This window comes from Bradyrhizobium sp. Bra78 (assembly GCF_024519855.1).
GTDB lineage: Bacteria > Pseudomonadota > Alphaproteobacteria > Rhizobiales > Xanthobacteraceae > Bradyrhizobium > Bradyrhizobium japonicum_G.
Map to the genome: position 1 here is coordinate 1 of NZ_JALJRE010000002.1, position 55,829 is coordinate 55,829.

57 protein-coding genes are annotated in these 55,829 nt (G+C 64.2%); 39 read left to right on the forward strand and 18 right to left on the reverse strand.

Annotation, left to right across the window (positions count from 1 at the left end; genetic code table 11):
• Both OC450_RS04005 and OC450_RS04010 read left to right on the forward strand, forming a co-directional pair.
• Positions 1-815: UDP-glucose dehydrogenase family protein (locus OC450_RS04005; protein ID WP_262047236.1), on the forward strand; the 815-nt coding region annotated here is incomplete at its 5' end.
• 157 nt (positions 816-972) lie between these two features.
• Positions 973-1,863, forward strand: a complete 891-nt coding sequence (locus OC450_RS04010; RefSeq protein WP_211387030.1) for an aldose 1-epimerase family protein — start codon at positions 973-975, stop codon at positions 1,861-1,863.
• Between the two features lie 20 nt (positions 1,864-1,883).
• On the opposite strand, the gene OC450_RS04015 is transcribed toward OC450_RS04010, so the two are convergent.
• Positions 1,884-2,732 carry an MBL fold metallo-hydrolase gene (locus tag OC450_RS04015; protein WP_262047237.1) on the reverse strand — a complete coding sequence of 283 codons (849 nt, stop codon included), beginning with the start codon at positions 2,730-2,732 and terminating at the stop codon, positions 1,884-1,886.
• Positions 2,733-2,983: 251 nt separating this feature from the next.
• On the opposite strand from OC450_RS04015, the gene OC450_RS04020 reads away from it, so the two are divergent.
• Positions 2,984-3,799, forward strand: coding sequence for a response regulator transcription factor (locus OC450_RS04020; protein WP_262047238.1), 816 nt, complete (start codon positions 2,984-2,986; stop codon positions 3,797-3,799).
• A gap of 34 nt (positions 3,800-3,833) precedes the next feature.
• Here the strand turns inward: OC450_RS04020 and OC450_RS04025 are convergent, their stop codons facing one another.
• Entirely contained in the window at positions 3,834-4,973 is a 1,140-nt protein-coding gene (locus OC450_RS04025; RefSeq protein WP_262047239.1) for an alpha/beta hydrolase family protein, read from the reverse strand.
• A gap of 96 nt (positions 4,974-5,069) precedes the next feature.
• A complete protein-coding gene (locus OC450_RS04030; RefSeq protein WP_211387026.1) occupies positions 5,070-5,285 on the reverse strand; it encodes a hypothetical protein in 216 nt (71 codons plus the stop codon).
• A gap of 128 nt (positions 5,286-5,413) precedes the next feature.
• Between OC450_RS04030 and pgm the strand changes: the two genes are divergently transcribed.
• The 4 genes from pgm (at position 5,414) to OC450_RS04050 (ending at position 9,996) form a co-directional block, all read left to right on the forward strand.
• The gene (gene pgm / locus OC450_RS04035) at positions 5,414-7,060 is read left to right on the forward strand and encodes a phosphoglucomutase (alpha-D-glucose-1,6-bisphosphate-dependent) (protein ID WP_262047240.1); all 1,647 of its coding nucleotides are present in this window, start codon (positions 5,414-5,416) and stop codon (positions 7,058-7,060) included.
• A gap of 136 nt (positions 7,061-7,196) precedes the next feature.
• A complete protein-coding gene (locus OC450_RS04040) occupies positions 7,197-8,246 on the forward strand; it encodes an aromatic ring-hydroxylating dioxygenase subunit alpha (protein WP_211387024.1) in 1,050 nt (349 codons plus the stop codon).
• A 6-nt stretch (positions 8,247-8,252) separates the two neighbouring features.
• The gene (locus OC450_RS04045) at positions 8,253-9,005 is read left to right on the forward strand and encodes a GntR family transcriptional regulator (protein ID WP_211387023.1); all 753 of its coding nucleotides are present in this window, start codon (positions 8,253-8,255) and stop codon (positions 9,003-9,005) included.
• A 10-nt stretch (positions 9,006-9,015) separates the two neighbouring features.
• A complete protein-coding gene (locus OC450_RS04050; protein WP_262047241.1) occupies positions 9,016-9,996 on the forward strand; it encodes a PDR/VanB family oxidoreductase in 981 nt (326 codons plus the stop codon).
• Between the two features lie 70 nt (positions 9,997-10,066).
• On the opposite strand, the gene OC450_RS04055 is transcribed toward OC450_RS04050, so the two are convergent.
• Together OC450_RS04055 and OC450_RS04060 are read right to left on the reverse strand one after the other, a co-directional pair.
• Positions 10,067-12,028: a putative bifunctional diguanylate cyclase/phosphodiesterase gene (locus tag OC450_RS04055; RefSeq protein ID WP_262047242.1), complete on the reverse strand. Its 1,962-nt coding sequence runs from the start codon at positions 12,026-12,028 to the stop codon at positions 10,067-10,069.
• A 342-nt stretch (positions 12,029-12,370) separates the two neighbouring features.
• Positions 12,371-12,742 (reverse strand): hypothetical protein, encoded by a 372-nt coding sequence (locus OC450_RS04060; RefSeq protein ID WP_256807867.1) that lies wholly within the window; start codon positions 12,740-12,742, stop codon positions 12,371-12,373.
• A 568-nt stretch (positions 12,743-13,310) separates the two neighbouring features.
• Here OC450_RS04060 and OC450_RS04065 point away from each other — a divergent pair.
• Complete coding sequence (locus tag OC450_RS04065) at positions 13,311-14,741, forward strand: DUF1254 domain-containing protein (RefSeq protein ID WP_211387019.1); 1,431 nt, start codon at positions 13,311-13,313, stop codon at positions 14,739-14,741.
• Positions 14,742-14,894: 153 nt separating this feature from the next.
• Here OC450_RS04065 and OC450_RS04070 read toward each other — a convergent pair whose 3' ends face one another.
• Positions 14,895-15,260, reverse strand: a complete 366-nt coding sequence (locus OC450_RS04070) for a nuclear transport factor 2 family protein (protein ID WP_262047243.1) — start codon at positions 15,258-15,260, stop codon at positions 14,895-14,897.
• Between the two features lie 99 nt (positions 15,261-15,359).
• Between OC450_RS04070 and OC450_RS04075 the strand changes: the two genes are divergently transcribed.
• The 6 genes from OC450_RS04075 to OC450_RS04100 all read left to right on the forward strand — a co-directional run bounded on the left by OC450_RS04075 (position 15,360) and on the right by OC450_RS04100 (position 19,144).
• Positions 15,360-15,950: a TetR/AcrR family transcriptional regulator gene (locus OC450_RS04075; RefSeq protein ID WP_262047244.1), complete on the forward strand. Its 591-nt coding sequence runs from the start codon at positions 15,360-15,362 to the stop codon at positions 15,948-15,950.
• A gap of 1,071 nt (positions 15,951-17,021) precedes the next feature.
• Positions 17,022-17,237, forward strand: coding sequence for a dodecin family protein (locus OC450_RS04080; RefSeq protein WP_211387016.1), 216 nt, complete (start codon positions 17,022-17,024; stop codon positions 17,235-17,237).
• Between the two features lie 163 nt (positions 17,238-17,400).
• Positions 17,401-17,706, forward strand: coding sequence for a hypothetical protein (locus OC450_RS04085; RefSeq protein WP_211387015.1), 306 nt, complete (start codon positions 17,401-17,403; stop codon positions 17,704-17,706).
• Between the two features lie 154 nt (positions 17,707-17,860).
• A complete protein-coding gene (locus OC450_RS04090; protein ID WP_262047245.1) occupies positions 17,861-18,031 on the forward strand; it encodes a hypothetical protein in 171 nt (56 codons plus the stop codon).
• 39 nt (positions 18,032-18,070) lie between these two features.
• Positions 18,071-18,400: a GcrA family cell cycle regulator gene (locus tag OC450_RS04095; RefSeq protein ID WP_211387013.1), complete on the forward strand. Its 330-nt coding sequence runs from the start codon at positions 18,071-18,073 to the stop codon at positions 18,398-18,400.
• Between the two features lie 300 nt (positions 18,401-18,700).
• A complete protein-coding gene (locus OC450_RS04100; protein WP_249129639.1) occupies positions 18,701-19,144 on the forward strand; it encodes a DoxX family protein in 444 nt (147 codons plus the stop codon).
• 5 nt (positions 19,145-19,149) lie between these two features.
• On the opposite strand, the gene OC450_RS04105 is transcribed toward OC450_RS04100, so the two are convergent.
• Positions 19,150-19,299, reverse strand: a complete 150-nt coding sequence (locus tag OC450_RS04105) for a hypothetical protein (protein WP_211387012.1) — start codon at positions 19,297-19,299, stop codon at positions 19,150-19,152.
• A 456-nt stretch (positions 19,300-19,755) separates the two neighbouring features.
• On the opposite strand from OC450_RS04105, the gene OC450_RS04110 reads away from it, so the two are divergent.
• Positions 19,756-21,381 (forward strand): GMC family oxidoreductase, encoded by a 1,626-nt coding sequence (locus OC450_RS04110; RefSeq protein WP_256807871.1) that lies wholly within the window; start codon positions 19,756-19,758, stop codon positions 21,379-21,381.
• A 25-nt stretch (positions 21,382-21,406) separates the two neighbouring features.
• Complete coding sequence (gene hemC / locus OC450_RS04115) at positions 21,407-22,387, forward strand: hydroxymethylbilane synthase (protein WP_256807872.1); 981 nt, start codon at positions 21,407-21,409, stop codon at positions 22,385-22,387.
• A 125-nt stretch (positions 22,388-22,512) separates the two neighbouring features.
• On the opposite strand, the gene OC450_RS04120 is transcribed toward hemC, so the two are convergent.
• Complete coding sequence (locus OC450_RS04120; RefSeq protein WP_211387009.1) at positions 22,513-23,418, reverse strand: LysR family transcriptional regulator; 906 nt, start codon at positions 23,416-23,418, stop codon at positions 22,513-22,515.
• Between the two features lie 157 nt (positions 23,419-23,575).
• On the opposite strand from OC450_RS04120, the gene OC450_RS04125 reads away from it, so the two are divergent.
• Complete coding sequence (locus OC450_RS04125) at positions 23,576-24,556, forward strand: Bug family tripartite tricarboxylate transporter substrate binding protein (protein ID WP_410050492.1); 981 nt, start codon at positions 23,576-23,578, stop codon at positions 24,554-24,556.
• Between the two features lie 97 nt (positions 24,557-24,653).
• A complete protein-coding gene (locus OC450_RS04130) occupies positions 24,654-25,373 on the forward strand; it encodes a dienelactone hydrolase family protein (protein WP_262047247.1) in 720 nt (239 codons plus the stop codon).
• 208 nt (positions 25,374-25,581) lie between these two features.
• Here OC450_RS04130 and hemE read toward each other — a convergent pair whose 3' ends face one another.
• Positions 25,582-26,616 carry a uroporphyrinogen decarboxylase gene (hemE, locus tag OC450_RS04135; protein ID WP_211387006.1) on the reverse strand — a complete coding sequence of 345 codons (1,035 nt, stop codon included), beginning with the start codon at positions 26,614-26,616 and terminating at the stop codon, positions 25,582-25,584.
• A 109-nt stretch (positions 26,617-26,725) separates the two neighbouring features.
• Here hemE and OC450_RS04140 point away from each other — a divergent pair, with 109 nt between their 5' ends.
• Positions 26,726-26,941 (forward strand): hypothetical protein, encoded by a 216-nt coding sequence (locus OC450_RS04140; protein WP_211387005.1) that lies wholly within the window; start codon positions 26,726-26,728, stop codon positions 26,939-26,941.
• 172 nt (positions 26,942-27,113) lie between these two features.
• On the forward strand, positions 27,114-29,018 hold the full coding sequence (locus OC450_RS04145; RefSeq protein ID WP_211387004.1) for a diguanylate cyclase domain-containing protein: 1,905 nt from the start codon (positions 27,114-27,116) through the stop codon (positions 29,016-29,018).
• A gap of 6 nt (positions 29,019-29,024) precedes the next feature.
• On the opposite strand, the gene OC450_RS04150 is transcribed toward OC450_RS04145, so the two are convergent.
• Positions 29,025-29,243 carry a SlyX family protein gene (locus OC450_RS04150; RefSeq protein ID WP_256807873.1) on the reverse strand — a complete coding sequence of 73 codons (219 nt, stop codon included), beginning with the start codon at positions 29,241-29,243 and terminating at the stop codon, positions 29,025-29,027.
• Entirely contained in the window at positions 29,233-30,000 is a 768-nt protein-coding gene (locus tag OC450_RS04155) for a rhodanese-related sulfurtransferase (RefSeq protein ID WP_262047248.1), read from the reverse strand. Before OC450_RS04155 ends, OC450_RS04150 begins: the two co-directional genes overlap by 11 nt.
• 196 nt (positions 30,001-30,196) lie before the next feature.
• Here OC450_RS04155 and ggt point away from each other — a divergent pair, with 196 nt between their 5' ends.
• Positions 30,197-31,783, forward strand: a complete 1,587-nt coding sequence (gene ggt, locus OC450_RS04160) for a gamma-glutamyltransferase (protein ID WP_211387001.1) — start codon at positions 30,197-30,199, stop codon at positions 31,781-31,783.
• A gap of 71 nt (positions 31,784-31,854) precedes the next feature.
• Entirely contained in the window at positions 31,855-32,319 is a 465-nt protein-coding gene (locus OC450_RS04165; RefSeq protein WP_211387000.1) for an FKBP-type peptidyl-prolyl cis-trans isomerase, read from the forward strand.
• A gap of 59 nt (positions 32,320-32,378) precedes the next feature.
• On the opposite strand, the gene OC450_RS04170 is transcribed toward OC450_RS04165, so the two are convergent.
• Positions 32,379-32,597 (reverse strand): CsbD family protein, encoded by a 219-nt coding sequence (locus tag OC450_RS04170; RefSeq protein ID WP_262047249.1) that lies wholly within the window; start codon positions 32,595-32,597, stop codon positions 32,379-32,381.
• 128 nt (positions 32,598-32,725) lie between these two features.
• On the opposite strand from OC450_RS04170, the gene OC450_RS04175 reads away from it, so the two are divergent.
• The 3 genes from OC450_RS04175 to OC450_RS04185 all read left to right on the forward strand — a co-directional run bounded on the left by OC450_RS04175 (position 32,726) and on the right by OC450_RS04185 (position 34,323).
• Positions 32,726-33,238: a cupin domain-containing protein gene (locus OC450_RS04175; protein ID WP_007606929.1), complete on the forward strand. Its 513-nt coding sequence runs from the start codon at positions 32,726-32,728 to the stop codon at positions 33,236-33,238.
• Positions 33,239-33,364: 126 nt separating this feature from the next.
• On the forward strand, positions 33,365-33,793 hold the full coding sequence (locus OC450_RS04180; RefSeq protein WP_211386998.1) for a VOC family protein: 429 nt from the start codon (positions 33,365-33,367) through the stop codon (positions 33,791-33,793).
• Between the two features lie 41 nt (positions 33,794-33,834).
• Positions 33,835-34,323 (forward strand): VOC family protein, encoded by a 489-nt coding sequence (locus tag OC450_RS04185; protein ID WP_262047250.1) that lies wholly within the window; start codon positions 33,835-33,837, stop codon positions 34,321-34,323.
• Positions 34,324-34,445: 122 nt separating this feature from the next.
• On the opposite strand, the gene OC450_RS04190 is transcribed toward OC450_RS04185, so the two are convergent.
• The gene (locus OC450_RS04190; protein ID WP_262047251.1) at positions 34,446-35,501 is read right to left on the reverse strand and encodes a hypothetical protein; all 1,056 of its coding nucleotides are present in this window, start codon (positions 35,499-35,501) and stop codon (positions 34,446-34,448) included.
• A 2-nt stretch (positions 35,502-35,503) separates the two neighbouring features.
• Entirely contained in the window at positions 35,504-36,205 is a 702-nt protein-coding gene (locus tag OC450_RS04195; RefSeq protein ID WP_211386995.1) for a FecR domain-containing protein, read from the reverse strand.
• A gap of 51 nt (positions 36,206-36,256) precedes the next feature.
• Here OC450_RS04195 and OC450_RS04200 point away from each other — a divergent pair, with 51 nt between their 5' ends.
• Positions 36,257-37,687 (forward strand): phospholipid carrier-dependent glycosyltransferase, encoded by a 1,431-nt coding sequence (locus OC450_RS04200; RefSeq protein ID WP_211386994.1) that lies wholly within the window; start codon positions 36,257-36,259, stop codon positions 37,685-37,687.
• A gap of 59 nt (positions 37,688-37,746) precedes the next feature.
• Here OC450_RS04200 and OC450_RS04205 read toward each other — a convergent pair whose 3' ends face one another.
• Entirely contained in the window at positions 37,747-38,388 is a 642-nt protein-coding gene (locus OC450_RS04205) for an OmpA family protein (protein ID WP_262047252.1), read from the reverse strand.
• Between the two features lie 525 nt (positions 38,389-38,913).
• Here OC450_RS04205 and OC450_RS04210 point away from each other — a divergent pair.
• The 3 genes from OC450_RS04210 (at position 38,914) to OC450_RS04220 (ending at position 40,815) form a co-directional block, all read left to right on the forward strand.
• The gene (locus tag OC450_RS04210) at positions 38,914-39,159 is read left to right on the forward strand and encodes a hypothetical protein (protein WP_256807879.1); all 246 of its coding nucleotides are present in this window, start codon (positions 38,914-38,916) and stop codon (positions 39,157-39,159) included.
• A gap of 120 nt (positions 39,160-39,279) precedes the next feature.
• Positions 39,280-39,534: a hypothetical protein gene (locus tag OC450_RS04215; protein ID WP_211386992.1), complete on the forward strand. Its 255-nt coding sequence runs from the start codon at positions 39,280-39,282 to the stop codon at positions 39,532-39,534.
• Positions 39,535-39,651: 117 nt separating this feature from the next.
• Entirely contained in the window at positions 39,652-40,815 is a 1,164-nt protein-coding gene (locus OC450_RS04220; RefSeq protein ID WP_256807880.1) for a winged helix-turn-helix domain-containing protein, read from the forward strand.
• On the opposite strand, the gene OC450_RS34375 is transcribed toward OC450_RS04220, so the two are convergent.
• Complete coding sequence (locus OC450_RS34375) at positions 40,757-40,924, reverse strand: hypothetical protein (protein WP_410050503.1); 168 nt, start codon at positions 40,922-40,924, stop codon at positions 40,757-40,759. The genes OC450_RS04220 and OC450_RS34375 overlap by 59 nt on opposite strands.
• Positions 40,925-40,953: 29 nt before the next feature.
• Positions 40,954-41,121 (reverse strand): hypothetical protein, encoded by a 168-nt coding sequence (locus tag OC450_RS34310; RefSeq protein ID WP_315986372.1) that lies wholly within the window; start codon positions 41,119-41,121, stop codon positions 40,954-40,956.
• Between the two features lie 43 nt (positions 41,122-41,164).
• Here OC450_RS34310 and OC450_RS04230 point away from each other — a divergent pair, with 43 nt between their 5' ends.
• The 10 genes from OC450_RS04230 (at position 41,165) to OC450_RS04275 (ending at position 55,271) form a co-directional block, all read left to right on the forward strand.
• Positions 41,165-42,496: an MFS transporter gene (locus OC450_RS04230; RefSeq protein ID WP_211386990.1), complete on the forward strand. Its 1,332-nt coding sequence runs from the start codon at positions 41,165-41,167 to the stop codon at positions 42,494-42,496.
• Between the two features lie 188 nt (positions 42,497-42,684).
• Complete coding sequence (locus tag OC450_RS04235) at positions 42,685-43,791, forward strand: efflux RND transporter periplasmic adaptor subunit (RefSeq protein ID WP_262047253.1); 1,107 nt, start codon at positions 42,685-42,687, stop codon at positions 43,789-43,791.
• Between the two features lie 180 nt (positions 43,792-43,971).
• A complete protein-coding gene (locus OC450_RS04240; RefSeq protein WP_211386988.1) occupies positions 43,972-47,109 on the forward strand; it encodes an efflux RND transporter permease subunit in 3,138 nt (1,045 codons plus the stop codon).
• Between the two features lie 34 nt (positions 47,110-47,143).
• Positions 47,144-47,743 carry a TetR/AcrR family transcriptional regulator gene (locus tag OC450_RS04245; protein WP_211386987.1) on the forward strand — a complete coding sequence of 200 codons (600 nt, stop codon included), beginning with the start codon at positions 47,144-47,146 and terminating at the stop codon, positions 47,741-47,743.
• A gap of 129 nt (positions 47,744-47,872) precedes the next feature.
• On the forward strand, positions 47,873-48,496 hold the full coding sequence (locus OC450_RS04250; protein ID WP_256807881.1) for a flavin reductase family protein: 624 nt from the start codon (positions 47,873-47,875) through the stop codon (positions 48,494-48,496).
• Between the two features lie 293 nt (positions 48,497-48,789).
• Positions 48,790-51,057 (forward strand): acyl-CoA dehydrogenase, encoded by a 2,268-nt coding sequence (locus OC450_RS04255; protein WP_256807882.1) that lies wholly within the window; start codon positions 48,790-48,792, stop codon positions 51,055-51,057.
• Positions 51,057-52,340 (forward strand): acetyl-CoA C-acetyltransferase, encoded by a 1,284-nt coding sequence (locus OC450_RS04260; RefSeq protein ID WP_262047254.1) that lies wholly within the window; start codon positions 51,057-51,059, stop codon positions 52,338-52,340. The genes OC450_RS04255 and OC450_RS04260 overlap by 1 nt, the downstream gene beginning before the upstream one ends.
• A 2-nt stretch (positions 52,341-52,342) precedes the next feature.
• Positions 52,343-54,439 carry a 3-hydroxyacyl-CoA dehydrogenase NAD-binding domain-containing protein gene (locus OC450_RS04265; RefSeq protein WP_262047255.1) on the forward strand — a complete coding sequence of 699 codons (2,097 nt, stop codon included), beginning with the start codon at positions 52,343-52,345 and terminating at the stop codon, positions 54,437-54,439.
• Between the two features lie 7 nt (positions 54,440-54,446).
• The gene (locus tag OC450_RS04270) at positions 54,447-54,857 is read left to right on the forward strand and encodes an acyl-CoA thioesterase (RefSeq protein WP_211386982.1); all 411 of its coding nucleotides are present in this window, start codon (positions 54,447-54,449) and stop codon (positions 54,855-54,857) included.
• 222 nt (positions 54,858-55,079) lie between these two features.
• The gene (locus OC450_RS04275) at positions 55,080-55,271 is read left to right on the forward strand and encodes a hypothetical protein (RefSeq protein WP_015688044.1); all 192 of its coding nucleotides are present in this window, start codon (positions 55,080-55,082) and stop codon (positions 55,269-55,271) included.
• 57 nt (positions 55,272-55,328) lie between these two features.
• On the opposite strand, the gene OC450_RS04280 is transcribed toward OC450_RS04275, so the two are convergent.
• Complete coding sequence (locus OC450_RS04280; protein ID WP_262047256.1) at positions 55,329-55,796, reverse strand: nuclear transport factor 2 family protein; 468 nt, start codon at positions 55,794-55,796, stop codon at positions 55,329-55,331.
• Between the last annotated feature and the right edge of the window lie 33 nt (positions 55,797-55,829).

Here is a 55,829-nt window from a genome sequence, read left to right on the forward strand (position 1 = left end):
GCGTCGTCGTCGGCACCTCCGACGAGCGCGGCCGCAAGGTGATGGGCGACATCTACCGTCCGCTGTCGCTGAACCAGGCGCCGCTGATGTTCACCGAACGCCGCACCGCGGAGATGATCAAATACGCCGCCAACGCGTTCCTCGCGACCAAGATCACCTTCATCAACGAGATCGCCGACCTCTCCGAAAAAGTCGGTGCCAACGTGCAGGAGGTCGCGCGCGGCATTGGCCTGGACAACCGCATCGGCACCAAATTCCTGCATGCCGGCCCCGGCTTCGGCGGTTCCTGCTTTCCCAAGGACACCAAGGCGCTGATCAAGATCGCGCAGGACTATGACGTCTCCTTGCGCATCGTCGAATCCGTGCTCGCGGTCAACGAGAACCGCAAGCGCGCGATGGCGCGGAAAGTCAGCCAGGCGCTCGGCGGTAGCTTGCGCGGCAAGACCATCGCCGTGCTCGGGCTCACCTTCAAGCCCGACACCGACGACATGCGCGACGCGCCGTCGATCCCGCTCGTCACCGGCCTGATCGACATGGGGGCGAAGGTGAAGGCGTTCGACCCCGTCGGCATGGAGCAGGCCAAGGGCGAGCTGCCCAGCATCACCTATTGCGAGGACGCCTATTCCTGCGCGCAAGGCGCCGACGCGATCGTCATCGTCACCGAATGGGTGCAGTTCCGTGCGCTCGATCTCGACCGGCTGAAGGCGACCATGATCCAGCCCGTCGTCGTGGATCTCCGCAACATCTACCGTCCCGAAGAGATGGCTGCGGCTGGGTTCGTCTATGAGAGCGTCGGACGGTCGTCCCAAGCCTGACGAGGAAGCCTGGCAGGCGGACCTGGCACGGCGATGCGAAGCTGAGCTTCGCTTCGCCCATACCGGGGCGGGCAAAACATCCTCCAATACTTATGGTCTGCTCGCACGAGGCAGCGGCGCTTCGCCCGCCACCTCGACTTTCGCGATGAGGACGGTCATGACCGACGACACGCACACGATCCGCAGCGGCGCTCTCACCGCGACCATCAAGGCGCACGGCGCCGAGATGTGCTCGCTCAAGCACAAGGACAGCGTCGAATTCGTCTGGCAGGCGGAGCCGGCCTGGCCGCGCCATGCGCCGCTGCTGTTTCCGATCGTCGGGCGTCTCGCCAAAGACGAATTGCGGCACCGGGGCAGGACGTACCGGATGACCCAGCACGGATTCGCGCGGGACAGCCGCTTTGCGTGGTCGGAACGCGGCGAGAGTCGCTGTGCCCTCGTGCTCGAAGACAGCGAGACGACACGTGCGCTCTACCCCTTCGCGTTTCGCCTGACGGCGACCTATGTGCTCGACGAATTCGGTCTCGATCTTTCGCTCACGATCGCGAACACCGGCAACGAAACGTTGCCGGCCTCGCTCGGCGGCCATCCCGCTTTCAACTGGCCGCTCCGACCGGGAGTGGCGAAGGAGAGTTACGCGCTGACCTTCGCGAACGCAGAGCCATCCCCCGTCCGCCGTCTCGATGGCGGCTTGCTGCGTCCGGCAGCGGAGCCGAGCCCGGTCGACGGCACCGTGCTGCCCTTGTCCGCTTCCCTGTTCGTCGACGATGCAATCATCTTCGACCGGATCGCGAGCAGTTCGGTCCGCTATGCCGCGGGGCAGGGCGCGTCCAGCGGGCCGTGGCTGACAATGTCGTGGCGCGGCTTTCGCGAGCTCGGTGTCTGGTCGAGGCCGACAGGCGCGCCGTTCCTCTGCATCGAGCCCTGGCGCGGCTATGCCAGTCCTGCCGGCTTCGATGGCGAGTTCAGCGACAAGCCGGGCCTGATGCACATCGCGCCGGGAACGGAAGAGCAATTGTCGTTCCGGATCGAGGTCGGATCGTCCTGAAGCCGGCCGCCTGATGGCTCTCAAACCTCGATCCGCGTGAGGTCCTCGCCGAGCACGACGGGACCCGAATAGTCCCGCCTGACGCCCGCGAGCAGTGCATTCAACATGGAATCGTCGGTGCGCGGCCGGTGATGGGTCAGCGCGAGCTTCTTCACGCCGGCCTTGGCTGCGACCTTGCCGACCGTATCGCCGCAGGCAATCGTGAATTTCGCAAGGCGGCGGAGGTGCTCGTTGTTGATCTCCGGCGTGGCGAGGAAGCAGCACTGGACGAGCAAATCGGCTCCCTCCGCCAGTCGCTCGAGACCGGGGCAGGGGACCGTGTCGCCGGAAATCGCGATGATCTTGCCCGCCGCCTCGAAGCGGTAGCCGAGGCACATCCAGCGCTGGAGAAAGGCGGGCGGCATGTCGAGGCCGTCGCCGTGCGAGACCAGCTCGGCGCTGATCTTCCAGCGCCCGGTGTCGAGAACCGGGCCCGGCACGATGTCCGTCGCGACGACCGGCTTCCAGCCGCCGAAGCTCGGCTCGCCCTTGTCGCGCCAGGTGATGTCCTTGTCGTAGACCTGCGTGATCAGCGTGTTGACCAGCCGTTCGGTGTCCGGCGGCCCATAGATGCGCAGCTCGTCCTTGCGCCCGTGCATCCATGAATTCAGCATCACATCGTAGAGGTCGCCGATATGGTCGAAATGGTGATGGGTGAGAAAGACCGTGTTGACGGCGCCGAGCGGCACGCCGGCCTTGCCGAGTTGCAGCATGACGCCACGGCCTGCGTCGAACAGGATGTTCTCCTCGCCGAGCCTGATCAGCGTGGTGGTCGCCATGCGGCGCGGGTCCGGGCGCGGCCCGCCGGTGCCGAGCAGTACGACTTCCATGGCGGCTACTCCATGTGCAGGCTTTTCGGGTGGACAATAGTTTCGAAGCTCTTGGCGGGGCAAGCTGCCGCGGGAGCCTCGGGCTGCCGTCTCGCACAACTTCGGCTTGTGCAGGCGATTTCCCGCACACCATGCGCGGGATGAGAATTGTGGGCCAATTCATACTTAATACGGCTGGATCGTGACCAATGTTGTTTGGGCGGCACAAGACGCCTAGTATTCTGGCAGGCAATTCGGGGGCTCGAACGGTTGTGAATGCTCGTTCACAAGACATCGCATTGCGCTACGACCTGAATTTTCAGGCGGGCCCGCAGGCACACAGGACATCCAAGATCGTGGCTGATTCCGCACTTCAGGAATTGCGTCCCGCTGGCCGCGAGCGGCTGATCGTCGTCGAAGACGATCCGGTGACGCGGACGATGCTGGTCGGTTACTTCAGCGAGAACAATTTCGACGTGGTCGGTGCCGGCTCCTGCGCGGAATGCCGGCAGGCGCTGCGCGCGCGCACTGATCTCATCTTCCTCGACGTGCAGTTGCCCGACGGCGACGGTTTTGAGCTCGCCAAGGAGATCCAGGCGACCAGCAACGCGGGCATCATCTTCGTGACCCGCCGCGACACCGACGTCGATCGTATCCTCGGCCTCGAGATCGCCGCCGACCATTACGTCACCAAGCCGATCAATCTGCGCGACCTGCTCGCGCGCGCCCGCAGCGTGCTCCGACGGCGCTCGATCGACCGCAAGGCGGCGCGGAACCACAATTCGATCGCGTTCGGCGACTGGATCATCGACCTGACGCGGCGCGAGTTGCTCGGCAGCGACGGCAAGCCGGTATCGTTGACGCGGGCCGAATTCGACCTGCTCGCGGCGCTCGTCGGCGCCGACGGCAGGCCGCTCAGCCGCGACTATCTGATCGAGGTCGTGAGCAACCGCCAGGCCGAGGTCGACATCCGCACGGTCGATGCCCTGGTGGCGCGGCTGCGCCGCAAGCTCGTCGGCAGCGGCACACCCGTCATCTCCACTGTCACCGGCGTCGGCTACAAGCTCGCGCTCAGCGAGCGGCTCTAGCCTCACCTGCCGAAAGACCTGATCGCCCTCGCGCCTATCGCGCGCGGGCGCTCTGATCCGTCGACGTCCTTTGCGCGCCCGCCAACCTGTCGTCGACTGCATAGAGCGTGCAGGTGGGCGACCATTTCATGCAGGCGCCGAGCGAATCGCGCTGGGCGTCGTCGGTCGTCGCGCGTCCCGAGCGCCAGCCGTAACCGCCGTTCGGCGACAACGCAAAAGCCTTGTGCGGCATGGTGCTGGCGAGATAGCGCGCGAACTCGGCGCGCGCGGCCTCGTCGAGCTGGCCCGGCGGCGGCAGCGGATCGGGCGGGCTGAGGATATCATGGCCGAGCCCGCGCTCGCGCAGGAAGGCGTCGAGATACGGCGTCCATTGCGGACGACCCACGACGGAATAGAGATAGTGGCCATCGTCGCCGTAAGGCGGTGCCGCGATGAATTTCGCGGCGCCGCCGCCGGCGCGAAATCCGTCATGGAGGCGCCGCGCGAGATCGGGACCGAAGTACGAATCGTTGCTGGCATAGACCCACAGCATCGGCACGCGCGAGGTCTTGCCGAAGCTGGCGAAGGCCTGCACCAGCCCGTCGGGATTGCAGACCTCGTCATGATCGCGCGAGCTGCGGCCGCCGGCAAAGCTGATCGCGGCGACGAGGCCGGACGGCGCCTGCGCGGTCAGCGCGACGGTGGCGAGCCCGCCGGCGGAATGGCCGGCCGCGATCATGCCCGATGTCGTCACGTCGGCCCTGCGCCCCATCGCGTCGATCGCGGCGCGCAAATCCGCGACGGCAACCGCCGCCGCCGGCAGATAAGCGGCATTGGCGCAACCGCCGACGCTGTCGACGCGGCCGCCCGGCGAAGTGCCGTAACCGCGCCGCATCACGATAAGCGCCGCAAAGCCGCGCCGGGCATATTCCAGCGCGATGCCGTAATATTTGTGCGCCGACATGGTCGCGCGGTCGTCGAAACTGCGCGGCGAGCCGTGGCTGAGCAGCGCGAGCGGATAGCGCTTCGCACCCGCAGGGCGGACCAGGAACGCCTCCAGCCCCTGCGGGCCGGCCTCGGCCATCGGGATGCGGAGGTCCTCGGTGTAGAATTCGGCGGCAATGGCGCGCGACGACGCACCGGCCAGCGCAAGCCAGGCGATCAGCAGGGGCAGCAGCTTGCGCGAGAGGACCATGGGGACGATTCGAAGGGCCGGGATGCCTCGAACCATAGCATGATCCCGCGAGTGCGTGGGAGCGGACGGCCCGGGGAACGGGTCCGACGCGTGGCGTCAGCGCACGGTGCGCGGAGGAGGGGATGCCTCCGTCGTATCTGTTGCGTCGCTGTGGAGCGCCCGCTCGATCCGTCGCTTCACCCTGGCGAGGTCGTGATCCACCGCCGCATTGCGCAGGATCGGATTGGGCTCGACGTCGGCCTCCCTCACATGTTCCGGAGACGATAACACCAAGGAACTGGCGAGCAGCACGGCCGTTGCGAAAATGGTCATGTCTGTATTCACGGCCCCAAATGCGGCCATTTGTTGCCAGTGTTGACGAAGGGCTTTTGGGTTGGCGGGTGCAAGCCCGATGGTATGGTGTGACAGGACCTTCATCTTTCAACGACGAGGATATTTCAGTGGCTGATGTTCATCCCGCGGCGGGCAAGCAGGTCTCGCCGGACGCGCTCACCAACGTTCCGCGGCTGGTGACGGCCTATTTCGCCGGCAAGCCCGATGTCGCGGATCCCGCACAGCGGGTGGCGTTCGGCACCTCGGGTCATCGCGGCACCTCGTTCAAGAACAGCTTCAACGAGGGCCATATCCTGGCGACCACGCAGGCCATTTGTGATTACCGGCGAGAAAAGGGGCTGACCGGTCCGCTCTTCATCGGCATCGACACCCATGCGCTGGCCGAGCCGGCGCTGGTCAGCGCCGTCGAGGTGTTCGCGGCCAACGGCGTCGACATCATGATCGACAGGGATGGCGGCTACACGCCGACGCCCGTCATCTCGCATGCGATCCTGACCTACAACAAGGGCCGCACGTCGGGTCTGGCCGATGGCGTCGTCATCACGCCCTCGCACAATCCGCCGGAGGATGGCGGCTACAAATACAATCCGCCGCATGGCGGCCCGGCCGACACCGATGTGACCGGCGTGGTCGAGAAACGCGCCAACGCCTATCTCGCCGACGGGATCAAGGGTGTAAAGCGCATCGACTATGCCAAGGCGCTGAAATCGTCGAACGTCCGCGCCTATGATTTCGTTACGCCTTACGTCGCCGATCTCGGCAACGTCGTCGATCTCGACCTCGTGAAATCCGCCGGCATCAATATCGGCATCGATCCGCTCGGCGGCGCCGCCGTGCATTACTGGCATCCGATCATCGAGCGCTATGGCCTGAAGGCGACCGTGGTGAACGAGGCGATCGATCCGACCTTCCGCTTCATGACGGTGGACTGGGACGGCAAGATCCGCATGGACTGCTCCTCGCCGTATGCGATGGCGAGCCTGATCGCCATGCGAGATCGCTTCGACGTCGCCTTCGCCAACGACACCGATGCCGATCGGCACGGCATCGTGACGCGCACCGGCGGCCTGATGAATCCGAACCATTATCTGGCGACCGCGATCGCCTACCTGTTCGCGCACCGCCCGAACTGGGGCAAGGACGCGGCGATCGGCAAGACCGTGGTGTCGAGCTCGATCATCGACCGCGTTGCTAAAAAACTCGGCCGCAAGCTGGTCGAGACGCCGGTCGGCTTCAAATGGTTCGTCGACGGCCTCGTCGGCGGCTCTTTCGGGTTCGGCGGCGAGGAGAGTGCGGGCGCCTCGTTCCTGCGACGCGACGGCACCGTGTGGACCACCGACAAGGACGGCATCATTCTCGGCCTGCTCGCAGCCGAGATCATGGCCAAGACCGGCCGCGATCCCAGCCAGCTGTTCAACGACCTCACGGCCGAGCTCGGCGTGCCGCATTACGCGCGCATCGATGTCGCCGCCACCACGCCGCAGAAGAACATCTTGAAGTCCGTCACGCCCGAGCAGCTCGGCCTGAAGGATCTCGCCGGCGATCCCGTCCGCGCCACGCTCAGCAAGGCGCCCGGCAACGGCCAGACGTTCGGCGGCATCAAGGTCGAGACCGATTTCGGCTGGTTCGCGGCGCGGCCGTCCGGGACGGAGGATGTCTACAAGATCTACGCCGAAAGCTTCCGCAGCACTGAGCACCTGAAGCGGATTCAGGAAGAAGCCCAGGCGGGGCTGAAGAAGGTGTTCGGGGCGTAGCCGCCAAGGCACCGGTCAATCCTGTATACATAATAGACGATAATGGTAATTTGGTAAGCCAAAATCGACCTTGAACCAATCTCGTGCCCTCGCTATTGTATACATAACGTATTCATAAGCCTTGGGAGTGAGACCGGTGACAAAACCCTTCCCGATGAACGCATGGTACGCCGCCGCCTGGGACGCCGACGTCAAGCCGGCGCTGCTGCCGCGGACGATCTGCGGCAAGCATGTCGTGATGTACCGCAAGGCCGACGGCTCGGTGGCCGCGCTGGAGGACGCCTGCTGGCACCGCCTGGTGCCGCTGTCCAAGGGCCGGCTCGAGGGCGACACCGTCGTCTGCGGCTATCACGGGCTGAAGTACAATGCGCAGGGCCGCTGCACCTTCATGCCCTCGCAGGAGACCATCAACCCGTCGGCCTGCGTGCGCGCCTATCCCGTGGTCGAACGTCATCGCTACATCTGGCTCTGGATGGGCGACCCCGCGCTGGCCGATCCCGCGCTCGTCCCCGACATGCACTGGAACCACGATCCGGCCTGGGCCGGTGATGGCAAGACCATCCGCGTCAATTGCGACTACCGCCTCGTGCTCGACAATCTCATGGACCTCACCCACGAGACCTTCGTGCACGGCTCCTCCATCGGCAATGACGCGGTCGCCGAAGCGCCGTTCGACGTCACCCATGGCGAGAAGACCGTTACGGTGACGCGCTGGATGCGCGGCATCGAGGCGCCGCCGTTCTGGGCCAAGCAGCTCGGCAAGACCGGCCTCGTCGACCGCTGGCAGATCATCCGCTTCGAGGCGCCGTGCACCATCGCCATCGACGTCGGCGTGGCGCCCACCGGCACCGGCGCGCCCGAAGGCGACCGCTCGCAGGGCGTCAACGGTTTTGTGCTCAACACCATCACGCCCGAGACCGAGAAGACCTGCCATTATTTCTGGGCATTCGTGCGCAACTATCAGATCGGCGAGCAGCGCATCACCACCGAGATCCGCGAGGGCGTCTCCGGCATCTTCCACGAGGACGAGCTGATCCTCGAAGCCCAGCAGCGCGCGATGGATGAGAACCCCGATCGCATCTTCTACAACCTCAACATCGACGCCGGCGCGATGTGGACGCGCAAGCTGATCGACAGGATGGTGGCGAAGGAAAACCCGCCGCAGCATCTCCAGGCTGCGGAGTAGGCCGACATGGCCGAGCGTGAGGTCGACCGTTCCGTCTCGCAGACCGTGAAGGCGCAGCTCGCGCTGCGCGACCAGATCCTGTCGGGCTCTCTGCGCCCGGGCGAGCGCATCTCCGAGCTGCAGGCGGTGGAAACCACCGGCGCCTCGCGCACGCCGGTGCGCATGGCGCTGGTGCGGCTGGAGGAGGAGGGCCTGCTGGAGGCGATCCCGTCCGGCGGCTTCATGGTGAAGGCGTTTTCCGAGCGCGACATCTCCGATTCCATCGAGCTGCGCGGCACGCTGGAGGGCCTTGCCGCGCGCTTTGCCGCCGAGCGCGGCGTCTCGGCACGCGAGCTCGAGCCGCTCAAGGAGTGCCTCGCCGCGATCGAAGAATTGCTGCGCCAGGTGCCGATCTCGGTCGACGCGTTCTCGTCCTATGTCGCGCTGAACGCGCGCTTCCATGCGCTGCTCACCGAATTGTCGCGCAGCCCCCCTTTGATCCGGCAGATCGACCGCGCCTCGGCGCTGCCGTTCGCCTCGCCCAGCGGCTTCGTGATGGCGCAGTCCGCGCTGCCCGAGGCGCAGCAGATCCTGATCATCGGGCAGGAGCATCATCGCGTCGTGATCGACGCCATCGAGAACCGCGAAGGCGCCCGCGCCGAGGCGGTCATGCGCGAGCACGCGCGGCTCGCGGTCCGCAATCTGCGGCTTGCGCTGCGCAACCGGACCCATCTCGACCTCTTGCCGGCGCTCGCGCTGATCAAGACCGCAACCGATTGAGGGCAGTGCCATGCGCTTCATCGAAACCTGGATCCCGGCGACGCTCGTCTCGACGCGCGATCTCGCCCCCGACATCCGCGAATTCCTGATCCAGCCGGATCAGTTCGACGGTGCCGCCTATCCGGTCGGCAGCCACATCAATGTCAGCGTAACCATCGACGGCCAGCCCGAGACGCGATCCTATTCGCTGGTCGGCGAAGCCGCGTCGCGCGGCTTGCGGATCGCGGTCCGCCGCGCCGAGGATTCCCGCGGCGGCTCGCGCTATATGTGGTCGCTACAAGCCGGCGCGCGGCTCGACATCACCCAGCCCGCTTCGCTGCTCGCGGTCGACTGGGCCCGCGAAAGCTATTGCCTGATCGCCGGCGGCATCGGCATCACGCCGATCCTCGGCGCCGCGCAGGCGCTGGCGCGGCGCGGTGCCGATGTCACGCTGCACTACGCCGTGCGCTCGCGCGGCGAGGCCGCCTATCTCGACGATCTCGCTGCGATGCTCGGCGACCGTCTGGTCGTCCATGCGAGCGATGAGGCCAGACGACTCGATCTCGACGCGCTGTTCGCGTCATTGCCGCAAGGCGCATTGGCGCTGTTCTGCGGCCCGATGCGGATGCTGGATGCCGCGCGCCATGCCTGGATCGGTGCCGGCCATCCGCTCCCCGATCTCCGCTACGAGACGTTCGGCTCCAGCGGCACATTGCCCACCGAGACGTTCCGGGTTCGCCTGAAGGGCTCCGATGTCGAGCTCGAAATCCCGCGCGAGCGCTCGATGCTGGACGTGCTCAACGCCAGCGGCCACGACGTCATGTACGATTGCAAGCGCGGTGAATGCGGCCTCTGCGCCATCGACGTGGTCGCCGTCGACGGCAAGATCGATCACCGCGACGTCTTCTTCAGCGACCACCAGAAGCAAAGCAACCAGAAGATCTGCGCCTGCGTCTCCCGCGCGCGCGGCACCATCACGGTGGATACGTTGCTGCGGGCGGATGCGGTCTGAGCTCGCTGCTCGGCCTCATGGTTCGCCCGGCTCCAAAGGCGGGCGTCTCGAAGGATGTGCCGCGGCAGATCTACGCCGCGTAAGTCGCCCGCATCTTCTTCGCGTCCAGCAGCGCCAGAACGCCTTCGGCCGACACCGGCCGGCTGATCAGGTAGCCCTGGACCTCGTCGCAACTGATCTGGCGCAGATATTCGAGCTGGTCGGCGGTCTCGACGCCTTCGGCGACCACGCCGATGCGCAGGTCGCGCGCCAGCGAGATCACCGACTTCACGATCGCGGCGCAGTCCGGCTGCACCAGCATGTCGCGGATGAAGGACTGGTCGATCTTGATGCGGCTGAACGGCAGCTTGCGCAGATAGGTGAGCGAGGAGAAGCCCGTTCCGAAATCGTCGAGCGCCACGGTGACGCCGAGCTGCAGCAGCGCATTGAGAACCGACGCGGCCGAGCCGTATTTCGACAGCAACATCGATTCCGTGATCTCTATCTCGAGCCGGTGCGGGGCGATCCTCGCGTCGGCAAGCGCCTGCACGATGATCTGCAGGAGGCCGTTGTTGCGAAACTGCGCGGCCGAGAAGTTCACGGCGACCCTGATCTCTTCCGGCCAGTCCGCCAGCGTCGCGCAGGCGCGCCGGATCACCCATTCGCCGATCTCGTGGATCAGCCCAGTCTCCTCGGCGATCGGAATGAATTCACTCGGCGGCACCAGCCCGCGCGAGGGATGCCGCCAGCGCAGCAGAGCCTCGAAGCCGGTGATCCGGTTCTCACCGAGATCGAGGAACGGCTGGAACACCAGGAACAGCTCATCGCGCGCGATGGCGCCTTCGAGGTCCGATTGCAGCGCCTTGCGATCACGGGATAAGCGGTCGTCGGCTTCCTCGAAGAAGCAGACCGTGCCGGGGCCCGCCTTCTTGGCGCGGTAGAGCGCGGCGTCGGCATTCTTCATGATGTCGAGCTGCGTGCTGCCGTCGCGCGGCGCCAGCACGATGCCGATGCTTGTCGCGCCGACGATCTGGCGCCCCTCGATCTGGAACGGTTCGTCGAAGGCCGCGGCGAAGCGCTCGGCGAGCTCGAGCGCCTCTTCAGGCCGCGTGAGATTGGCCATCACCAGCGCGAACTCGTCGCCGCCGATGCGCGCGACATGCTCGGCCGCGCGGGTGCAGCGTTGCAGGCGGCTTGCGACCTGGACCAGGAATTCGTCGCCGGCGGGATGGCCGAATTGGTCGTTGACCTCCTTGAAGCGATCGAGGTCGAGCAGCAGCACCGCGAATTCCTCGCCGGACAGGGCGAGCCGCTTCAGGGCGGCATCGAGCGTCTCGTTGAAGGCGAACCGGTTGGGCAGGAGGGTGAGAGGATCCTGCCGCACGGTACGTTCCGCCTCGATCTGTCGCATCACCCGCCGCGCGAACGAGACCGAATTGACGAACACGCTGCGCAGCAGCACCGATCCGTACACCACCACCAGGAAGGCGATCAGTAGAAACGCCGGATCGCCATTCCTGCCGAGGCAGATGGCGATGCCGGCGAAGATCGGGGCCGTGAATGCGATCGCCGCGATCGGGATCGTGGCGAAGGCCAGAGCGCCGCCCGCCAGCATCCCCGAACAAAGGCAGGTGATGACGAGCTGCCCGCCGGTTGAGGCGTCGGTGAAGAATGCGACCGGAACGATGCCCCAGGCGGCGCCGAGGACGAAGGTATTGCGCACCAGCCGATGCATGGCCCGGCGCGAGACGAATTGCGGTTTGGTGATGCGCCGCGCGGCGTGGGATTGCACGCCGAATGCGATCGCGGCGCCCGCCACGATGACGGCCCAGATCAAGGCCAGCTTCAGGTCCGGCGAATGCCACAGCGCGATGGCAAGCACGGCGGCGTTGCAGGCATTGGCCAGCATGATGCCGACGGAATAGCCGAGCACCAGCGACATCTGTTCGGCGCGGATATGGCCGGCGACGGCTTCGTCGGTTGCGGGACCGCCAAAGGCCGACAGATCGCCGGCGAACAGCCGCGCGAAATAGCTGGTCGTTTGAGTCCGCATTCCAGAGCCTGCAGCAGCATGGGCCGTTCGTCCGGCTCGACCCCGAGAATTCGCTGCAAACCTTTGACGAACTATGAATTATCTCACCCGGCCGGCATCGCCGCGACCACTTCTGCGTGTCCAAGCGGCAGTATCGATAACAAATCGATACAAATGCGCGCCGCCGGCGTTGCCGCGGTCGCGGACTTGGGGCGCTGAAGCTTGCTGGACCGGATGGACGATAATGATAATCGCCTGTTTGGCGTCACGACGCAGATTGCATGGACACCAGGGCCAGCCTGTCAGCTGACGATCAGAACGCCGCGAACTTCGTCAGAAACGGAGAAGTCCGGCGGCGCCATCTCACAGCTTGTTTCGGTTCTTACTCGCTCCCCTCAATTTTGGAGCGTCCGGCGTCGATTTCGCCCAATCGGCCATTTGCATGCAGGTAAGCAGGTCAACATAGCTGTCATTGCCGCCAGCTGTTGCTTCGCCTTCGCATCGGTTTCGAAGGCTTTCGGAATTCGTGAGCCATACGGAATGAAGCTGTTGCAGCGCGGAATTTTCGTCGCGCATGCAGTCGTCGTAAGTCTGCGGCAGATCCAGGGCCATCGCCTTGTCAGTGGCTACGGTTGCTTTGCAGGTTGCCTCGACATTGAGTTGAGGGACGCGTTCGCTGACTGGAATTGCTGTGTGGCCGCCTATCATCGCCAAGGATACAAGTAAAATCTTCATGCAGCAGAACTCCCCGGGTGAGATCTTACTGAAGTAATTTCATGGGACGACAATCGAGTTTGGATCGTATTGATCTGAATCAAGGGGAATGAAGGAGATTGTCTCTCCAGCGAGAGCACTACGGTTGCGGGCCCGATATGGAAGCTGGTATCCATCAACCGTGCCGCTGAACGGAAGCGACTCTTACGTTCCGTTTCCTTTCTCACACGACCCGGCACTTCGAAAAACCAGGCAGCCGCTTGTGCTCCGAGAATGCGAGCCACATCGCGACGATGCAGAGGCACAAGATAAACACCATGGCTGGCCCTCGGCTTCCGTGCTAGCGTGGCACTCGTAGAGGTAGACCTTTCTTCGACGTCGCCTTTTCACGATACGCATACAGCCAACTAATTCCAGCGCACCGGTCTTGATTTCTGCTGACGCCCTTACGGCGTCTTGTGCAGAAAATGTTGCACGTTCTCTCGCGCGCCTGCGGCGGTCTGCGCACGCTTGACGCAGATCAAGACGAACTGACCGACTTGGCAAGATCAAAGGATTTTTAGGGTTCAACCCAACGGAGTTTGTTTCCATGAACATCACCCGTCGCAATGCAACGATTGGCGGTATGAGCCTGCTCGCCAGCGCCTCCATGGCCACATCAGCTCGTGCCGAGCTTGGTGAATTCCTCGGCATCGGCGAAGGACTTGAGGAGTTCGCACTCGCCACCGACGCCTATATCTTCGGCTACCCTTTGGTGACGATGGAGATGACGCGGAGAATCATCACCAACGTCGCGGCACCGGTCGGGACGCGGGCACCGATGGGCCAGATCATCAAGCTGCGCAAATATCCCGACGCGTCCTTCCGCGACGTGACGGCGCCGAATGCTGACACGCTTTACACGACTGCGTTCTTCGATGTCGGCAATGAGCCGTGGGTGCTCACGATCCCTGACATGAAAGACCGTTACGCGCTATTTCCGATGCTGGACGGCTGGACTACGGTGTTCCAGGTTCCGGGCAAGCGGACCACTGGCACCGGCGCGCAAACCTGCGCGATCACGGGCCCTGGTTGGAAAGGCGAATTGCCGGCCGGCGTCACGGAGTACAAATCGCCTACAAGCATCGTTTGGCTGCTCGGCCGTATCTATTGTACCGGAACGCCGGAGGATTACGCCGAGGTCCACAAACTCCAGGACGAATTCAAGCTGGTGCCGCTGAGCGCCTACGGCAAGCCGTACACGCCGCCGGCGGGCACGGTTGATCCGTCCCTCGACATGAAGACGGCGGCGCGCGAGCAGGTCAACCGCATGGACGCGGTGGCCTATTTCACACTGCTCTGCAAGCTGATGAAGAACAATCCGCCTGCGACCGCGGATGCACCGCAGCTCGCCAAATTCGCCCGGATCGGTATCGTGCCGGGACAGGATTTCGACGCGAGCAAGCTCAAGGCGGATTTCGTCAAGCGCGTGCCCGAGGTCGGCTTTGACCGGATCATGCTCCAGTTCAAGGTCAACAAGGACGTCAAGGATGAGAACGGCTGGGCCTTTACGACCAAAACCGGCATCTACGGTACTGACTACCTGATGCGGGCGCTCGTCACCGCCATTGGACTCGGCGCCAACCGGCCGCAGGATGCCGTCTATCCGACTTCGCAGAAGGACGCGGACGACCGGAAATACAGCGGCGCGAACAAATACGTCATGCACTTTGCCAAGGGCCAGCTTCCGCCAGCGCTCGGCTTCTGGTCGGTGACGATGTACAACGGCGAGTATTTCTTCGTGGCCAATCCGATCGACCGCTATTCGATCAGCGCGCGCCAAAATCTGCAATCCAATCCGGACGGATCGACCGATCTCTACATTCAAAATGAATCCCCGGGCAAGGACAAGGAGTCCAACTGGCTTCCGGCGCCCTCCGGCGACTTCGTTCTGATGATGCGGCTGTACTGGCCGAGCGAGAAGGACCCCTCGATCATCGATGGCTCGTGGAAGCTTCCGCCGGCGAAGAAGGTGAGCTGAACGGAGCGACAGTGGGCTGGAATACCTGGCTGACGTTTTCGATTTCACCAACGGCAACCCACCGGCACGGTAACGCCGACGGCGAATTGTGACGAAATAGGCCTCAACAGCGACGGCGAGGCTCGTTGCAGCCGAAAATCCGCAGGAGATCGCTCACCGCCCCAACTGTTTCGGATTGTAATAGAATCGCTCCTCGATCAGCTGATCGCCGCGCCATGTCTGCCAGGCAATCTCTTCGAGCGTCCGCGTGACGCCTTCGGCATTGGTGAAGCTGAATTTCCAGCGCGTGGCGACGTTGTCGCCTTCGATCAGGCTCGGCCCGATCCGCACCGCCTTGACCTCCTTGAAGGCTGCCAGCACGCCGCGCTCCTTGGCCGCGAGCTTGTCGCGCCCGACCAGGGGGTCGGCCTGGTTTTCATGGGTTGCGGCGTCCGGGGTGTAGTAGTTCAGGATCGCCCCGACGAAATCCCCGTCCTCCAGCCGCTTCGCAAAAGCTTCGACGATGTCACGGCTCGGCATAGATCACCTCATGATTAAACCGACTGATGGTCGGTGAATACCGACCGATAGTCGAAAAGTCAACTGGCCGCCCGTGCGGAATTGGACTAGACGAGAGCCATGGCGAAACAGGCGGAGCGGCGGGCCGCGACATCGGAGGCGATCCTGACGGCGGCGCGCCGCCTGTTCGGGACGCAGGGCTTTGCCGCCACCACCATGGACGAGATCGCGCAGGGAGCCGGCATCGCCAAGGGCGCGGTCTATCACCACTTCAAGACCAAGGAGGCGGTGTTCGAGGCCGTGTTCGATCTTGTCTCGCGCGATCTCGTTTCCGAGATCGACGGCACCGCGCGGGCCGAGAAGGATGTGCTCGCCGCGATGGTCGCCGGCACCCAGCATTATTTCGCGGCGACCGCCAAGGGGCCGACAGGCCAGATCATCCTGCGCGACGGTCCGGCCGTGCTCGGCTGGGAACGCTGGCGCGAGATCGACGCGCGGCATTTCGGCGGCAAGCTGCCGCGTGCGATCGCGGCGGCGATGGAGGCCGGGCTGATCGCGCGGCAGCCGGTCGAACCGCTGGCTCGGCTGCTGCTCGGCGCGGTGACGGAGGCCGCGGTCGCCTGCGCCGGGCGCGCGGATATCGCAAGGGCGGGCGCGGAATATGCCCGTGCGTTCAGGTCGCTGGTCGAGGCGCTGCGACTGCGGGAATGATTGCGCGCGGTGCACCAGTCTTCCGGCTTGGCCTCTTGCTCGTGGCCATCGCAGTCGCAAGCTTGGTTTTGCGCCTCATCGGTTTCGTGCTGGTGGTCGCCGAGCTCATTTGCCCTGGATTTTGAACGTCCAGGTCGCGCGTACCTCCCACGGGCAAGAGGTTCAAATTCTCCGCTCTTCTCCTACTTGCAGCCGCGGCAGATAGTAAGCTTGCATTGTAAGACCTCATCTTCTTGATCGATCGATTCCTGCGCCGTGGCGCTACCCACATCGGGCTTGGAGGCTTTTGCTGCGCGTGACCTCATGGGGCGCGCCGCCTGGCTGACGTGCCACTGTCGTCGGCGGTGGCGGCACTCAAGCGGCCGGCAGGAACTCACCCTCCCGATCCTGCTACTTGAACGCGACCGCACCGCTCGACAGCGTCGTGAGTGAGAGGGATCTTGAAGTCTCTAAACGCAGCCTGCGGGACGCCTGGTGCGTTGCACGATTACGTCATGGTTGGGGACCCATTCCTCCGCGGTTGAGTCCCAATGATGAGTGTCGTCGAAGTGTTTCCAGGGTGGCCGCCCTGGTTTGTTTTCACCCTTCTGTCGTTTTGCATTCAGTGCGCTGAGTTGGACGACCAGTGTCCCAGCCATCATCACCCATTCGCGCGCATTATATCGGGAGTTCCATTTGATTATCGCGAGCATCGGATGCCTCCTTCAAAGTAAGAAGCCGAAGCCGTGGCCATCTTAGCCCGGGCCAAGAACACGGGGACGTAAGGTACTTCACAGTCGGCCAACATCTTAGACATAGCGGCGCGATCCGGCACGCGTCTGGCGGGGATACCGGAGGGCTAAGTGTCGCAGATCAGGTCTTGTCTGTTACAATGATCTGGCATCATCGGCGAAGTCGGGCACGTCCGAAAAGGGCCGAAAGGCGCCCTCCCCGCGAAATGCAGTTTATCCCTTATCGGCCCGGCGCGACGTCCGAGACCGTATCGCGTCGTATCAGCGCCGATATCCTGATGCTAGATTTCACAACGGCAGGAGCACCTGCTTCCTGCTTCATACCGAACAGGAGGACGACATGCCTGATAGCGTCTACAAGGTCATTGAACTGATCGGTACCAGCAACGACTCATGGGAGAAGGCGGCCGCCAATGCGGTCGAGCTGGCTGCAAAATCTCTCCGGGATCTTCGCATTGCAGAGGTCGTCAAGCTCGATATGCAATTGGATGCGAAGGGAAAAGTAGAGGCCTATCGCGCCAAGCTCAACGTATCGTTCAAGTTCGAGGATTCCTGAGCCTCGGCACCTCGCCCCGCTTGCGGGGCGAGGTTGGCGCACTGGAGAAGGTGCGTCGCGCGACTCCCCGGCCGGCGTTTGTGACGCATCCTGAAAGTAGGGCCCAACTGGGACCCGCTATGCTTTGATGCGTGGGGCGGAAACCGTAACGCGTGGTGACCTCATGTACATCGTCATTCGCAAGTACACCAAGGTTCGTTCGGTTGCAGACGCTGCTCGCCGCGCCAAGAGCGGCATCGGTCAGATCCTGAGGCAATCGCCCGGATTCAGATCCTACTACGTGCTGGATGGGGGCGACGGCGTTGGTGTCGCCGTGATGATATTCGAGGACCGCGAAAGCGCGAATGCAGCGAACACCAAGATCCTGGAGTTTGTTCAGGCAAGTCTGCTTGACCTCGATCTTGGAGATCCTGAAATCACTGCCGGTGAAGTTCTGGTGAATATAGAACTGATGCGTCCTCGGGCTTAAAGTATTCGTAAACGCCGCCAGTTGCATGGGGGCGCCCCTTGCCGCTGCAGCCGATCTGGTCGCCGTCGCGTTGGAGCGATCGCGCCCTGGATATCCGGATGTCGTCCGTCAGGAATATTCGGCTGCGCAAGCTTTTTCGAGGAGCAACAACAACATGAAGCAGTACACCTTCGAAACATTTTTCACCACGGCGATCGTCTGGACGCCGCTCGTGGCTTTGGGCGCCGTGATGCCGCCCCGAGATCCTGATGAAGACGAGGAGGACGACGAAGTGGAACATGACTCCGACGAACCGGCCGTCATACGCGAGCCGGACGAAGACTAGACTAGCCGGTGTCTGGCAGTCAGCGCTATAATGGCTCCCATGGGCTGGAGTGCGAAAGACGTGGCGCTGCTCAAAAGGCTCTGGGCCGCAGGACAGAGCGCGGCGCAGATTGCGCGCTGTCTCGGGTGTAGCCGTAACGCGGTCTGCGGCATGCTGACTCGTTTGGGCCTGAAGCGTGGCCACAAGCCGCCAACAGCAAGACCCACGATCAGGCCGCCCCCGAAGCTAAGGCCGTTGTCGTCGGCCGCCTCCGCACGTACAGTCGCAAAGACCGTGTCGCGGAGCACAGCAGAGAGGCAGCGGCCGAGGGAATTGAGCAAGCAGCAACTTTACGCCGTTCTAGCTGAGGCGGTCAGGAACACTGGCTAAGAGCTCACCATGAAGGTCGGTACGCTCCGCGTCCGTGCCTAGTCCAACTCGAACGGGTCTGCTTGTCGTGAGCATTCCCCAGGCCTCGGCCTATTTCGGGTCACAAATGCGAAGGCAGGGTTGCTGCGCCGAGCCCTTGACGTCCGCTACCGGTCGGTCATTGGCAGACGAACGACGAAGCGGTTTGCAGCACGCCGAAGAGCTGGTAGAGCCGCTTCATGCCGTTCCGCCATTCGTGATACGTTACTCTCAGCCCGCAAACGTTTTCAGCCGTGTTGGACAACAACGGAGGCTTTGCCAATGAAATCCAATTTTTACTCACGGCCGGTAGATGAGTTCGCCACAAGTAAAGCTGATGCACTGCTCTTGGTCGGCCGAATCCTACTTGCGTGGGTATTCGTCGGAAGCGCCTACGGAGCAATATTCAACTTCAGCGGCTCCGTCGGCTATTCCAGGTCGCTGAACCTTCCAGCACCCGAGCTGTTCACGGCGACGAACATCGCACTGGAAATATTGATATCCATTAGCCTGGTATTGGGCATCGGTACGCGCTTCTGCGCAGTGCTGACATTTATGTTCGTACTGGTGGCAACTGCCATTGCACACCGCTACTGGGAGTATCCGGCCGGTGCGCAGCAGATTGGTCAATACAATCATTTTCTGAAGAACATCTCGATCATGGGAGGCGCGATGTTGATCTTCGTCACTGGGGCGGGCCGCTTCAGTTTCGACCGAAAAATGTAGCCCGATCACTTCACTTTGGCCTTAAAAGCCTCCTCGGACAGTCGGCGGGTGCTCTTTGATACCGGCTTGAGTGCCTCGCTCACGATCGCGAAGAGGAGCATCAGCCACGTCGCAAGCGCGACACACGACAGCAAGAATTCAAATGTCTCCGACATGATGACCTCATCAAAAATATCTGTTCTGAATGCGGCAAGTGCTAGGGGCTTCGATGAGGTTCTTGGCCGCTTCGACGCGATAAGTGCATGGTGACTTCCTCCTTTCGGGGAATGTTCATGTCACTAAGGCGCAATCAGCGGTCAGAATCGCGTTGACCGAGAGACGAAACCCCGCCGTGGGCAATATGCCGCTTGGAATAGACGGGCTTTCGGAACTGCCCCGCTCGCGGCTGAATAAACAGCCTATATCAAAGATGTGTCGCGCGCCAAAAGAATCTGATTCGCCAGCCCGACCCACAAATGTCAACCTACCTGCATGAATCCCTCGAGCTGCCCCAACCAATGTCTTGGTCCACTCAGAGGTCGAAAGGCGAAATGACTGGAATGGGCCGCCTAAGTCTGCTTCACCCTTGGAAGCAGACATGTCACGTTTATAGGTACAGGCCCTGGCAATAGATGACCGCAAATTCCTCCCTCGCATCGTCTGATCCCGAATTCGACTACATCATCGTTGGCGCTGGCTCCGCCGGCTGCGTGCTCGCCAACCGTCTGTCGGCGAACGGCAAGCACAGTGTGCTGTTGCTCGAGGCCGGCCCGAAGGATTCCAACATCTGGATCCACGTGCCGCTCGGCTACGGCAAACTCTTCAAGGAGAAGACCGTCAACTGGATGTACCAGACCGAGCCGGAGCCCGAGCTGAAGGGGCGCCAGGTGTTCCAGCCGCGCGGCAAGACCCTGGGCGGATCGAGCTCGATCAACGGCCTGCTCTATGTCCGCGGCCAGCACGAGGACTACGACCGCTGGCGTCAGCTCGGCAACACCGGCTGGGGCTATGACGACGTGCTGCCCTATTTCAAGAAGGCCGAGAACCAGTCGCGCGGCGCCGATCAATATCACGGCAGCGGCGGCCCGCTGCCGGTATCCAACATGGTCGTGACCGATCCGCTGTCGAAGGCCTTCATCGATGCCGCGGTCGAAAACGGCCTGCCCTACAATCCTGATTTCAACGGCGCCACGCAGGAAGGCGTCGGCCTGTTCCAGACCACGACCCGCAATGGCCGCCGCGCCTCGACGTCGGTGGCCTATCTCGGCCCGGCGAAGACCCGCGGCAATCTCAAGATCGAAACCGAGGCGCTCGGCCAGCGCGTGCTGTTCGAGGGCCGCCGCGCGGTCGGCGTCGAATACAGGCAAGGCGCGACCGTGCGCCGCGCACGTGCGCGCAAGGAGATCGTGCTGTCGAGCGGCGCCTACAACTCGCCGCAGCTCTTGCAGCTTTCCGGCGTCGGTCCCGCCGATCTGCTGCGCCAGCACGGCATCGATGTCGTGCTGGACGCGAAGGGCGTCGGCCACGATCTGCAGGACCACATGCAGGTCCGTGTCGTGATGCGCTGCTCGCAGAAGATCACGCTCAACGACACCGTCAATCATCCGCTCCGCCGCGCGCTGGCCGGCGCGCGCTACGCGCTGTTCCGGAAGGGCTGGCTGACCATCGCGGCCGGCACGGCCGGTGCGTTCTTCAAGACCAGTCCGCGGCTGGCCTCGCCCGACATCCAGGTGCACTTCCTGCCGTTCTCGACCGACAAGATGGGCGAGAAGCTGCATGATTTTTCCGGCTTCACGGCCTCGGTGTGCCAACTCCGCCCCGAAAGCCGCGGGTCCTTGCGCATCCGGAGCGCGGACCCGACCGTGCCGCCGGAGATCCGCATCAACTACATGTCGACCGAGACCGACCGTACCACCAACGTCGAAGGTCTGAAGATCCTGCGCAAGATATTGAATGCGCCGGCGCTGAAGCCGTTCGTGGCTGGCGAGTACGATCCCGGGGCGAAGGTATCCACGGATGCGGAGCTGCTCGATTACTGCCGCGAGCGCGGCAGCACCATCTACCATCCGACCTCGACCTGTCGTATGGGCAATGATGCGCTTTCGGTGGTGGACCAGCGGCTGAAGGTGAGGGGGCTCGAGGGCCTGCGCGTCGTCGACGGCTCGGTCATGCCGGATCTGGTCTCGGGCAACACCAATGCGCCGATCATCATGATCGCCGAAAAGGCCTCCGACATGATATTGGAGGATGCGCGGTAAACCTGCGCCAGAAGGAGCAGACGGCTTGGCGACGCGATTCAAGATCGGCACACGCAAGAGCGCGATGGCGCTGGCACAGACGGAAGAGATCGCGCGCCGCCTGACCGCCGCCGTGCCCGGTCTCGATGTCGAGATCGTCAAGTTCGACACCACGGGCGATCTCGACCAGACCAGCAAGCTGCTGCCGCATGGCGGCAAGGGCGGCGCTTTCGTGGCGCAGATCCGTGCCGCGGTGCTGTCTGGCGAACTCCAGGCCGCGATGCATTCGCTGAAGGACATGCCGGGCAACGAAGACACTCCTGGCCTCGTGATCGGCGCCACGCTGTCGCGCGATCCACCCAATGACGCGCTGGTGCTGCGCGATGGCGTGACGCTGCAGGCGTTGCGCCAGTCCCGCGGCAAGGGTTTCAAGATCGGCACCAACGCCGTGCGCCGCGCGGCCTATGCGCGGCGGCTGTTTCCCGATGTGGAGGTCATCCACTTCCGCGGTGCCGCCGATACGCGCGTGCGAAAGCTCGACAATGGCGAGAAGCAGAAGCTGCCGGATGGCGGCGCGGTAGGGCCTGCCGATGCGTTGATCATGGCGCGCTCGGGCCTCGATCGCGTTGGCCTTTCCAGCCGCATCGCCTACGAGTTTACGGCGGCGGAGATGCTGCCCGCGGCGGGGCAGGGCATCGTCGCCGTCGAATGCGCCGCGCAGGACTGGCAAACGCGAAAAGTCCTGTCGTCGATCGACGATCCCTCAGCCCATGCCTGCGCCGATGCCGAGCGCGAGGTGCTCTGGGTCCTCAACGGTCACTGCAATTCGCCGGTGGCGGGTTTTTCGACCATCGCCGGCGATCAGATGTCGCTGACCGCATCCGTGCTCGATCTCTCCGGCAACACCATCATCGAAGCCTCGCGCGCAGGCCCCGCCAATCGCCCGCGTGAGCTCGGCCGTGCGGTCGGACTGGATCTGCTGGACAAGGGCGCCGCCGAGATCATCGAGCGCAGCCGGCCGCGCTGATCCGTGTCCCCATAAGTCCAGTGGAGTGAGGCAACGTCCGCCTTGCAGCCACGGCGACCAGGTTGGCGTGCGGCATCGCCGTACGTCGTGGTCGGGCACAAGCAGACATCCGGCTTGTCCCACTCTCATTTCGCCATTGGCCTTGCGAGCTTACGGGCGCTGTCTACGACAAGCTGCACAACGGGGCTGACGGCGCGATCCTTGATAGTGACCATCCCGTTCGGTCGACGTGCCGCCGGCAATTCGACGGACAAGACCTTGAGCGCGGCCCCCCTGGTCAGGAAATTCAGTGCGGAGGACGGAAAAACCGTGATGAACCGCCCGGTCTCCAGCAAGCTGACCCGCATATGGGGGGAATCGGTGACCACCGTGGCGCGTGGATACTCAAATCCGCCGGCGCTAAAGGCTTGCGTGATGATTGATCCGATCACGCTTTCCCGCGGTGGAAGCACCCAACGTTCCTCCGCCAGATCCGAGAGCTGGATGTTGCGCCGCCGGGTCCAGGGATTTTTGGCACCCGCCGCGACGACATAGCGATCTTCAAAAAGAAATTCGAAATGCAACCGCTCGTCAGTCATCGAGCCGCTGCTCCTCACGAACAACAGATCGACTTTGCGCTCGCTCAGATCGCGGTGCAGTGTCTCCAGGTAGCCGGTCACGAGCTGGAATCTGATCCCCGGATGACGCCGGGAGAGCCGATCGATGAGAGCGGAGACGAAGCTGGCCGCCAGAAAAGCCGTGCTTCCAATCCGCACCTCTCCGGCGGTGGGGTCGGCCAGATATTCGATGCTCTTCACGCCGCGGCGTAGTTCGTCGAAAACGGCGGCACCGCAATCGAGCAGGGCGCGGCCGCACTCGGTCGGCTCGATCCCTCGCCGGTGGCGATCCAGCAAGCGGACGCCGAACGCATGCTCGAGCTCCGCGATCGATCTCGAAATATTAGGCTGGGTGGTATTGAGCACGAGCGCCGCCTTGCCCATGCTGCCAGCCTGCACCACCGCCATGAGCACATGCAGGTCGTGCAGCTTCATTCGTTTTCCGATGCGATCGCTCATCTGCATGAGAGCACCCATTTCCGTTTTGAGATGATCTCATCAGACAATAGCCTTATGCGCTTATGACAACATCAATTATCCTCACCCCGCTGAAGAGAGCCGGCGCCGGTGCAGGTTCGACGGAGCAATGCCTATGACGCCCTCCCGACGTCAATTTCTCCACCTTGCGGTGGGCATGGCTGCGCCACCTCTGCTGTCGGGCTTGGCTCGGGCCGATACTTACCCGTCGCGGCCGGTGCGTATCATGGTCGGCTTCGCCGCGGGCGGTCCAAATGACATCCTTGCGCGTCTGGTCGGGCAATGGTGTGCGGAGCGGCTCGGCCAGCAATTCATCGTCGAGAACCGGCCCGGAGCAGGGAGCAATATCGCCACTGATGCGGTCGTGCGTGCGGCTCCGGACGGCTACACTCTGCTGCTGGTCGGTTCTCCCAACGCGATCAATGCGACGCTTTATGAAAATCTTGATTTCAATTTCCTGCGGGATATTGCGCCGGTCGCGAGTCTGACCCGTGGCGCCCTGGTGATGGTGATACACCCGTCGGTTCCTGCCGATACAATTCCAGAGTTCATCGCCTATGCCAAAGCCAATCCCGGGAGACTCTCCTATGGTTCGGGCGGCGTGGGGGGCATCACCCATATCGCTGCGGAACTGTTCAAACAGGAAGCCGGCGGGCTCGATCTTCAGCATGTGCCCTATCGAGGCGTGGCGCCCGCGATCACGGATCTGCTCGGCGGGCAGGTACAGGTCGTCTTTGTGAACTTGGCGCCATCGATCGGGTACATCCGGAGCGGCAAGCTGCGCGCGCTCGGAATAACGACGGCAGCGCGATCCGAAGCCCTGCCGGCTGTTCCGGCCATCGGCGAAATCGTGCCAGGTTACGAGGCGAGTTCGGTGTTCGGCATCGGGGCGCCGAAAGACACGCCTGCCGAGATCATCGAAAGGCTCAACAACGAGACCAACGCCGCTCTGGCCGATCCCGGGTTCAGGATGCGCCTTCGTAGTCTCGACGCGACGACACTCGGCGGCTCGCCCGGCGATTTCGGCAAGCTAATGGCCGGTGAAACCGAGAAGTGGGCCAAAGTGATCAGCCTCGCGAAGATCCGGCCGGAATAGCGCGGCGACGTCTTGGATAGTCGCGATCTCCGTACCGCGCATCCCCAGCCGGACCAGGCATTGGCCGCCGCACCTCAAACGAAGTGTCGGATTCGACATGCAAGGGAAGTTCAGCAATATTTGCGCGAAAGGCGGCGGCGCGTTCGATTGTTATCTGGTCACGCCCGAGTCTGAAAGGCCGGTTGCTGCCATTGTGCTTGCTTCCGCCATTCATGGCGTGGATGCCGACATGCTCGCAATCGCCGACGAGCTTGCGGCATTCGGCTTCATCGTCGCGGTGCCGGATCTGTTCTGGCGTTCGATTTCCGGCCCACTTTCGCGGAACGACCCGCGCGCGGCTCAGCGCGCGCAGCCGCGCCTTGAGCAAATCAGAGCCGGCGAAGACGACATGACCGACACCTTGAGACACCTCGGCACACTCCCGCAATTCAATGGCCAGGCGGCGGTCATGGGGTTTTGCTACGGAGGTCCGTATGCGATCCTCGGGCCGAAGCGACTTGGCTATGCCGCCGGCATCTGCTGCCACGGATCCCAGATGCTGGACTATCTTCACGAACTTGTCGGGGTTCGCCGGCAAGTCTGTCTCATTTGGGGCGACGAGGACAATCGCGCGCCGTTCGAGGTGCTGGAGGCGTATCGTGATTTAGCGGCGCGCATGGAAAACGTCGAACTGCACATCTTTCCCGGAGTGCGCCATGGTTACATGATGCGGGGAAGCCCGTCGTTCGATCGGGCGACACACAATTTTTCAATAAAGCGCGCCCGTGAGATTCTCGAAGGTTTCGAGCCGGCAGTTTGCAGGGCGGTTGTTCCATGATGGGCTGCCAATGGCTGCGTCCCAACGGCGTCCCGGCATGCCTGCGAAGTCACGATCTGCGATCATGCCATCGTGCGTCTGTTTTGCCCGACGTGTCAAACGCGCGCGGGTGGCGTCCATGCCAGCCCAGACTTTTCAATTATTTGTCTACTGTGCATGGGGTTGTTTTCGCGCTTTTTATGCCCGGCCCCTTGGAGGCCGGGACCGGTCAGCCCCGCACGCGCTTCAGCATCTGCTCGACATGGCCGATCGGCGTCTCCGGCTGGATGCCGTGGCCGAGATTGAAGATGAAGCGGCCCTGCGCAAAATTCGCCAGCACATTGTCGACCGCGCGGTCGAGCGCCGCGCCGCCCGTGATCAGCACCAGTGGATCGAGATTGCCCTGCACGGCGACGCGGCTCTGCACCCGCTCGCGGATGAAGGCCGGCTCGGCAGTCCAGTCGATGCTGACGGCGTTGACGCCGGTCGCCTCGACATAGCCGGGCAATTGGGCGCCGGCGCCGCGGGGAAAGCCGATGATCTTGGCATCCGGCACCTTGGCGCGTACGCCTTCGACGATGCGACGCGTCGGCTCGACCGACCAGCGCGCGAACTCGGCCGGCGGCAACACGCCGGCCCAGGTGTCGAAGATCTGCAAGGCATTCGCGCCCGCATCGAGCTGCGCCAGCAGATATTGAATCGAGTTCTCGACCAGCACGTCGATGATTTTCGCAAACGCCTGCGGATGCCGGTAGGCCATCATCCGCGCCGGTGCCTGGTCCGGCGTGCCCTGGCCGGCGACCATGTAGGTCGCCACTGTCCACGGCGCGCCGCAGAAGCCGATCAGCGCGGTCCCGGGATCGAGCGTGCCGCGCACGATCCGCAGCGCCTCCAATACCGGCGCGAGCTTGCCGAAGTCGGCGCGCGGCGCCAGCGTGGCGACCTTGGCGGGATCATCCAGCGGCTCGAGCCGGGGGCCTTCGCCGACCTCGAAACGCACGGAACGTCCAAGCGCATAGGGGATGACGAGGATGTCGGAGAAGATGATCGCCGCATCGAAGCCGAATCTCCGGATCGGTTGCAGCGTCACCTCGGCGGCAAGTTCCGGGTTGAAGCAGAGATCGAGGAAGCCGCCGGCCTTGGCGCGCACCTCGCGATATTCCGGCAGATAACGGCCGGCCTGCCGCATCATCCACACCGGCGGAATGGCTTGCCGCTGGCCGGAGAGGACGTCGATGAAGGGGCTTGTCGCGGATTGGGGCACGAACGGTCCTGAAGGAGGTTGAGGCTCCTGATACACTGCCGCGGCCCCGAGCGGAACAGGGGAACCAGCGCAATTGGCCCGCGTTGACCAGCCAATGGAGGACGAGACCATGGCTGAGACGTTCAACCCCGCGCCGCATGACAAGCACGCCGACGATCTGCACGAGGCGCTCGTCGCCGATCGTCACGCCAAGCTGGATACCGGGTTGGAAGATACCTTCCCGGCCTCCGATCCCGTGAGCGCAGCCCAGCCGACGCCGTCGAAGGCCGACGCGGATGCCGACAATCCCTCGCTCTGGGACAAGGTTAAGGCCATCTTCAGCTAGCGGCGGGGACGCCGGTTTCCGATAGGGTCGCTAACGCATTGTTAGCGATCCAGCGACGCTGCAGTCCGTAGGAGTACGGGAAAAGCCGCATATCCCTGCGAATGTCGGCGGGCGTTTCAGGGTTCAATAACAGAAGCGGCAGAAGTTCCGAACGATCGGAGATTTCTGCCGGATGAGCGTGGCCACACAGAGAGCCGGATGGAGCCGTCTGCCGCTGCGGGCGGCGGCTTTCGTCGTGCTCACTTGCGCGACCATCCTGGGCGTCAGCGGCTGGCGGGAATGGGCGGCGCGCGACGCGGTGCTCAAGGGCGCCGAGACCGAGATGGCGAACGTTGCGCGCTCGCTGACGCAGCATGCCGAGGACAGCCTCGACCTGCTGGATTCCGGCGTGGTCGGCGTCGTCAGCCGGCTGGAGATGGACGGCACCGAGCCGGCCACGATCGCCAAGCTCAGAAACCTGCTGGAGGCGCGCAAGAAGGCGATGGAGCGCGTCCACAGCCTCGCCATCATCGACGACCACGGCAACTGGCTGACCTCGCCCGGCACGATCGGCTCGACGCTGAGCGACGACGCGTTCTTTCGCTATCACCAGCTCTCGCCGAAGCGGGATCCTCATATCGGCCGTCCCGTGAAGAGCCTGCTCGACGGCGAGTGGATCGTCACCCTGTCGCGCCGTTTCAACAAGCCGGACGGCAGCTTCGGCGGCGTGGTGCTCGCGACCATCAGCTCGAAGTATCTCTCGCATTTCTACGAACAGTTCGAGATCGGCCGCAACAGCTCGGTGGCCCTGATGCACGGCGACGGCCTGATCATCGCGCGCAACCCGAGCAACGAGAAATTCGTCGGTCGCAACGTTGCCGATACGCCGCTGTTCCGCGACGCCGGCCTGCAACGGCCGAGCGGCGCCTATCATTTCAAGTCGCCGCTCGATGGCGCCGAACGCGTCAGCTTCTTCAAGCGCAGCGGCCGTTATCCGCTGGTCCTGCTAGCCACCGTCGACAAGGACGAACTGCTGGCTCCCTGGCGCACTGCGGCGATCTCACGCATGCTCTACGTGCTCGCGCTGGTCATGCTGATCGCAATCATCGGCGCGGTCCTGGTGCGGCAATTGCAGCGGGGCCAGCGCATGGCCGCCGCGCTGGTCGAGAAGGAAGCGCATTTCAGGCTGCTTGCCGAAGGGTCCAGCGACATGGTGACCCGCATCGGGCTCGACGAGCGGCTGCGCTATGTCTCGCCGTCCTCGGTTCGCGTCGTCGGCTGGCGGGCCAATCAACTGATCGGCACGCTCGCGCTCGCCGGCATTCATGAAGACGATCGGCCGCAGGTCCAGGCCCTTGTCGATGCCATGAAGCGCGGCGACACGGAGGAGGCGCGCGTCACCTATCGCAACGTGCACCGGCAGAATTCCGAAGTCTGGCTCGAATCGACCATGCGGGTGACCCGCAAGGAGAATGGCCGCGTCGACGGCGTGGTCGCGATCTCGCGCGACATCACCGAGCAGAAGAAGCTGGAGACCCGGCTCGAAACGCTCGCAATCGAGGACAGTCTCACCGGGCTCGCCAATCGCCGTCGCTTCGACGAACGACTGGAGGAAGAGTGGGCGCGCGCCTATCGCGACCGCTCCAGCCTCTCTTTGCTGATGATCGACGTCGATCACTTCAAGTCCTACAACGACGAATATGGCCACCCCGCGGGCGATGCCTGCCTCCGGCAGGTGGCGCAGATCATCGCGGCCGAGGCGCACCGCCCCGGCGATCTGGCGGCACGCTACGGCGGCGAGGAATTCGCCATGCTGCTGCCGAGCACGGACGCCGCGGGCTGCGCGCGCATCGGCGACCGGATTCGACGGGCGATCCGCGATGCGGGCCTCGTCCACACCAGCAACCGGGCGTCACGCTGCGTCACGGCTTCGCTCGGCGGAGCGACCTGCCGGCCGGCGCTGGAGCGCACGGCCGGCGTGGTCTCGCTCGTCGAGGCCGCCGACCAGGCGCTCTACGCCGCCAAGGAGGCCGGCCGCAACCGGCTGATGATGTCGGGCGAGGTGACCAGCCTGCTGCCCAGGGCGTCGGGTCAGTAGCGCCGCTCAATAATGTGGCGGGCGCTCATTGGCGGCTCCCGGCGCATTCGCCTCGGCCTCCTGCAGCCGTTGGCCGATCTCCGCGATCCTGCGCGTCAGGGCGTCGATCTGCTTCCACTGCGCGGTGATGGTCTGGTTCAGTGTCTCGATCGTGTCGTCCTGATAGGCGAGGCGCGCTTCCAGCGCGTCGACGCGCTCGCCGAGAGCCTTGATCTCATTCGTCACGTGGCGTGTCCTTGTCCCGTTCCCGCAAGCCGGTTTCTCGCAAACCATGGCCGAGCGCGACGCGCTCGTCGAACACGAAGCATTCGCCGCGCCAGCGGCTCTGCGCCTCCGGCACCTCTTCGAGATATTTGAGGATGCCGCCCTTGAGGTGAAAGACCTCGGCAAAGCCGCGCGCGAGCAGATGTGCGCTGGCCTTCTCGCAGCGGATGCCGCCGGTGCAGAACATAGCGATCCTGCGATGCTTTGCCGGATCGAGCTTGACCGCGGCAAAATCCTTGAACTGGCCAAAGCTCTTGATATCAGGATCGACGGCGCCGTCGAACGTGCCCATCGCCACTTCGAAGGCGTTGCGGGTGTCGAGCAGCAGCGTGTCGGGCGCCGCGATCAGCGCATTCCAGTCGGCCGCATCGACATAGGTGCCGACCTGTCGGGTCGGATCGGCGGCTTCGTCGCCGAGCGTGACGATCTCTTTCTTGAGCCGCACCTTGAGCCGGCCGAACGGCATGGTCTCGGCGGTCGAGAACTTCAATTCGAGATGGTCCAGCCTGCCGCCGAACATGGCCCCGTGCGCGAGCTCGTGGGCGAGAGCGTCGATCGACTCCGGTGCGCCCGCGACCGTGCCGTTGATGCCCTCCCGCGCGAGCAGCACGCTGCCCTTCAGCCTCAGGCCGGCGCAGAATGCGCGCAGCGGCTCGCGCAGCTCGCGGTAATCGGGCAGGGCGGCGAATTGGTAGAAGGCGGCGACCTTGTGGATCATGGCGGCTCGTTTAGCAGGCGGCCGGCGCCCGGAAAACCCGCTCGGCGCCGGGCTGCAAAAAGTCTATACGCCCAGCGGATGGCAGCCATTTCCCTGGTATGCCAGCATTGCCCCGGCGGGCCGGAATGTGTCATGTAGGCCCGGTTTTTCCACCATCCGCGCCAACGGACCAGAGCCTAACGAGAGCAAGAATTCGATGAGAAATTTCCATTTTCCCGGCAGGTCCACGGTCCACGCCACCAACGCGATGGTGGCGACCTCGCATCCGCAGGCCTCGCTGGCCGCGATCGAGGTGCTGCGCGAGGGCGGCACGGCGGTGGACGCGGCTGTCGCGGGCTCGGCGATCCTCGGCGTGATCGAGCCGCAATCGACCGGCATCGGCGGCGATTGCTTCGCGCTGATCCAGCCGCGCGGCGAGGGCAAGATCATCGCCTATAACGGCTCCGGCCGGGCGCCGAAGGCGGCGAATGCCGACTGGTATCTCGAGCGCAAGATCAATTCCGTGCCGCTGACCTCGGCCCATGCGGTCTCGATCCCCGGCGTGATCGACGCCTTCGCGACCGTCCTGCGCGACCACGGCAAGTTCGGCTTCGACCGGCTGCTGCAGCCCGCGATCAAGGCGGCCGAGGAAGGTTACGTCGTCGCCCCGCGCATCGCCTTCGACTGGAAGAACCAGTTCGGGAAGCTGAAGGGTGGCACCAACACCGAGCGCTATTTGCTGCCGCATGGCAAGCCGCCCGTGGCCGGCGACATCATCCGTCAGGCCGAGCTCGGCAAGACGCTGCGTGCGATTGCCAAGGACGGCCGCGACGCCTTCTACAAGGGTCCGATCGCGGAAGACATGGTCGAGACCCTGCGCGGCATCGGCGGCCTGCACACGCTCGACGATTTCGCCGCGCACACCACCGAGACGACGACGCCGATCGGCACCATGTACAAGGGCTACGACGTCTGGCAGTGCCCGCCGAACGGCCCGGGCGTCACCGCGCTCTTGATGCTCAACATCCTGTCGCGGTTCGACCTGACGAAGTTCGCCCCGCTCAGCGTCGAGCGCTTCCATCTCGAAGCCGAAGCTGCGCGCATCGCCTACATGAACCGCGAGATGCATGTCGCTTCTCCCGACCACATGAAGATCAACGTCGCCGAGATGCTCGAAAAGGGCTTTGCCGACGAGTACATTAGCAAGATCCGTCTGGACGGCATGCTCGACCTGCCTGACGTTGCGCCGCCGATGAATCCCTCGACCATCTACATCACGGTCGTGGACAAGGACCGCAACGTCTGCTCGTTCATCAATTCGATCGCGCATTCCTTCGGCTCGGCGATCGTCTCCAACAAGACCGGCGTGCTGCTCCAGAACCGCGCCGGTGGCTTCCGCATCCAGCCCGGCCATCCGAACTGCATCGAGGGCGGCAAGCGTCCGCTGCATACGATCATGCCGAGCCTCCTCACCAAGGGCGGCCGGTCCGTGATGCCGTTCGCCGTGATGGGCGGACAGTATCAGCCGGTCGGCCAGACCCACGTCGTGACCAACATTCTCGACTATGGCTGCGACGTCCAGGAGGCGATCGACATGCCGCGCGGCCTGCACTACGAGGGTCAATACCAGCTCGAGGACAGCGTGCCGGCTGACATCGTCGAAGGTCTGAAGAAGCTCGGCCACAAGACCACCAGCGTGGTCGGCCCGCTCGGCGGCGCCCAGGCGATCTGGATCGACTGGGACAAGGGGACGCTGACCGGCGGTTCCGATCCGCGAAAGGACGGCTGCGCGCTGGGCTATTGATCGAGGCCTGAGGGCTGGAAACCAGACCCTCGTTGCGCTAGACACCTCCCGCCTCAAACGGAAGGTGTCTAATGCAGCGTTCCCAGCGCGTGCTCCTCGCCATCATGTCGGCACTCGCGATCACGATGATTGCCAGCGTGTCCGATTTCGCTTCCACCACGGCCTCGGCCCAGACCGCAGGAAAGACCATGACAACAGCTTCAGGCTTGCAGATCACCGACAGCGTTGCCGGCACCGGCGCCTCGCCCAAGCCCGGCCAGATCTGCGTGATGCATTATACCGGCTGGCTCTATGAGAACGGCCAGAAGGGCAAGAAATTCGACTCGTCGGTCGACCGCAATGAGCCGTTCGAATTCCCGATCGGCAAGGGCCGCGTCATCGCCGGCTGGGACGAGGGCGTTGCCTCGATGAAGGTCGGCGGCAAGCGCACGCTGATCATTCCGCCGCAACTCGGCTATGGCGCGCGCGGCGCCGGCGGCGTGATCCCGCCGAACGCGACCTTGATGTTCGACGTCGAATTGCTCGCGGTGAAATAGCCCAGCAAACAAAAAGACCGGCCTTTCGGCCGGTCTTTCCGTTTTCAGTGCGAGGTCCGTCAATCGGCCGCGCGCTTCGCCGCCCCGGCGGCGCGATCAATCGCTTCCTTCGCGGCGTCCTTGGCATCGCCCATGGCCTTCTGACCCTTGCCCTTCACTTCCTGGACCACGCCTTCGCCCTGCAGACGCTCGGAACCGGTGGCTTCGCCGATACCCTGCTTGGCCTTGCCGATGGCCTCGTTGGCGCTGCCCTTGATCTTGTCGCTGGTGCTACCCATGAAACTCTCCTTCCAGTTTGCTCGCGGGGACAACCCCTGAGGGCTACGAGAGTTCCGATTTTGGCTATGGCTTGATAGGCCCGCTTTGGTTAGCTTCGCCCGCACGGAACCAACAGAAAGCAAGTCCCATGACCGGCCATGATCATTCGCATTCCCACCATGACCACGATCACGACGATCGCTGGAAGCATGACGGCGTGCGCGTCATTCCCGGCAACCAGCTCGATACGAACGTGCCGTCGACGGCAGGCATGGACCGCGCGGCCGCGATCAATTTCGCGCGCGTCGGCGCGCAGAAATTGTGGGCGGGCACGGTCAGCATCAAGCCCGACGCCAAGACCGGGGCGCATCACCACGGCCATCTCGAAAGCGTGATCTACGTGGTGAAGGGCAAGGCGCGGATGCGCTGGGGCGAGAGCCTGCAATTCACCGCGGAGGCCGGCCCCGGCGATTTCATTTTCGTGCCGCCCTACGTGCCGCATCAGGAGATCAACGCCAGCCCGGACGAGGTGCTGGAATGCGTCCTGGTGCGCAGCGACGGCGAGGCGGTTGCGATCAATCTCGACATCGAGCCGGTCGAGAAGCCCGAGACCGTGCTGTGGGTCGATCCCATTCACCGGGATCCGAACGAGAAGAAGTAGGCCCTGAGATCGCGCAAGGTTCGGTGCGACGGAACCCCGCAGTTCACGGTCCAAAAAATATTCGGAAGCTGTGTCGGGTGGCCGCAGGGCCATCCGTCCTTGGGCAGAACCCCCAAGGAGCTTCCGATGCCCAGGATGATCTTCGTCAATTTGCCAGTGACTGACCTCAAGCGCGCGACGGCCTTTTACGAGGCGATCGGCGCGGTCAGGAATCCCCAATTCAGCGACGATACGGCCAGCTGCATGGTCTTCTCCGAGACCATTTTCGCCATGCTGACGACCCACGACAAATTCCGCCAGTTCACGCCGAAGCCGATCGCTGATGCCAAGATCTCGAACCAGGCGCTGTTCTGCCTGTCCGCGGACAGCCGCGACGAGGTCGACGACATCGTCGGCAGGGCGCAAGCCGCGGGCGGGGTGGCCGATCCCAGCCCGAAGGACGAATTCAGCTTCATGTACGGCCGCAGCTTCGAAGATCCGGACGGCCATATGTGGGGTGTGAACTGGCTGGACATGGCAGCCTTCGCCGCGCAGCCCGAGAGGGCGAACGCCTGATCGAAGCCCGCGAACATCGCAACTGAAGTGGAGCATTCAAGATGTCAAAGGTCGTGCCCTGCATGTGGTTCAACGGCGATGCCGAGGACGCCGCGAAATTCTACGTGTCGCTCGTTCCGAACTCGGAGATCACGCACGTTCAGCGCAACGTTTCGGACGGCCCGTCCGGCAAGACAGGCTCCGTGCTCGTCGTCGAGTTCACGGTGGCCGGGCAGCCCCTGGTCGCCCTCAACGGCGGCATGAAGATGGAGTACACCCACGCGATCTCGCTGATGATCCATTGCGACGATCAGGCCCAGGTCGACAGCGTCTGGAATGCCTTCCTGTCCCATGGCGGCAAGGAAGAGCAGTGCGGCTGGCTCAGGGATCGCTGGGGCGTGGCCTGGCAGGTGGTGCCGAAGGTGATGTTCGAGTTCCTGTCGAGTCCCGACAGGGCGGCTGCCGCACGCGCGATGCAGGCCATGATGAAGATGGTGAAGCTCGACGTGGATGTCCTGCGCCGCGCGTTCGAGGGCAAGTCGGCGGCCTAGCGTCAGCACAGGTGCTGTAGGGTGGACAAAGGCGCGTCCGCGCCGTGCCCACCATCAGTCCACGATTGCGAGAGTTGGTGGGCACGCTTCGTTTGCCCACCCTGCGGAGACTGTGCTCGCCGCTAGTAATTGATGCGCAGCCCCACGCCGCCGTGGATCGTGTTGCCGACCGGCTGCGGGCCGAGCGTGCCGTTGGCGAAGAGATCCACGATCCAGCCCTTTTGCACGCGGAAACCGAGCCGGCCGCCATATTCGAACCAGCCCTGATTGCCCATGGTCGGAACCACCGTGCCGTCGCCAGTCACGGTGGCGACGATGCCGCTGTGGCCGGCGAACGACTGCACCCAGCCGCCATTGATGTTGGCCTCGACGTTGCCGCCGAAGAGATGCGTCCACTGCCCGCCGATCTTGACCAGACTGGTGCGGTCGGTGCCGGTCGCGATGCTGGCATCGAACGGATTGAACGCCACCACGCTGTCGGCATAGCCGGAGACGCGCTGCCAGAGTTGCCAGATCTCGATCGAGGCGGCGACCTCGTCGCGCGGCGACACACGGCTCATCCAGCCGGCGCGGCCGTAGACGGCGTAATTCGCGGCGTTGGTCGAGCTCGTGACGCTCACCGGGCCGAGGCTGGTGTTGTAGCTGCGGGTGTAGCGGGCCTTCTCCCACGGCGTCAGGATCGTGCCGATGTCGAAGAACGGGCGCGACGAGCCCCAGTCGGTGAAGTCGTAGCGCAGCGCGAACGCGCCGATCGGCGCGCTGGTGATGTTGTAGCCGCCCTCGCTGTACTGCGTGTAGGCGATGCCGGCGAGCAGCGACAGATTTTTGGTGAGCTCCTTGCGGCCATGGATGCCGGCCGAGAACGAGCCGGCCGAGCCGAATGCGCTGATGCAGTCGCTGCAATTGACCTGCTCGTTGACGCCGAGCAGCACCGTGCCGAGCACCCGGTTGGTGATCATCTGGTTGAAGCGCTGGTCGGCGAGGCCGCCGATCGAGCTGCCGCTGGAATCGGCGCCGGTCGGCGTCGGGCTCGGGGTCGGCGAGGGGGATGGCGATGGACTGGGGCTCGGCGTCGGTGACTGGGCGCATGCTGGTGCAACGGCCATCGTGAGCGTGATGGCGCAGATCGCAGCGAGCAGAGCAGCACGAAGCAAGTGTCGGACGCGGACTATCGCCATCATCACCGTCCGCACAGCATGCCGTCGTCGTGGACGGCGGGCGTGATGGTTGGCGAGGCGTCGGCATATTGGTTGACCGCGCACAGCCCGGCGTTCGCGGCGCAGGTTGCGGCGAAGGTCCAGGGCGGCGTATTGGCCTTGGTGATGCTGACCTTGCCGCCGGTGGACGTGATGATCGCGGTGTCGCCGGGCTGGGTGAGCTGCACGCACTGGAAGTTCAGCGTGCAGACGCTGGCGGCGCCATCCTGCAGCACGACGACGGAGCGCCCGCGCTGGGACAGGATGTCGAGCGTGGTGCCGCGCACGCCGATGGTCGCGAGCGGCGTCGTGATCTTGTAGGCGGTCTTTTCCGAATGTCCCGTAACGAACCGGAATGTGCCCGTCGTCATGCGGATCGCGACGTCGCGATAGCTGTGCTCGTCGTTGAAAACGGTGCGGTCGAGCTTGAGCGTGGCGCCAGGCCCGAGCGACAGATTGGTGCTGTCGGCCATGACGAAGCGCGCGGCGCTTTCGGCGCCGGTGCGCACGGTCTCGTCGCGCAGCATGCTGTCGCCGACATTGATAGGCGTGGTGGTCGCGGCCACGCGCACCACCTCGTTCTGGATCACGACGGCTTCACCGACGCGCGTCTGCGCCTGCGCGCAAGGCGCTGCGCACAAGGCGACCGACGACAGCATGGAGAAAAGCCAGAAACGCAAATTCATTTCGCAACCGATCGATGTGTCCCTGATCGTACCGGATCGCGCGCGCTTCTGATGTGGCGAAATTATCACAAGCGGCGCGAGACGTGCGTTATGCTTAGTGACAGTTGCGGCGGAATGCGTTCAATGAAAAGAGCCAGACTTGTTTTTCTCCGCGGTGAAGCAGATTTGCCACGCAAAACGTCCCTACAGCTGCCGCTTGAATTGCCTGCGGTTCCGAAAGTGTCGCGGAGCGCAGTGATCGCTGTCGTGATTTTCCTGGTTGCGCATCTTGCGCTGCTGATCGGTCTCGCGACGCCCGAGAAGTTCGTCTTCGACGAGGTGCATTACGTGCCCGCCGCGCGGCAGATGCTGGCGCCGGCGATGTCGCAACCGATGCTCAATCCGATGCATCCGCCGCTCGCCAAGGAATTGATCGCGGTATCGATCGCGGCCTTTGGCGATAACGCGTTCGGCTGGCGCTATCCGGCGACATTGTTCGGCGCGCTCGCCATCGTCGCGATTTATCTGTGCGGCCTTGCGTTGTTCTCCGCGCAAGGGCCCGCGATCGCCGCCGCACTGATCGCGGCGGTCGACCAGATGCTCTACGTGCAGGCACGCATCGCGATGCTCGACATTTTTGCGCTGGGCCTCGGCCTGCTTGCGATTGCCGCCTTCATGCACGGTTTTCGCAAGCACCGCCCGCATGCGTTATTCGCGCTGGCGGGCAGCCTGTTCGGCTGTGCCGCGGCCTGCAAATGGAGCGGCTTGTTTCCGCTTGGAATCTGCATCGTCATCGTCGCGGCGATCCGCCTGTTGCAGGGCTGGCGCACGTCGTTTGCGGATGCGAGGCCGGGCGATTGGTATCGGCCGGATCTCTGGCCCGATTTCCGGGCGCCCCATGTCGTGCTCTGCTTCGCCGTCCTGCCGGCGATGACATATCTTGCCGCCTTCGTGCCGCTCTACGGCGTGTCGCTGCCGGACCTGATCGAGGCGCAGCGACGCATCTTCGCCGACAACACCACCACCGCGATCGCCGGCCACACCTATATGAGCGCGTGGCCATCCTGGCCGTTGCTCGCGCGCCCGGTGTGGTTCCTGTTCGACAAGATTGCGGAGGACAATGTCTCGGCGATCGTCTTGCTCGGCAATCCCCTGGTACTGTGGGCGGCGCTGCCCGCGCTCGTTCTCGTGCTGCGCGATTTCGTCGTGACCCGCCGCTGGGACGCGTTCCTGATCGCGGCGTTCTATTTCGGTTCCTGGCTCGCCTGGGCGTTGCTGCCGCGCGCGCTCAGCTTCATCTACTACTATCTGCCCGCTGCGACACTGGCGTCGCTCGCGCTCGTCTACGTGCTACGAAGAGACGGTCTGCCGCGCTGGCTGCTGTGGGTCTACGTCGGCATCGCCGCGATCGGCTTTGCGGTCATGCTGCCGATCTCGGCGGCCTTTATCGGCACGTCGATGCAGATGTTCAATCGGCTGATGCTGTTCCAGAGCTGGATATGAGTTCGCCGCCTGCCACGGTCATGGCAGGCGGCGTGTTTCGTGGGCCGATCGCTCGTGGATCACTTCGACGCGGTCTTGGTGTCCATGTTCACGACCTGGACGCGGCGATTGATCGGATCGGCGCCGTTCGCGGTGTCCTTCAGCTTGGTCTTGCCGTAGCCGACGGTGACGAGATCGGTGCCGGTGAGGCCGTAGTTCTGGACCAGGTACTTCTTGATGGTGTCGGCGCGACGTTCCGAGAGGCCCTGATTATACTCTTCGGTGCCGACTGCATCGGTGTGGCCGGCGACCACGAAGGTCGAGCCCTTGAGCGACGGGTCGGACAGCGCCTTTCCGAGCGCCTGCACCGACGAAACCGAGGTCTTGGCGATGTCAGCCGAGTTGTAGTCGAACTGGATTTCCAGATCGATCTTCGGCTTGGTCGCCGCAAGCTCGGCGATCTGCTCGCGCTCGCCCATCGAGAGCGATCGGGTCGATCGGTTGCGCACGGTGTTCAGGAACGTCGATTCCTTTGCCTGCACCGCCGGATCGGCCTGCGGACCGGCGGACAGGCCGCGGGTCGCCGGTTTCGGCTTCAGCGCATCCAGGATCTGGTTCGTGGAGACGTTGTTGTCGCCGGCCAGGGCCAAGCCCGCCGTCATCGACAGCACTGCCGAGAGGGTAATCGCCTTCAGTCCAAAAAACTTAATAAAACGGGTCATTGTCGTATCCTCGCTGTTACGCCTGATGTCGATTTGATGCTGCGAGCATAGGGCAGGTTCAAATGGCCTGGTGTGATCCTTGTCACGGTGGAAAACGAAGGCGTCCGGGGCCATCCTGGTGCATTTGGTGGGTTTCGGGTTCATGACGGGCCATTCTGCGGGGCGCTGCAAGGGTGAACGCGATCGCGCCGGGAATCGCGCCAAGAGAAGTTCGTCGTATCCATGCCGGCGCGGGTTCGAGCCGCTTCAGGGCTGGCGTGATCGAGATCACTGAGGATCGCGGCGCGTGGTGCCGCCCGGACTGCCAAGCCCGGTTCACATGCGGAAACCCGTGCTCACCGATCGTCGCAAAGCCGTCGCGTCATGGCCTGTCTGCGAACAATTTTTCGGCCAGATGCACGCCTAGCAGGTCGCTGTATCGGACAAGCGCAAATGAGGGGAGCCGAGTTCCATCCAGTGCCGAGGCCAGGTGATTACCAGTTCTACCGCAGCGGCCCGCCGGATCGGACAGTGTTCCTGAGCTCAATGCCCATCTATATCGGCGCAGCCATGATCGCGGTGGCGATCCTGCTGTCGACCCTGGTCACGGGGCTGACCTCCCGCTATGTCGGCCTTGAAGGGCCGACCGAGGAGAACATGTGGCTGGTCGACCGCCTGACCGGCAACGTCTTTCGCTGCCAGGCAGAGGGGCGGGGCAGGGCCTCGTGCGAACCGGACGTCGCGACAGGCAGCGTCGGCGACCGGTCCCAGGCGCCGAAGGATGGTCGCTGACATCCTCCGCCTTCGCACCGCAGCAAGAAAATCATCTTCTCCACGAAACGTCTCCGCCGGGGAATACGTAATTGCGAGGCCGGCATGACGCCGGTTTCGTCTTACGGAGGAGACTTTTCCATGAAGATCTTGCTCACGGCCGCAGCCTTTGTCGCGTTCACCCTTTCACTGTCCCCCGCGTCCGCCGCGATGATGGCGTGCACCAAGGACAACATGATGAAGTCCGCCGCCATGATGGGTGGCACCCCCGACACGCCGGCCAAGATGGCGGCGAACAAGGAAATGGCCATGGCCAACATGGACATGAGCAATGGCAAGATGAAGGGCGCCTGCATGCACTACATGAAGTCGCAGAAGGCGATGATGATGAAGTAGGCGCGAAGCGCGCACCATCCGGCCGCGCTGTCAGCAGACGGCAGCGCGGTTTTTCCTGGGGCGCCGCTGCGGCGTCTGCTTTTCCCGGGCGCGAATCCCGCTACATTGCTCCTTGCAATGTCACGCGCGCCCAAACCGCTCCCGCTCACCACGACACAGGCCCGGCAGATCTGGCTGCACGCCCAGCGGCTGGATGAACGCGCGCCGTTCGGCGAAGGGGCGCGCGCGGTCGCGGATGCGGTCGCCCATCTCGGCTATGTGCAGATCGACACCATCAATGTCATCGAGCGCAGCCACCACCACATCCTGTTCAGCCGCATCCCGTCCTACCGCCGTGCCGATTTGCGCCACGCCCAGAGCGTCGACAGAAGCGTCTTTGAATATTGGACCCATGCGCTGTCCTACGTGCCGGCCGGCGATTTCCGCTTCTTCCTGCCGGCGATGCGCGAGCACCGCCGCGAAGGGCACAAATGGTTCGCCTCGGTGAAGCCGGCCGACATGCGCAAGGTGATGCGGCTGGTGCGCGCCGGCCCGCTGACGATCCGCGACATCGAGGACGACGTGCTCACCGAGAAGGAGCATCTCTGGCAGAGCCGAAAGCCCTCGAAGCGCGCATTGCAGCTCGCCTTCTACACCGGTGCCGTGACCATCAGCGAGCGCCAGGGCATGCTCAAGACCTATGAGCTGATGACGCGACATTTCGGCTGGGACGAGCTGCCGAAGCCGGCCTCGACCAGGGACATTACGGCCTATCTGCTCGACCGCGCGCTGCGTTCGCAGGGCGTGGTGAGCCTCGATTCGGTCTGCCATCTCGACGCGCCGCGCAAGAAGGCGGTGGCCGGCCTGATCGCCGCGCGCGTCCGCCGCGGCGAGCTCGTGCCTGTCGCCATCGACGGCGCCGGCAAGCAGGAGCATTGGGCACAGCCGGCCGCGCTGGAGCCGGGCGAGCGCGCGTCGCCCGATCTCGTCCACATCCTGTCGCCGTTCGATCCGCTGATCATCCAGCGCAAGCGCACCAACCTCATTTTCGGCTACAATCATTTGTTCGAGGCCTATGTGCCGAAAGCCAAGCGCAAGCTCGGCTATTTCGCGCTCCCCGTGCTGGTCGGCGACGAGATCGTCGCCGCGCTGGACCTCAAGACCGACCGGCAGGCGAAAAAGCTGTTGATGCAGAAATGGACCTGGGTCGGGCAGGGCAAGAAGACCGCGGGGCGCAAGGAGCTCAAGCGCGGGATCGAGGAAGAGCTCGACCGCTTCGAACGGTTTCAGCTGGGGGAGTGAAGGCGGGCCGCCAAGGAAATTCGACCACGACCGCGATCGTTGCGGCGATGGCTGCGACCTGCGCCCGTGACATCCGCGGCAGTAAAACCACGACCAGCAGAAACATCATGGTCGCCCACAGCAGCGAGCCGCCGTACTTCACCACGAAAGGCCGAGCGGAAAGCACCAGCGCAACGACAATCCGCGGGCGATCACGACCAGCGCCAGAGTGGCGCGGATGAGCGATGTCCGAAGCGGCGCAATCGCTTTGACCGGTTGCGCCTCGTGCATTGCTTGCTCCATTGACTCTTTCGCGGTGATGCTCAAAACCCCGGATCAGCCCATAAAAGCAACAACCCTGGGGGAAGCCATGAGCCAGACCACGACCTATGCCGGTTCCGCCGGCGCAGCCAAGTCGGAAGTCGAGACCTCGACCATTCGCGCCATCTCCTGGCGCCTGATTCCGTTTCTGGTGCTGGCCTACTTCTTCTCCTATCTCGACCGCGTCAATCTCGGCTTCGCCGCGCTGACCATGAATGCCGAGCTGAAGTTCACGCCGCTGATCTTCTCCTGGGGCGCCGGCATCTTCTTCATCGGCTATTTCATCTTCGAGGTGCCGAGCAATCTGGCGCTGGAGAAGTTCGGCGCCAGCCGCTGGATCGCCCGCATCATGGTGACCTGGGGCATCATCTCGGCGCTGATGGCGATGGTGAGCGGCGTCACGAGCTTCTACGTCCTGCGCTTCCTGCTCGGCGTCGCCGAAGCCGGCTTTTTCCCCGGCATCATCCTCTATCTGACCTATTGGTATCCGGCCGAATATCGCGCCCGCTTCCTTGCGGCCTTCGCCATCGCCGTACCGGTCTCCACCGTGATCGGCGCGCCGGTCTCGGGCCTGCTGCTCGGGCTCGACGGCGCGATGGGCCTGAAGGGCTGGCAGTGGCTCTTCATCATCGAGGGCATTCCCTCGTTGCTGCTCGGCATCGTCACCTGGTTCTATCTCACCGACAGGCCCGAGAAGGCGGACTGGCTCTCGGCCGAGCAGAAGGGGTGGCTCAAGACGAAGCTCGATTCCGAGATCGCGGCCAAGCAGGCGGTGAAGCATTTGTCGCTCGGCGAGGCACTCTCCTCACCGAAGGTGATCATGTTGAGCCTGGTCTATTTCGGCTTCGTCGGCGCGCTCTACGGCATGCAGTTCTGGCTGCCGCAGATCGTCAAGGCGTTCGGCCTCACCAACGCCCAGACCGGGTTCGTCACAGCGATCCCGTATCTGTTCGGCACCATTGCGATGATCCTGTGGGCGCGGCATTCCGATGCCACGCGCGAGCGCGTGATGCATGTCGGTGCGCCGCTGCTGCTCACCGCCGTCGCGCTCGGCGTCTCCAGCTACCTCACCGATCCCACCATGACGATGATCGTGCTCACGGTCGCCGCGATCGGCGTGTTCTGCTGCTTCGGTGTGTTCTGGACCCTGCCGACCGCGTGGCTCTCCGGGACGGCCGCCGCCGGCGCCATCGCCCTGATCAACTCGATCGGCAACCTCGCCGGCTTCGGTGGGCCCTATCTGATCGGCTGGGTCAAGGAAGCCACCGGCCAGACCTCGACCGGACTCTTGGTGCTTGCGGTGCTGCCCCTGATCGCCGGCATCCTGGTCTTCATCGGCGGCCACGACAGCAAGCACGAGTTCGCCGGACAGGGGCGGTAACCATTTCGCCTGCGTAGCACGGATGGAGCGAAGCGAAATCCGGCATCCCTCGAGCTTCAGCAGCAGCACAAGGCTCCCTAATCCTTACCACCCCTTAACGATCACAGATTCCTGATGACTGACGATTATTGACTTTCATCAGTGATTAGTCGACATTCCTCTCATTGCAGCCGCAGGAGTGTCCTCCGATGTTCGTTCGGTCAGTTTTGTCCAGCTATTCCAAGCTCTTGGCCGGTGTGTCGCTGGCGCTGATGGCTGCCGCCCTCACCGGGTGCAATGACACCGTCGCTGAGAAGGCCGAGCCTCCGCGGCCGGTTCTCGTCGCAACCGCCCATTACGATGCCGAAACGCCGGAGCGGAGCTTCGTCGGCACCATCAGGCCGCGGATCGAGAGCGATCTCGGCTTCCGGGTCGCCGGCAAGGTTGCAAAGCGTCTGGTCGAGGTCGGCCAGACCGTCGAGATCGGCCAGCCGCTCGCCACCCTCGACGAGGTCGACCTGAAGCTCCAGGCCGAACAGGCCGTCGCCGAGCAGACCGCCGCGACCGGCGTGCTGGCTCAGGCCGCCGCCGCCGAGCAGCGCGCCAAAGACCTGAAGGCCAAGGGCTGGACCACCGACGCACAGCTGGATACGAGCCGCGCCGCCGCCGACGAGGCCCGTGCGCGCCTGAACCGGGCCGAGCGCTCGGTCGAGCTGACCAAGAATTCCCTTTCCTACGCGACGCTCAACGCCGACGCCCGTGGCGTCGTCACCGCAACGCTGATCGAGCCCGGCCAGGTGGTTGCCGCAGGCCAGACCTCGATCCGTGTCGCCCGCTTTGCCGAGAAGGAAGCGGTCGTCGCGATCCCTGAGACGCTGGTCGGACGTGCCAAGTCGGGCGCCGCCAGCGTCACTCTTTGGTCGGAGCCGGGCAAGAAATATACCGCCAAGCTGCGCGAGATCGCGCCCACCGCGGATTCCGCCACGCGCACCTATCTCGCGAAATTCTCGCTGCCCGAGGCCGACGACAAGGTGTCGCTCGGCATGACCGCGACGCTGACGCTGACGGATGCCGCCACCGAGCGCGTCGCGCGGCTGCCGCTGTCGGCGCTGTTCAACGAAGGCGGCAAGCCGTCCTTCTACGTCGTCGACGACAACGGCGCGGTCACGTTGCAGCCGGTCGTGGTGAAGTCCTACGAGAGCAACGACGTCGTCATCACCGGCGGTGTCGAAGAGGGCGCCAAGATCGTCGCCCTCGGCGTGCAGAAGCTCGATCCGAGCCAGAAGGTGCGGATCGTGTCGTCACTGTCCTTTTAAGTCTCGTTTACGAGTTACGTCGTCTGAGGTGAGTTTCGGCCCAAGCGCAAATGCTGGGGCTGAAGCGGCGAAGCGATCCAGAACCTGCCCAGCCCCCTGGATTGCTTCGCTGCCTCGCGATGACGGGTTGAACAGAGTGGCTGCCGTTTTTTTGCAACCGGATCATCCTTGGAGAGTGCGATGAAGCGCTTCAACCTTTCGGCCTGGGCCGTCAGCCATCCGACGCTGGTCCTGTTCCTCATGATCATGCTCGGCGTCGCCGGCTTCTTCTCCTATCAGAAGCTCGGGCGAGCCGAGGATCCGTTCTTCACGGTGAAAGTGGTCAACGTCTCCGTGATCTGGCCGGGCGCGACCGCGCAGGAAATGCAGGCGCAGGTCGCCGATCCCATCGAGAAGAAGATCCAGGAGCTGCCGTACTTCGAGAAGGTGCAGACCTATTCCAAGCCCGGCTTCACCGCGCTCCAGGTCACCTTCCGCGATTCGACGCCGCCGAAGGAGGTGCCCTATCTCTTCTATCTCCTGCGCAAGAAGCTGGTCGACGTGCAGGGCCAGTTGCCATCAGGGATTCTCGGACCGGTCGTCAACGACGAGTTCTCCGACGTCGATTCCATCCTCTACATGATGACCGGCGACGGCGCCGACTATGCCCAGCTCAAGAAGGTCTCCGAAGGCTTCCGTCAGCGCCTGCTGAAGGTGCCCGGCGTGACCAAGGTCGACGTCTACGGCAACCAGGATGAACGCATCTTCGTCGAATTCTCCCACGCCAAGCTCGCCACCCTCGGCATCACGCCGCAGGCGCTGTTCGATTCGCTCGCCAAGCAGAACAACGTGACGCCGGCCGGCACGGTCGAGACCTCGTCGCAGCGTGTGCCGTTGCGCGTCACCGGCGCGCTCGACGGCGCCAAGGCCGTGGCCGAGACCCCGGTCGAGAGCAACGGCCGCGTGTTCCGCCTCGGCGATATCGCCACTGTCACCCACGGCTATGTCGATCCGCCGAGCTTCGTCGTGCGGCAGGAAGGCAAGGCCGCGATCGGCATCGGCGTCGTCACCGCCAAGGGCGCCAACATCCTCGATCTCGGCAAGGAGGTCGAGAAGGCGACGGCTGAATTCATGAAGGCGGTGCCGCAGGGCATCGACGTCAAGCTGATCGCCGACCAGCCCAAGGTGGTCGAGCACGCCGTCGGCGAGTTCGTGCACTCCTTCATGGAAGCCCTCGTCATCGTGCTGTTCGTGTCGTTCCTGGCGCTCGGCTGGCGTACCGGCATCGTCGTCGCGCTCTCGGTGCCGCTGGTGCTCGGCATCGTCTTCGTCGTCATGAACACGATGTCGCTCGACCTGCATCGCATCACGCTGGGTGCGTTGATCATCGCGCTCGGCCTGCTGGTGGATGACGCCATCATCGCGGTCGAGATGATGGTGGTGAAGATGGAGCAGGGCTGGGACCGCATGCGCGCGGCGTCCTTTGCCTGGGAATCAACCGCGTTTCCGATGCTCACGGGGACGCTGGTCACGGCCGCTGGCTTCCTCCCCATCGGCTTTGCCAATTCCGCGGTCGGCGAGTATGCCGGCAGCATCTTCTGGATCGTGGCGATCGCGCTGGTCGCGTCCTGGTTCGTGGCGGTGATCTTCACGCCCTATATCGGCGTCATGCTGCTGCCCAACATCAAGGTGCACCACAATCACGATCCGCACGCGGTCTACGAGACCCGCATGTACCGGGGCCTGCGCGCCATCGTGCAATGGTGCGTCAATCACCGCATCACCGTGGTGGCCGCGACCGTCGGCGTCTTCGTCGCCTCCATCGTCGGCTTCGGCCACGTCCAGCAGCAGTTCTTCCCGCTGTCGGAGCGGCCCGAGCTGTTCCTCCAGCTGCGCCTGCCTGAAGGCACCGCCTTCAACGTCACGGAAAAGGCGGTGAAGGAGGCCGAGACGCTGCTCAAGGACGACAAGGACATCGAGACCTACACGGCCTATGTCGGGCAGGGCTCGCCGCGGTTCTGGCTCGGCCTCAATCCGCAGCTTCCGAACGAGGCTTTTGCCGAAATCGTCATCGTCGCAAAGGGCGTCGAAGCGCGCGAGCGCATCAAGGCCAAGCTTGAAGGCGCCGTTGCCGATGGCGCACTCAACGAGGCCCGCGTGCGCGTCGACCGCTTCAATTTTGGCCCGCCCGTCGGCTTCCCCGTGCAGTTCCGGGTGATCGGCCCCGACGCCAACAAGGTGCGCGAGATCGCCTACCAGGTCCGCGACGTCATGCGCCAGAACAAGAGCGTCAAGGACGTCCAGCTCGACTGGAACGAGCAATCGCCTTACCTCAAGCTCGTCGTCGACCAGGATCGTGCCCGCGCCATGGGCCTGACGCCGCAGGACGTCTCGCAGGCGCTGTCGATGCTGATCTCGGGTTCGCAGGTCACGACCGTGCGCGACGGGATCGAGAAGGTCGGCGTCGTCGCGCGGGCCGTCCCGTCCGAACGTCTCGACCTCGGCGCAGTCGGCGATCTCACCATCACCTCGCGGGGCGGCGTTGCCGTGCCGCTCCAGCAGATCGCCAAGATCGAATACTCCCATGAGGAGCCGATCATGTGGCGGCGTAACCGCGACATGGCGATCACCGTTCGCTCCGACGTCGTCGACGGCGTGCAGGCGCCTGATGTCACCGGCCAGATCGTGCCCAAGCTGAAGGCGATCCAGGATCACCTCGAGCCGGCCTACCGGATCGAGGCGGGCGGCGCGTTCGAGGAATCGGCCAAGGGCAACGCCTCGATCTTCATCCTCTTTCCGCTGATGGTCATGGTGATGCTGACGCTGCTGATGTTCCAGCTCCAGAGCTTCTCGCGCCTGATCCTGGTGTTCCTGACCGCGCCGCTCGGCATCGTCGGCGCCTCGCTCGGGCTCAACGTCGCCAATGCCCCGTTCGGCTTCGTGGCGCTGCTCGGCCTGATCGCGCTCGCCGGCATGATCATGCGCAATACCGTGATCCTGGTGGACCAGATCGAGACCGACGTCTCGCACGGCCTCACCCGCCGCGAGGCGATCGTGGAGGCGACCGTCCGCCGTGCTCGTCCGGTGGTGCTGACGGCGCTTGCGGCGATCCTCGCGATGATCCCGCTGTCGCGCTCGGCGTTCTGGGGGCCGATGGCGATCACCATCATGGGCGGCCTGTTCGTTGCGACCTTCCTGACGCTCCTGTACCTGCCGGGCCTTTACGCCCTGTGGTTCCGCAAGAGCCTGGATGAAGCTGGTTCTGCCGAGCCGCCTGCCGCGCTGCAGCATGGCAGCGATGAGCATCCCGCAATTCCGCTTGCTGAGGCAGCTGAATAAGTGAGAAGTAGTGCTGATTGACGAGTCCTGACAAATGACACTGGTTGCGGAACATATCGAAGGCGACACCCGGGATCGTATCCTCGAGGTGGCAGAGCGGCTGTTTCGCCAGATCGGCTACCAGAAGACCACGGTCGGCGACATCGCCAAAGAACTGCGGATGAGCCCCGCCAACGTCTATCGCTTCTTCGAATCGAAGAAGGCGATTCATCAAGCGGTGGCCCGTTCGCTGATGGGCGAGGTCGAGCTCGATGCGCAGCGGATCGTGGCGAGGTCCGGGCCGGTGCTGGAGCGCTTCCGCGAACTGCTGACCACCGTTCATCGCATGAACACCGAGCGCTATGTCGGCGACAACAAGCTGCATGAGATGGTCGAGATCGCCATGCAGGAGGACTGGGACGTCTGTGTGGCCCATATGGAATGTATCGCCGGAATGATCGGCCAGATGATCGCGCAAGGCGTGGCCTCCGGCGAGTTCGAGGTGCCCGACCTGCAACTGTCCGCGCTGTGCGCCAGCACCGCGATGATGCGCTTCTTCCACCCCCAGATGATCGCCCAGTGCGCCACCAAGCCGGGCCCGACCATTGACCAGATGATCGATTTCGTCATCGCGGGTCTGTCGCCGCGCCGCTGACGGGCGCTGGATTTTCCCCTATAAGCAGGCCGACGGCCCCGGAATGACGGGCTGGTGGCGGGCCAGGACGGATCAACAAGCTCCGTCATTGCGGGCGCTGCGCTCTCAATGACGAGAAGGAAACAGCGCGTGACCGACAAAGACCTCTATTTTTACGAGCCCGCCAAGGGCCACGGCCTCAAGCACGATCCCTTCAACGCCATCATCGCGCCGCGTCCGATCGGCTGGATCTCCTCCCGGGACAGCAAGGGCCACGTCAATCTGGCGCCCTACAGCTTCTTCAACGCCTTCGCTTACGTGCCGCCGATCATCGGCTTCTCCTCCACCAACTGGAAGGACTCGGTCGAGAACATCCAGCAGACCGGCGAGTTCGTCTGGAATCTTGCGACGATGGATCTCGCCAGGCACATGAACGCCACTGCGGCCCACGTCGGGCCCGAGGTCGACGAGTTCGAGATCGCGGGCCTGACCGCCGTGCCCGGCAGGCTCGTCAACGTGCCGCGGGTCGGCGAGAGCCCCGTCGCCTTCGAGTGCAAGGTGTCCGACATCGTCCGGCTCAAGGGCGCCGACGGCAGGGAAGCCGATGCCTGGCTGACGCTCGGCGAGGTCGTCGCCGTCCACATCGACAAGGCCATGATCAAGGACGGCGTCTACCAGACCGCCGCCGCCCGCCCGATCGTCCGGGCCGGCCGCCGCGGCGATTATTTCGAGATCAAGCCGGAAAACATGTTCGAGATGGTCCGGCCGGATTAAGGCCGCGCCACCGCTCTCTCCACACGTCATTCCGGGGCGACGCGTAGCGTCGAGCCCGGAATCCATAGCCACGATCGTGAGTATGGATTCCGGGCTCGCGCCTGACGGCGCGCCCCGGAATGACGATGTGGAGCCATCTCCTCCATTCCCCCTCCCGGAACTGCCACCACGCCCCGGCCGTTATGGCCCCTGGGCGGCCGCCCGGCCGCGTCAATTTTGCGGGTGAAGTGTTCACCCCCGCCGGCCACTTTCAGCTAAAATGCCCGAAACCGCGCCGATGCATGAGGTCCGCCATGAGCTTCCGCCGCGACACCATCACGAAGCCGATCTTCTCCTGGGCGCGCGGCGTGCTGCCGGCGATGTCGGATACCGAGCGCGAGGCACTGGAGGCCGGTGACGTCTGGTGGGACGCCGACCTCTTCACCGGCAATCCCGACTGGTCGAAGCTGCTGAAGGTCCCGCAGGCAACGCTGACGGACGAGGAGCGGGCTTTCCTGAACGGCCCCGTCGACGAGCTCTGCGCCATGCTCGACGAGTGGAAGATCTTTTGGGAATGGCGAGACCTGCCGCCCGATGTCTGGCACTTCGTCAAGCGCGAAAAGTTCTTCGGCATGATCATTCCGAAGGAGTACGGCGGCCTCGGCTTCTCGCCCTATGCGCATTCGGAAGTGGTGCGCAAAATCTCGACCCGCTCGATCGCCGCGGCCGTCACCGTGATGGTGCCGAACTCGCTCGGGCCCGGCGAACTCCTGATGCGCTTCGGCACCAAGGAGCAGCAGGAACGCTGGCTGCCGCGGCTGGCCGACGGCCGCGACATTCCCTGCTTCGGCCTCACCAGCCCCGAGGCCGGCTCCGACGCCGCCTCGATGATCGACACCGGCATCATCTGCAAGGGCACCTTCGAAGGCCGCGAGGTGCTGGGTCTCAAGCTCAACTGGCACAAGCGCTACATCACGCTCGGTCCCGTCGCGACGCTACTCGGCCTTGCCTTCAAGGCCTATGATCCCGATCATCTGGTCGGAAGCCAGCGCGAGCTCGGCATCAGCGTGGCGCTGATCCCGACCAACCTGCCCGGCGTCGAGATCGGCAAACGCCACCTGCCGTCGATGCAGGTCTTCCAGAACGGCCCGAACTGGGGCCGCGACGTCTTCATTCCACTCGATTACGTCATCGGCGGCCAAGAGCGCCTCGGTCAGGGCTGGAAGATGCTGATGACGGCGCTCGCCGCCGGCCGCGGCATCTCGCTGCCGTCGCTGTCCGCCGCCGGTGCCGCCTACGCTGCCCGCACCACCGGCGCCTATGCCCGCATCCGCGAGCAGTTCGGTATCTCGATCTCCAAATTCGAAGGCGTCGAGGAGCCGCTCGCGCGCATCGTCGCGACCGCCTATCAGCTCGACGCGGCGCGCCGGCTGACCTGCGCGGCGCTCAATGCCGGCGTCCATCCCGCCGTCATCTCCGGCATCATGAAGCTGCATGCGACCGAGCGGATGCGGACGGCGGTCGACGACGCCATGGACATCCATGGCGGCAAGGCCGTGATTGACGGTCCGCAAAACTATCTCGGCAATCTGCACCGCGCCGTGCCGGTCGGCATCACCGTGGAAGGCGCCAACATCCTCACCCGCAACCTCATCGTGTTCGGGCAGGGTGCCATCCGCGCGCATCCTTATCTCCTCGAAGAGATGAACGCGCTCGCCGACACCGACCACGAGCGCGGGCTCGCCGCCTTCGACAAGGCGTTCTGGAAACATGTCAGCCATAGTTTTCAGACGCTGCTCCGCGCCTTCGGCCGGAGCTGGACGTTTGGCGCGTTTGCGCTGGCGCCGGATGCCGGCGACGCGACGCCGTTCTATCGCCAGCTCGCGCGCTATTCGGCGGCATTTGCGCTCTGTGCCGACATGGCATTGCTCACGCTCGGCGGCGCACTGAAGCGCAAGGAGATGCTCTCGGCGCGCTTCGGCGACATTCTCTCCGAGCTCTATCTGCTCTCCGCCGCGCTAAAGCGCTGGCAGGACGAAGGGCGGCAGAAGGAGGATTTTGCCGCGCTGGAATGGTGCATGGCGACCGGCTTCAAGACCATCGAGAACCGGCTTGCCGAGATTCTCGCCAACCTGCCCAACCGCTTTGTCGCGATCTTCCTCAAGCTCGTGGTTCAGCCGTTCGGCGCCCGCGTGCTCGGCCCCTCCGACCGCGTCGTGCACCAATGTGCAGGCATCGTGCTAGAGCCTTCGGCTGCGCGCGAGCGCCTTACGCCGGATCTGGCCCATGTCGATGACGACGGCGGCTTTGCCCGGCTCGAGCGCGCGTTCAAGCTGGCTGTCGGAACCGATGCGATCGCCAAACGCATGCGCGCGGCGCATTTGAGCGATTGGAAGGAGGCGGTCGCCAAGGGCGTGATCACGCAGGCCGAAGGCGAGCAGCTTGCAGCGGCCCGCGAAGCCGTCGCAAAAGTGATCGAGGTCGACGATTTTGCGCCGGAGGCGCTGTCGCCGATTTACAAGAAAACCGGCGACGTGCATCAGTTCTTCCAGGAACTCGGTGAGCAGAGGGCGGCGAGCTGATGGCACGACCGGTTTTCATCGTCGACGGCAGCCGGACGCCGTTTCTGAAGGCGCGTTCGGGGCCGGGACCGTTCACGCCGGTCGATCTGGCCGTGCAATGCGGCCGGCCGTTGCTGGCGCGGCAGCCGTTTTCTCCTGATGATTTCGACCAGGTCATCCTCGGCTGCGTCAACGTGATCGCGGACGAGATGAATCCGGCCCGCGTCGCGGCGCTGCGGCTCGGCATGGGCGAGGACATGGTCGCCTTCACCGTGCAGATCAATTGCGGCTCCGGCATGCAGTCGATCGACACCGCCTACCGCTACATCCGCGAAGGCCATGCCGACATGATCCTCGCCGGCGGCACCGAGGCGCTCAGCCACGCGCCGCTGGTCTGGCCGAATTCCGGCGTGCGCTGGTTCGCCGGCCTCGCCACGGCCAAGGGCGTGGCCGCGAAGCTTGCCGCGGCCTTCAAGCTGCGCCCACGCTATCTCAAGCCGATCATCGGCCTCGAGCGCGGGCTGACCGATCCCATCACCGAACTGAACATGGGGCAAACCGCAGAGGTCGTCGGCCATCTCTTCGGCATCACCCGCGCGCAGTCCGACGCCTATGCCGCCGAGAGCCATCGCCGGCTCGCGCATGCGCAAGGCGCGGGTTTCCTGAAGGGCGAGGTCGAGACCGCGTTCACCCGCGACGGCAAATTCTTCGACCATGACGATGGTGTGCGTCCGGACTCGACGGCCGAGACGCTCGCAAGACTGCGGCCGGTGTTCGAGCGTCCCTGGGGCCAGGTCACCGCCGGCAACTCCTCGCAAATCACCGACGGCGCCTCCTGGGTGATCCTCGCCTCGGACGCAGCGGTCGCAAAGCACAAGCTGACGCCGAAGGCTGCCATCGTCGACAGCAACTGGGCTGCGCTCGATCCTTCCATCATGGGGCTTGGTCCCGTGATGTCGGCGACGCCGATGCTCCAGCGCAACGGCCTCTCGGTTCAGGACGTCGAGACCTGGGAGCTGAACGAGGCTTTTGCCACGCAAGTGCTCGGCTGCCTCGCCGCCTGGAACGACGACAAATTCTGCCGCGAGATTTTGAAGCTCGACGGCGCCGCCGGCGAGATCGATCGTGACAAGCTCAACGTCGATGGCGGCGCCATCTCGCTCGGCCATCCCGTCGGCACCTCCGGCAACCGTATCGTGCTGCATCTGGTCAATGCGATGAAGCGGCTCGGCACGCGGCGTGGTGTTGCCACCGAATGTATCGGCGGCGGGCTCGGCGGCGCCATGCTGATCGAGGCGGTGTGACCATGGATTCGAAGATCATGACCGCGCTCGGCGACCGCGTGCTGGAGCTCGGGCCGCAGCCGGCGGCAGACGGTGCCTTCAAGCACTTCAAGCTGACGCGCGATGCCGACGGCGTCGCCTGGCTGCTGTTTGACCGCGCCGACGCCAGCGCCAACACGCTCTCCTCCGACGTGATGGAGGAGTTCGACGCCGTGCTTGCGGCCATCGAGACCGAGCGTCCCGCCGGCCTCGTGATCCGCTCGGCAAAACCCTCCGGCTTCATTGCGGGGGCCGACGTCAACGAATTCCGCGGCGCATCCGATCCCGAGATGGTGGAGACGCGCATCCGCGCCGCGCATGCGGTGATCGATCATCTGGAGGCGCTGAAGCTGCCGACGGTCGCGGTGATCCACGGCTTTTGCCTCGGCGGCGGGCTCGAGGTCGCGCTGGCCTGCCAGTCGCGCATCGCCGTCGACGGCGCGCGGTTCGGCTTTCCGGAGGTGATGCTCGGCCTGCATCCCGGCCTCGGCGGCACCGTGCGTTTCACCGCGCTGGTCAATCCGACCCAGTCGATGGCGCTGATGCTGACCGGCCGCACCATCGATGCGCGCCGCGCCAAATCGCTCGGCCTAGTCGATACCGTGACGCAGGAGCGCCACGTCCGAGGCGCGGTGAAGGATGCCCTGTTCGGCCGCCTGAAGCGGGTGCGTCCGGACTTGCTCACGCGCGCGGCCAATTTCGGACCTGTGCGCGGGCTGCTCGCCAAGCGGATGCGTTCGCAGGCCGCGAAGGCTGCGCCTCGCGAGCACTATCCGGCGCCTTACGCGCTGATCGATCTCTGGGAGACCCATGGCGGCAGCAAGGCCGCGATGCTGAAGGCGGAGCAGGCCTCGTTCGCCAAGCTGATGGTGACGCCGACCGCGCAGAATCTGATCCGCGTCTTCTTCCTGCGCGAGCAGATGAAGAAGGCGGCCGGTAGCGGCAACACGATCAGGCATGTCCACGTCATCGGCGCCGGCGCCATGGGCGGCGACATCGCGGCCTGGTGCGCCGGGCAGGGGCTGCGCGTGTCGCTGGCCGACATGAAGGCCGAGCCGATCGCGGGCGCGGTCAAGCGTGCCGCCGACCTCTATGGCAAGATCATCCGCAGGCCGACCGAGGTGCGCGATGCGCTCGACCGGCTGATGCCGGACATGGACGGAGAGGGCGTCCGCAACGCCGATCTGATCATCGAGGCGGTGCCGGAAAAGCTCGAACTGAAGCAGAAGGTCTATGCCGGCCTCGAACCGCGGATGAAGCCGGGCGCGATCCTTGCGACCAACACCTCGAGCATTCCGCTCCAGGATTTGCGCACGACGCTGGCGCGGCCGGAGCGCCTCGTCGGCCTGCATTTTTTCAACCCGGTGTCGCGGCTGCAGCTGGTCGAGGTCGTCAGCCATGACGGCAACGACGCACAGGTGCTGAAGCAGGCACTCGCATTCGTCGGCGCGATCGATCGCCTGCCGCTCCCCGTGAAGAGCTCGCCCGGCTTCCTCGTCAACCGCGCGCTGACGCCTTATATGCTGGAAGCGATGGTGATGCTGGACGAGAAGACCGACCAGCGCCTGATCGACGCCGCCGCCGAACAGTTCGGCATGCCTATGGGGCCGATCGAGTTGGCCGACCAGGTCGGGCTCGACATCTGTCTCGACGTCGGCGACATGCTGCGCACCAAATTCGGCGATCTCCTGCCGCCGACCCCATCCTGGCTGCGCGAGAAGGTCGCGAGGGGCGAACTTGGCCGCAAGACCGGTAAGGGTTTTTACGTCTGGAACGACGGCAAGGCGGTGAAGGCGCGGCTGCCCGAGACCGGCCCGCGCGTCACCGACCAGATGATCGACCGCCTGGTGCTGCCGATGTCCAATGTCTGCGTGGCGGCGCTTCGTGAAGGCATCGTCGACGATGCCGATGCGGTCGACGGTGCCATGATCTTCGGCACCGGCTATGCGCCGTTCCGTGGTGGCCCGCTGAATTATGCGCGCACGCGCGGGGTGGAGAATGTCGTATCCACCATGCGCGCATTGGCCGAGCGATTCGGCGCACGCTTTGCGCCCGATCCGGGCTGGGACAATTTCAAGTGAGAGCCATATGACTGAAAGGTCCGACACCGAACCGAGCGGCGATCTCTGTATCCGCACGCTGGCGATGCCCGCCGACACCAACGCCAATGGCGACATCTTTGGCGGCTGGTTGCTCAGCCAGATGGATGTCGGCGGCGGCGTGTTCGCATCGAAGGCCGCGCGATCGCGCACCGTGACGGTGGCGATCGAGGCCATGAATTTCCGCAAGGCCGTCTATGTCGGCGATCTCGTCTCCGTCTACGCCAATCTCGTACGCGTCGGCCGCACCTCGATGACCGTGCATCTCGAAGCCTGGGCGCTGCGGCGCCGGGAGCTTCAGCCGATCCTGGTGACCGACGGCAATTTTACCTATGTCTCGATCGACGACGACGGCCGTCCGCAAGCGATCCGCCGAGACGATCCGCCGATCGCGACGTAACCGCGCGCGGCGCTCTGTCCCATCTCACGGAGATGTGCGGCAACGCCAAACGCGGCGCGACTGAGTCAACGCGTCGCGGCTTCGCCAACAACCAGTCATAAAACGGATGAGGTCTCCGCGTACTCAATTGCACGTCGATTCGGGGTGGAAACCGGCTGATTTGCCTGAGGAACTTTTGGGCAGAGATCCGGTTATTTGCCCGCATTGAGGAATCCACGGGCCATGCCGGACAGCTACATCATCGAAGTCAATTCACAGACCGCGGGTATCGTCGTTCGCGGTCAGGGCGGCTACTGCTTCTTCGCCTCGTCCCACCAGTTCAATCGCCTCGAAGGCCAGCTCTTCCGCAACGCCCGCGAAGCGGAGCGCGCCGCCCGCAAACTGGTTAACGGCGATGTGAGGGAAGCGGCGTAGTTTCGCTGGTCATTCCGGGCCCGCGCCTTTCGGCGCGTCCCGGAACGACACCGTCGATCACAACTTCGTCGCCGACCGCGACAACAGCTTCCAGTCGTCGCCCTGCTTCTGCCAGTTCATCAGGATGTGAAGGTTGGTCGGCACTTTCTTCCCATCGGCCGCCATCTCCTGTTCTGCCACCCAGTGGAAGCGCACGATCGCGGCGGGGCCGACGACCTTGATGGTCGGGTCCTTGTATTCGATCGACAGGAATTTTGACTTGCCGTCGGTGGCGTTGGTGACGAAGGTCGCCTTGTCCTCGACCTTGCCGCTGGAATGGCTATAGCTCATCTCGTCGGCGCAGAGCGCGCCGAGCGCCTTGGGGTCGGCCGCGATCTGGGCGAGGCGGAAGGTCTCGACCTTCTTTGCTACGGCTTCCTCGTCCGCCGAGGCCGCCAGCGCCGGTGTCGTGAGCGCAACAGCTGGGACGGCAAGAGTCGAGACAGCAAGAGTCGAGAGAGCCAGATCGCGCCGGTTGATCGTCATTGTTTCCTCCTTTTTGATCTTGCGCGGAGTGTT

Bases quoted from the DNA above. Each gene is read 5' to 3' on its own strand.
- OC450_RS04010 (WP_211387030.1), top strand. From the start codon at position 973: ATGACCGACGACACGCACACGATCCGCAGCGGCGCTCTCACCGCGACC.
- OC450_RS04015 (WP_262047237.1), bottom strand. From the start codon at position 2,732: ATGGAAGTCGTACTGCTCGGCACCGGCGGGCCGCGCCCGGACCCGCGC.
- OC450_RS04025 (WP_262047239.1), bottom strand. From the start codon at position 4,973: ATGGTCCTCTCGCGCAAGCTGCTGCCCCTGCTGATCGCCTGGCTTGCG.
- OC450_RS04030 (WP_211387026.1), bottom strand. From the start codon at position 5,285: ATGACCATTTTCGCAACGGCCGTGCTGCTCGCCAGTTCCTTGGTGTTA.
- OC450_RS04045 (WP_211387023.1), top strand. From the start codon at position 8,253: ATGGCCGAGCGTGAGGTCGACCGTTCCGTCTCGCAGACCGTGAAGGCG.
- OC450_RS04050 (WP_262047241.1), top strand. From the start codon at position 9,016: ATGCGCTTCATCGAAACCTGGATCCCGGCGACGCTCGTCTCGACGCGC.
- OC450_RS04055 (WP_262047242.1), bottom strand. From the start codon at position 12,028: ATGCGGACTCAAACGACCAGCTATTTCGCGCGGCTGTTCGCCGGCGAT.
- OC450_RS04060 (WP_256807867.1), bottom strand. From the start codon at position 12,742: ATGAAGATTTTACTTGTATCCTTGGCGATGATAGGCGGCCACACAGCA.
- OC450_RS04065 (WP_211387019.1), top strand. From the start codon at position 13,311: ATGAACATCACCCGTCGCAATGCAACGATTGGCGGTATGAGCCTGCTC.
- OC450_RS04070 (WP_262047243.1), bottom strand. From the start codon at position 15,260: ATGCCGAGCCGTGACATCGTCGAAGCTTTTGCGAAGCGGCTGGAGGAC.
- OC450_RS04075 (WP_262047244.1), top strand. From the start codon at position 15,360: ATGGCGAAACAGGCGGAGCGGCGGGCCGCGACATCGGAGGCGATCCTG.
- OC450_RS04080 (WP_211387016.1), top strand. From the start codon at position 17,022: ATGCCTGATAGCGTCTACAAGGTCATTGAACTGATCGGTACCAGCAAC.
- OC450_RS04085 (WP_211387015.1), top strand. From the start codon at position 17,401: ATGTACATCGTCATTCGCAAGTACACCAAGGTTCGTTCGGTTGCAGAC.
- OC450_RS04090 (WP_262047245.1), top strand. From the start codon at position 17,861: ATGAAGCAGTACACCTTCGAAACATTTTTCACCACGGCGATCGTCTGG.
- OC450_RS04095 (WP_211387013.1), top strand. From the start codon at position 18,071: ATGGGCTGGAGTGCGAAAGACGTGGCGCTGCTCAAAAGGCTCTGGGCC.
- OC450_RS04100 (WP_249129639.1), top strand. From the start codon at position 18,701: ATGAAATCCAATTTTTACTCACGGCCGGTAGATGAGTTCGCCACAAGT.
- OC450_RS04105 (WP_211387012.1), bottom strand. From the start codon at position 19,299: ATGTCGGAGACATTTGAATTCTTGCTGTCGTGTGTCGCGCTTGCGACG.
- OC450_RS04110 (WP_256807871.1), top strand. From the start codon at position 19,756: ATGACCGCAAATTCCTCCCTCGCATCGTCTGATCCCGAATTCGACTAC.
- OC450_RS04120 (WP_211387009.1), bottom strand. From the start codon at position 23,418: ATGAAGCTGCACGACCTGCATGTGCTCATGGCGGTGGTGCAGGCTGGC.
- OC450_RS04125 (WP_410050492.1), top strand. From the start codon at position 23,576: ATGACGCCCTCCCGACGTCAATTTCTCCACCTTGCGGTGGGCATGGCT.
- OC450_RS04130 (WP_262047247.1), top strand. From the start codon at position 24,654: ATGCAAGGGAAGTTCAGCAATATTTGCGCGAAAGGCGGCGGCGCGTTC.
- OC450_RS04140 (WP_211387005.1), top strand. From the start codon at position 26,726: ATGGCTGAGACGTTCAACCCCGCGCCGCATGACAAGCACGCCGACGAT.
- OC450_RS04145 (WP_211387004.1), top strand. From the start codon at position 27,114: ATGAGCGTGGCCACACAGAGAGCCGGATGGAGCCGTCTGCCGCTGCGG.
- OC450_RS04155 (WP_262047248.1), bottom strand. From the start codon at position 30,000: ATGATCCACAAGGTCGCCGCCTTCTACCAATTCGCCGCCCTGCCCGAT.
- ggt (WP_211387001.1), top strand. From the start codon at position 30,197: ATGAGAAATTTCCATTTTCCCGGCAGGTCCACGGTCCACGCCACCAAC.
- OC450_RS04165 (WP_211387000.1), top strand. From the start codon at position 31,855: ATGCAGCGTTCCCAGCGCGTGCTCCTCGCCATCATGTCGGCACTCGCG.
- OC450_RS04170 (WP_262047249.1), bottom strand. From the start codon at position 32,597: ATGGGTAGCACCAGCGACAAGATCAAGGGCAGCGCCAACGAGGCCATC.
- OC450_RS04175 (WP_007606929.1), top strand. From the start codon at position 32,726: ATGACCGGCCATGATCATTCGCATTCCCACCATGACCACGATCACGAC.
- OC450_RS04180 (WP_211386998.1), top strand. From the start codon at position 33,365: ATGCCCAGGATGATCTTCGTCAATTTGCCAGTGACTGACCTCAAGCGC.
- OC450_RS04185 (WP_262047250.1), top strand. From the start codon at position 33,835: ATGTCAAAGGTCGTGCCCTGCATGTGGTTCAACGGCGATGCCGAGGAC.
- OC450_RS04190 (WP_262047251.1), bottom strand. From the start codon at position 35,501: ATGGCGATAGTCCGCGTCCGACACTTGCTTCGTGCTGCTCTGCTCGCT.
- OC450_RS04195 (WP_211386995.1), bottom strand. From the start codon at position 36,205: ATGAATTTGCGTTTCTGGCTTTTCTCCATGCTGTCGTCGGTCGCCTTG.
- OC450_RS04200 (WP_211386994.1), top strand. From the start codon at position 36,257: ATGTGGCGAAATTATCACAAGCGGCGCGAGACGTGCGTTATGCTTAGT.
- OC450_RS04205 (WP_262047252.1), bottom strand. From the start codon at position 38,388: ATGACCCGTTTTATTAAGTTTTTTGGACTGAAGGCGATTACCCTCTCG.
- OC450_RS04210 (WP_256807879.1), top strand. From the start codon at position 38,914: ATGCCCATCTATATCGGCGCAGCCATGATCGCGGTGGCGATCCTGCTG.
- OC450_RS04215 (WP_211386992.1), top strand. From the start codon at position 39,280: ATGAAGATCTTGCTCACGGCCGCAGCCTTTGTCGCGTTCACCCTTTCA.
- OC450_RS04220 (WP_256807880.1), top strand. From the start codon at position 39,652: ATGTCACGCGCGCCCAAACCGCTCCCGCTCACCACGACACAGGCCCGG.
- OC450_RS34375 (WP_410050503.1), bottom strand. From the start codon at position 40,924: ATGATGTTTCTGCTGGTCGTGGTTTTACTGCCGCGGATGTCACGGGCG.
- OC450_RS04230 (WP_211386990.1), top strand. From the start codon at position 41,165: ATGAGCCAGACCACGACCTATGCCGGTTCCGCCGGCGCAGCCAAGTCG.
- OC450_RS04235 (WP_262047253.1), top strand. From the start codon at position 42,685: ATGTTCGTTCGGTCAGTTTTGTCCAGCTATTCCAAGCTCTTGGCCGGT.
- OC450_RS04240 (WP_211386988.1), top strand. From the start codon at position 43,972: ATGAAGCGCTTCAACCTTTCGGCCTGGGCCGTCAGCCATCCGACGCTG.
- OC450_RS04245 (WP_211386987.1), top strand. From the start codon at position 47,144: ATGACACTGGTTGCGGAACATATCGAAGGCGACACCCGGGATCGTATC.
- OC450_RS04255 (WP_256807882.1), top strand. From the start codon at position 48,790: ATGAGCTTCCGCCGCGACACCATCACGAAGCCGATCTTCTCCTGGGCG.
- OC450_RS04260 (WP_262047254.1), top strand. From the start codon at position 51,057: ATGGCACGACCGGTTTTCATCGTCGACGGCAGCCGGACGCCGTTTCTG.
- OC450_RS04265 (WP_262047255.1), top strand. From the start codon at position 52,343: ATGGATTCGAAGATCATGACCGCGCTCGGCGACCGCGTGCTGGAGCTC.
- OC450_RS04270 (WP_211386982.1), top strand. From the start codon at position 54,447: ATGACTGAAAGGTCCGACACCGAACCGAGCGGCGATCTCTGTATCCGC.
- OC450_RS04275 (WP_015688044.1), top strand. From the start codon at position 55,080: ATGCCGGACAGCTACATCATCGAAGTCAATTCACAGACCGCGGGTATC.
- OC450_RS04280 (WP_262047256.1), bottom strand. From the start codon at position 55,796: ATGACGATCAACCGGCGCGATCTGGCTCTCTCGACTCTTGCTGTCTCG.